We start from the raw sequence: 57,671 nt of genomic DNA, 5'->3' as shown, positions 1-57,671 counted from the left end.
GTAAAAGAAGATAAAGACTATATCGCCATTTTGGATTATGGCATGTCCAGTCCTCGCCAGCAAAAGCCTTGGCTAAGTTTACTGTGGATAGAGTATCATATCTCATGAAAATCACCTCTCTATTTCTAAAAAAAGTTGTTTTTTTGAAAATTATATGATTAATATAACCTAAATACAATTTATATATTCAATTTTTAAAAATAGGGCAGGATTAAATAGTTAATTTAACATAAGAAAGTACAAGTTTTTAAAGCCATATAGCCAAATGACTAGGCACTCATTTATCAGTGAGTACCTGGACATTTTTTGTTTATTCACTTTGTAGTTCATTTTCTTTTGCCTTAATGAGCTGCTTTAACTCAGCTAAGTCCTCTAAATCAGCATATTTATTGATATACGTTTTTGCTGCACTCTTTGCCGATTGTTTTCGTGTCTTTTCTCGATTCTTTTCCCGATAGGCTTGCGTAGCACGTTTTTGAGCCTCAGACGTTTTCTTTTCAGTCAACTTTACCCCCTCCTTTTTATGGTTGGTTAGATGAGCATGAGCGCCATGCAGAAATATGTAGTAGACCAAATTTAGAAAATTGGTTGGAATGGTAATATAAAAGACCACCCATGATCGAGTGGTCTGTGCTATTATTTATCATTATTTATCGTGAATTTTAACACCAAGTGAGGTTTCGGTAATTTTTTTCAATGACCTTTGAACTTTCTTAAGTAGCTCTAAACCCTTGATATATATAGGATAAGTAAAAAGCCGCGTATGCCGTAGTTATTATAGAAAGTTTTAAACCACCACTCCTCAAAGTGGGTGTTCGCAGAAGCCTTCCTGCTTATCCTCATGCACCTTGGTGTGAGGCCCGTCATTCCAACTCCAATAATAAAACTCCCTTTTACAGCTTAAAGGTTAAAACTTAATATTATACGAACAATGCAGCCTTTATGGATATAATAAAACATGATTAACCAACTTGCAAGTAAGAGGGTTTTAACAAATATGTCAATGGTTAGATGTGCCAATCCATATATAAAGTTTTTTTACAAATAGGTATGAAAAAGACGAACAACCTTTGCTTATTATGGCGGACTATGTAAAGATATAGGCATATAGAGGTTTACCTTGTAAAAAAGTAAAGGAGGAAGCAAAATGGCAGCTTATCCAAATTGTCCACAATGTCATTCTGAATATACATATGAGGACGGTGTTAATTATGTGTGCCCAGAATGTGCACATGAGTGGAGTATGGAGGCAACTGAACAGGAATCAGAGGCTCTAATTGTTAAGGATGCGAATGGCAATCTGCTTGCTGATGGTGATTCAGTTACTATTATTAAGGATTTAAAGGTAAAGGGTAGCTCTTCCACATTAAAAATTGGCACAAAGGTGAAAAGTATTCGCCTTGTGGAAGGTGACCATAATATTGACTGTAAAATTGATGGCTTTGGTGCCATGAAATTAAAGTCAGAGTTTGTGAAAAAAGCTTAAAGCGCAATAATGCACCTAAACTTAGTTAAAAGTTTAAGGTGCTTTTTTTCTTGAAGCTTTACGCATCGTAATAGCAAAAGCTGCACCGATTAAGGCGAAAATCGTATGTAATAGCGCGATATAGCCTGCACCAATTAGTAATGCACCTATTTCTGCAAAGGAGTAGGCGAATGTATAGAGTCCGTTATGTAGATTATGAATAATAGCCCAAACAAATACAGGCACAGAGCTAATAATAAAAACAATCCAAATATTTTTATAGAACAAATAAGAAAGACACCCAAAAATTGCATAGGAGATCATAAAGCCTTGTTGATTACCTAGCAGGGATGAGTTAAGCGCAAACATAAATGACAGTACAATAAAGATAATATGAAAAAAAGCTAAGGTTTTTTTCATAGGGGAATCGTGCTGAATAGCTTGCTTGGCACTAGCAAGCTGTTGACATTGTGGGCATGCTGCTAAATGCTGCTCGACAAATGCCTTTGTTGGTGCTTGGAGCAGCTCCTTTTGATAAAGTGGTAATAAATCTTTTATAATGGCGCATTTTTGTGACAAAATGTTTTCCCCCAATCTCCTCCTATTATACGACTTTTTCTCGAAAATAAAAAAAGCCTTCCGTGAATTTTTCTTTCATGCGGAAAACTTGTACATGCACATTATTAAGTTGCTGTAAGCACTTCATTTGTTAATGCTTGAATATCAATATGTGTTTTTTCTTTAACAGCGTCCTTTAAAATTTCAGTACGGAAATAACGGACTGTTGCTTCAAGTGGGATGGCTAAAAGCTTAGATAGCGCTGTTTGATACATATAGACGAATTCCTTATCTGTATTACCACGTTTTAATTCTGCAAAAGCCTCATAAAATTGATCAAGCTTATCCGCGAATTCAAGAAGACGACCCTCTAAAGTATCATCTTTGCCTTCTTTCATACGCTCAAAGAAGATAGCTTGAAACTCCTGTGGGATTTCATTGACAATAAATTTTTCCATCATCTTTTCTTCCACATGTGCTAGCATTTGCTTTAGCTCTGGGCTTGCGTGTTTGACAGGTGTTTTAATATCACCAATAAACACTTCCGCAAAGTCATGATTGATTGTTTTTTCATATAAAGATTTCCAATCAACCTCAGCGCCATTCATTTCCTCTAATGTAGCAAAGAACATAGCATACTGTGATACTTTCCAAGAATGGGCTGCTACATTATGCTCCTCAAATTTGAAGCGGCCAGGACAACGAATAATACGTTCTAAATCATTGAGGCTTGTAAAAAATTGATGAATTCCTATAAAAATCACTCCTTTTATTCTATAAGTGCATGGTACTATAATTTTTACCCTCTTTGTGTTCTTTTCAAACAATTTAACAATGATTCAGCCTATGTTTACAAAGGGTTCACAAATGCTAACCAAGCAGGCTATGGTTGAATGTTATAATGTAGGGGATTGCTAAAGAGAGGAGTTCAACTAATGTTTTCAATATATACACTTCTTCTTTATATACATATTTTAAGTGCTGTACTTTCGATTGGACCTTTGTTTGTTGTCTTAACAATCATTAAGAAAATGCGTACAGCTTCAAATGATGATATGCCTCCCTATATAGAAGCCTTTAAGGGCGCTATTGCGATTGTAAAGCATTCAGGTCATGTTCTTGTTATATCAGGTATTTTATTAATGTGGTATGCGGGTTATGCCTGGAATACTTCATGGATTGCGCTCACTTTTCTTGTAATGCTTGCATCCATTGTGTTTTTGGCAAGAGCCTTTAAGCCGACATTGCGTACATTTAATACACCTGCCTATCATCAGCAGCAATTTGTTGCACTGTTACAGCGAAAAGCATGGATGTATATTGTATTATTGCTTATTATGCTATGGTTAATGGTAGCAAAGCCAATTATTTGGTAAAAATCGCACCCTTTTAGAGCGTGCGATTTTTGCTTTTTATGCTATAAAAGAAAACTTTAAGTTTAAAGAAAAGCGCTCAATTTAGTATTTACTTCTCGGTTATTATTTGAGCAATAAAGTCGCTAGATGATGTTAAGTTTTCTTTAAGTGACATGACGTATGATGATTGAATAATTAGAATAAGTTAAAACATGGATAAGATACAATGAAAAATCATCTCAGGTGGGAGAAATAATCTATTGTGGGTAAATTCAAGTTAAAGTTATCGTTTCTTATTGTAAGTATGGCGATAATAGTGGTGCTTGTGACATCTAGCGTCAGTATTTGGAGCAGCTATCGAAGCTTTTATGAAATTTCATCTATAACTGAAGATGATCTACAAAAATTAACAATGAATAGTTCTACTATGGAGCAAATCGCTGATAATCGTGCTGTTTCCTTTAGCTTATTGTTTAAGAAAAGTATTGTTCCAATTATTATATTAACGGCTATCATAATAGTGCTTGCAATAGGATTTGCACGAAAGATTACAAAGCCTTTAAATGTCCTCTCAGTAATGATAGAGCGAGGGGAGGGGGTACAAAAGACTATGACTTGGTATTATGAAGCAGACCTATTGAAAAAAAGCGTGCAAAATATGATAGTTTGCTCAGACAGTAAAATTAAGGATTTAACAAATCAATTGAATTTAGATGCGTTAACAGGTATCCCTAATCGAAGACAAATGGATCAAGCCTTAAATGACTTAATTCTCAATAAAGTGCCGCATACTATTATTTTAATTGATTTAGATGATTTTAAAAGTATCAATGATACATATGGTCATATGGTAGGGGATGAGGTGCTAAAAGATTTTGCTCACCGTATGCAGGAGTGCATAAAGAATCAGGGCATGTGCTTTAGATATGGTGGAGAGGAATTTATGATTATATTGCCTACCAAGACAATAGATGATGCTGTAGCATTAGCTGAAAATTTACGTATTAAACAGGCTTTACAAGAAACGGTCTGTGGTAAACCAGTGACAATGTCTGCGGGCATTACTGCATTTGCGCCGAATATCCAAAGTCCAAATCAATTGATAGAAATTGCAGATCATGCTTTGTATCAAGCAAAGCATTCGGGAAGAAATTGTGTATGTGTAGTAAAAAATATGCGACAAATGATTATTAAATAATAGGTGGTTTATATTAAAGGGCATGCTAGTCAATAAATACTAGCATGCTCTTTAGCTTGCATTTAAACTGAAATATCAACCATTGACCCCTTATACGGATGGGGTGCTTGCTGTTGAGGCATGTCTTCTAGTAATTCCATAGCTGCAGAAGTATTTACATTGAGCGCATTCTGCATCACACTCATCTGGACAGTTTGTTGAAGCTCCAACAATTGCGCGGACATAAGTGAATTAATTTCCATTATTACATTCCTCCTTTTCCTTTTTATCGGCTAAAAATTTGGATATCCAAGATAAAATTTAATTCCTCTTAAAATCACACCTACATAAATACCAATCGCTTAAATTGTTAAAAAAATCATCGAAATTGTATATTTTTCCGTTTTTATAGCAATAATCCCTAATATCAGGTAAATAATCCTGATTTATAAAGTTGTGAATTTATTGTTGCTTGTATACTAGAGTGCTTAACTCTAGTGCGCTAGTAATAAATTTGCAAAAAGTAATTAAAATAATGGAGGTATTACTTACTATGAAGAAAAAAGCATTAGCGATAGCAGTCGCATTGTCCGTTAGTTTTAGTCTGTATGCTAGTCCATCTTCCGCCAACACTCAATTAGCAGCAAATTTTCCAGATAATACTCTATGGACAATCCCTCAAATTTATACGTTAGCGGTTGGCGAATTTCAACAGCTAAATCAGATTGATTCATTGTCGCTTTCATTGGAACAAAAGGAAAATGAAGAACAGAAAAAAATGCCAGATGGTCAGTATATGATCAAAAAGGGTGATACATTATTTTCTATAGCACGTAAAAATAATATTTCAGTAGATGAGTTAAAGACATGGAATCATCTTGCATCAGATTTAATATATGCAGGCGAAGCATTGGCTATTAAAGCTTCAGCAGCAAAGGCAAAACCGAAAGCTTCTGAAAGTGCCTCGACAAAGCCAGCAACAGCACAAACAAAACCTGCAAGTGCTCCAGCAAATAATGATAATAAAACATTAACAATGCGTGCGACTGCATATACAGCATATTGTGAAGGGTGCTCAGGTATTACAGCAAATGGCACGGATATTCGCTCGAATCCAAATTTAAAGGTTATTGCGGTAGACCCACGCGTAATTCCTTTGGGGACAAAGGTTTGGGTGGAAGGCTATGGTGAAGCAATAGCTGCTGATACAGGGGGAGCGATTAAGGGAAATAAAATTGATGTGTTTATTCCATCGAAGGGACAAGCACTCGAATGGGGTGTTAAAACGGTAACGGTGAAGATTTTGAATTAAGTGAGATAAGGGATTTCTCGAAACTTTGAGAAATCCCTTTTGTACTGCATAAGTAGAGGCTAAGTTGGCAACCATCAGAAATAAAGGAGGTATTGTCAATGAAAAAAATAAGCTTAATGGGCCTTTCTTTATTAGTTTTTGTTAGTGGCTGTAGTTTCTTTGATAAAAAGGAGGAGCAGGTGCCTGTCAATGCATCACAATTAACAGCTACCGCTAAAGTAATTGGCGCTAATAATGAAAGTTATGGAAATGCCTATTTTCAGGAAGAGGATAATGGTGTGAGGCTAACATTAGCATTAACAGGTTTACCGCCAGGGACACATGGCATTCATATTCATGAGGTAGGAAAGTGTGAGCCACCTAAATTTGAATCCGCTGGTGCGCACTTTAATCCAACGAATAAGGAGCATGGCAAGCTAAATCCAAAAGGCTATCATTTAGGGGATTTACCGAATTTAGAGATTGGCGAGGATGGCAATGTGGATGTAGACTTTTTAGCAGAAGGGCTGACTTTGCAAAAAGATCAAGTAAATTCATTGTTCGATAGTGATGGTAGCACTATTGTTATTCATGAATCAGCGGATGATTATAAAACAGACCCAGCAGGCAACTCAGGAGCAAGAATTGCTTGTGGTGTTATTCAATAAAATAACATAGAAACTGTATCTGCTTGATAAGGGATACAGTTTTATTTTGGTATCCAAACGTCCTCAGCAGCAGATACAATTACGCTGGTGCGTACTTGATTTAGATAAAAAATAATGTTTATTGTAAAGAAGATGGGGAATTAGACAAATGATACATACCTATAGATAGATTACTTTAAATAGTAATAATATACTGAATTTACTATAAATAGATTGACATTATTATACTATATTTGATAATTTTAAATAGATTCTTAATTTTAACTAAAGGGGGAAGGTTATGATGAAGAAAAAGCAATTTAGATTATTGATGCTGCTAAGTATTCTTGCACTAATGGTTTTAGCAGCATGTGGGTCAAATAGTGGGGATGGTGCAAAGGATACAGATGATGGAGATGATTCTGCAACATCAGCTGATAAGCCAAAGTTCTTAAGCCTATTAACAGGTGGTACACAAGGTACTTACTATGCACTTGGTGGTACATTTGCTGATTTAATTACAACAGAAACAGATATTAAAACAACTGCTGAGGTGTCGCAAGCATCTGCTGCCAATATGACGGCTTTACAGGAAGGTAAAGGAGAAATTGCCTTTGTTCAAACGGATATTGCATACTATGCTACTGAAGGTACATTAATGTTTGAGGGCAATAAAATTGATACAATTGCAGCCTTAGGTGCACTTTATCCTGAAACAATACAATTAGTAACAACTGAAGCTTCAGGTATTAAAACGTATGCTGATTTAAAAGGGAAAAAGATATCTGTAGGGGCACCAGGTTCGGGAACATATGCGAATGCAGAGCAATTGCTTGAAATTCATGGTTTAACGATGGATGATATTAAGCCGCAAAATCTTGACTTCGGTGAATCAACGGACGGTCTTCAATCAGGTCAAATTGATGCAGCCTTTATTACAGCGGGTACACCAACAGCTGCTGTTGAAGCATTAAATGCTACAACGAAAGTGAATATTATTGGTGTTGATGCGGGTAAAGCAGATGAGTTAATTGCTAAGTACCCTTACTATGCAAAGGATACAATAAAAGCAGGTACGTATGGTCTTGCAAATGATGTAGAAACAGTTTCAGTGCTTGCAATGTTAGCAGTGAACAAGGACTTACCAGAGGAAATTGTTTACTCAATGACAAAAGCTATTTATGACAATCCAGATAAAATTTCTCACCCTAAGGGAGAGTTTATTAAAGCTGAAACAGGTCTAGATGGTATTAGTATTGATGTGCATCCAGGGGCTCAAAAATACTTTGATGAGAAAAAATAATGGCGAAACGCTCTGACTATACATGACGATTGCCTAAAACACAAAGAGGTTCGGGTTGCATAAAACTTCGAGCCTCTTTCTTACTGTTAGAATAGACGAATAACTTTTAAAGTGGGGTATAGATAAAATGCGACAGCGAAAATTGATGATAGTAGTAGTTTTATGCTGTTTTTGCCTATGCATGGTTATATTTTTTCCACTTCAAAAGGCCTTCGTTTTTACAGAAACACGAGCAGAGCAACCAAAACAGCACTATATACTACTTACAAAAGATAATAAATTTCAAATTAGATATACACACTCAATACATCACTCAGATGTAGTGGAATTTTACCAATATGTAGAAGATGATCGTATACAAATGTTAAGGATGGAATATGAGGATTTAGCGATTGGTATGCCTGGCTATGCAGAAGAAAACCAAACATTGACACAACGAGATGGCAAGTATTTTCTGTCTTTTGACAATCATAAAATAATTGATAACTTTACCATTTATATAGGGGATCTGGACTTAGAGCTTGTATGGATTTATAAAGGTGTTGAATATGATTTAAAAAAAGATTTACAAAGGGGAAAATCCTACTTATTTGAAATAAAGCGATTATCGTTATATGAACAGTGGAAAGGAGTTAGACTGAAATGACAACAAAAGAAAAATCGAAAAAACAAGAAAAGAATATAGAAGAGTTCGAGCAAATTTCTGCTGAAGAGCAACAGGCCATACTCGAAAAATATGATATTGAATCAAATGTAAGAACTGTAACAGGTATAATGAAGCATGTTATTTTCTTTGGTCTTTTAGCATTTTCATTGTACCAGCTTTATACGGCTATTTTTGGGCAATTTCCAGCTCAAATTCAACGCAGCATTCATTTAGGCTTCGGTTTAACACTTATTTTTCTATTATTCCCTGCACGTAAAAAGGCACCGAAGCATAAAATTGCCTGGTTTGATTATATTTTAGCATTGTTATCTATCGGGGTTGGCTCTTATTGGACGATGAATTATAAAGAGCTTGTAAATAGCAATGGTACAATCACACAAATAGACTTTTTCGTTGGTTTAATAGCGGTTGTATTAGTGTTGGAGGCTGCTCGACGTGCTGTAGGATTACCGATTACTATTATTGCTGCTGTTTTCTTAGTTTATGCATACTATGGTCCATATTTCCCAGCATTTATGGCACATAGAGGGCAAGATTTAGAAAGTATCGTAAACCTTATGTATTTTACAACAGATGGTATATTTGGTACCCCAATTAGTGTATCAGCCACATTTATTTTTGTCTTTTTACTATTTGGTGCATTTCTTGTGAAAACGGGAGTAGGTCAATATTTTAATGACTTAGCAGTTGCGCTAGCTGGTAAATTAATTGGTGGACCTGCAAAAGTAGCTGTGTTTTCAAGTGCACTGCAAGGTACAATTTCAGGGAGTTCTGTAGCAAATGTAGTAACATCAGGGTCCTATACAATTCCAATGATGAAAAAGCTAGGCTATCGTAAAGAGTTTGCAGGTGGAGTTGAAGCGGCAGCATCAACAGGTGGTCAACTGATGCCACCAATTATGGGTGCAGCAGCATTTTTAATGGTTGAGTTTATTGGTCGCGGTATTACGTATTGGGATATTGCAAAGGCTGCGGCTATTCCAGCACTGCTATATTTTACAGGTATTTGGATTATGACGCATTTTGAAGCAAAGCGAGTTGGCTTAAGTGGTTTAAGTGATGACCAGATGCCTAACCGCCGAGAGGTATTTAAGAAAATTTATTTGCTGCTCCCTATTATTGCTATTATCATATTAATGTTAACAGGTACACCAGTTATGCATGCAGCATTATATGGAATTATTATTTCAATTGGTGTGGCTATGTTTAATAAGGAAACACGTCTAAAGCCTAAAGATGTGGTTGAAGCACTAGTTGAAGGTGCCCGTACGGCTTTAGGGGTAGTGGCAGCTACAGCCTGTGCTGGAATTATTGTAGGTGTTGTAGTAAAAACAGGTCTTGGTTTAAGTTTAGCCAATAGCTTAGTAGCTTTAGCTGGTGGTAGTATTATTTTAACATTAATTTTTGTTATGATTGCTTCTTTAATTCTAGGTATGGGAGCACCTACTACTGCTAACTATGTTATTACATCAACAATTGCTGCACCAGCAATTGTAGCGTTATTATCACCAAATACGCCACAAGAATTAGTGCCAGTAGTAGTTTTATTATCTGCTCATTTCTTTGTGTTCTATTTTGGTATTATTGCGGATATTACACCACCAGTAGCGCTTGCAGCCTTTGCAGCTTCGGGCATTTCGGGCGGCGATCCTATTAAAACAGGCGTTAACTCAGCAAAGCTAGCCATTGCGGCATTTATTATTCCATATATGATTGTCTTTTCACCAGCCCTATTAATGATTGATACAACTGTACCTCAAATATTATGGGTAGTATTTACAGCCATAACAGGGATGGTAGCAATTGGTGCAGGAGTTATTGGCTATTGGTATCGTAAATTATTTTGGTTTGAAAGAATCATTATTATTGCGGCAGGGCTATTACTTATTTATCCAGAGAAATTTTCAGATTGGACTGGATTAGCCATCTTTATCGTGATGTTTGTCATTCAATTTTTATCTAATAAAAAGGGCAATCATCCTAATACTAACAATAAAACAGGTATGACGGCATCTTAAAGCTTGACTACTGAAGCTTTCAAAATTTTATTTTCATATAATAAATTAAAATAAGAACTTGTAGCGGAGGAAACTATAGTCTAGGCTTCAGACTGTTGACAAAGGGCATTGAGATATTGAAACTCAATGCCCTTTTTGTAATTTAAGGAAAGTCTATATGCAGATGATATTCCATCTAATTATGAGATATGTTTGATATATATAATGCATAATGCGTATAAATCATTGCTTTTTATTAATTTTTCATTGTATAATCTTTTTATCAGAAAATTCAATAAATTAAGGAGTGGTACAATGGGTAAATTATTCAACTCAAAATTTGAAACATATTTAATGGATCAGGAGTTTGACTTTCAACAAGAGGAAGAGAAGCATGAGGAGCAAACACCACAAGTACATTATGAAGAATATCCAGAGGGATTTTTTACAAGTTTATAGGGATGATTGAAAGGGCTATGCTAAAAGTGAAAAACTTTTAATATAGCCCTTTTGTACATAATAATGACTAAATGGATTATTGAAGGCATATTCATTGAATATAGTAAGTTTTTTGATTAGCTATGTCTAAATATGTATATATGTTTATAAAATAGATTCATGTATAATGGGAAACAAAAAATATGTATAGAAGGTGTCATCATGTCAAAAGCATTAACAGTAGAGGAAACCATTTATCAATGGTTTGAGTATTTTCATACACATCCAGAAGTGAGCTGGAAAGAGTTTGAAACAACGAAAAAGATTGCCTCGATATTGGATGAATTGAATGTAAGCTATCGTGTATTTGGTGATATCCCTGGACTGATTGCTGAAATTGGAACGGGCGATGAAATTGTTGCGGTACGTGCAGATATGGATGCATTGTGGCAAGAGGTAGATGGCACATGGCAGGCAAACCATTCTTGTGGTCATGATGCAAATATAACAATGGTTCTGGGTACATTATTATTGCTGAAAAATCAACCATTACAGCATCGTGTTCGTTTTATTTTCCAGCCTGCTGAGGAGCTTGGCAATGGGGCATGTGCAGCCTTTGACCATGGAGCGGTTGAAGGGGTATCACATTTATTTGGCGTACATTTACGACCAATTGAAGAGTTACCACTTGGTAAAGTTTCTCCAGCTATCCATCACGGTGCAGCCTATTTTTTAGAAGGGATGATTCAGGGGATTGATGCACATGGTGCAAGACCACATCAGGGAAAAAATGCTATTGATGTAATTATGGCTATACAGCAGATGTTACATAGCATCCATCTGTCACCATTTGAGCCATATTCCGCAAAGCTCACAAAAATTATTGCAGATGGCGGTAGCACGAATATTATTCCAGGTAATGCTAGTTTTTCAATGGATATTCGTGCACAGCATAATGAGCAGCTTGAATTGCTTCGTAGTAAAATTGAAGCGGGATTAAAGGCTATACAACAACAATTTGATATTACAATGAACTGGAAGTGGCTTGATTTTACACCAGGTGCTGAGGTATCACCGATTGCAGCAAAAATGGCAAAGGATGCCATTATTGAAGTGTTAGGTGAGGAGCATTTAGCGAATGAAATAATAACACCCGGCAGTGATGATTTTCATTTTTATACAGTGAAAAAGCCAACATTAAAAGCTGCAATGATTGGTATTGGCGCAAATTTAGCACCAGGCTTACATCATCCAAAAATGACATTCGATCATCGTGCATTAATCGATGCTGCTAAAGTTCTTGCGGCTGTATTAGCAAAAACACCTGAATATGAATAATAAAATTATCAAAGAAAACTCGAACAGCTACAAAATTTTGTAGCATAAGTTCGAGTTTTTTTGGTCTTAAAGTATTTTTTATGCATGGATATTCAAGTATTTACATGGTTTTCAATCGCTACTTGGAAGCGTTTTATTACGCTAAAACAGTTGAATTCTCTTGAGAAGCATAATTTTTTTGCGTTGACTTTTAATTTTTTGAATATTAAGCTAAAAATCGTAAAAAATTATTTGCGTCTTTGTGAATTCGAAGGAGAGCTTGGTGCAAAAAAGGGGATGGGAGAATTGAAGAAAGATATAAATGCAGGTTGGGCACTACTAACTTTTGCTATTATGATTACGGCAATGCTTATTACTGTAGTAGTTTTAGAGCAAGGTCCTCACGTACCTTTACTTGTTGGTACAACGGTAGCAGCAATTGTTGCCAAATTACATGGCTATAAATGGGCAGAAATTGAAGAAATGATGTATAAAGGAATACGTCTAGCTTTACCTGCTATTGTTATTATTATTTTAGTAGGTTTAACAATTGGTGCATGGATCGGTGGCGGCGTTGTAGCAACGATGATTTTCTATGGTTTAAAGCTAATTTCTCCAGCGTGGTTCTTAGTAACAATTATGGTGCTATGTTCAATTGTATCTTTAGCTATTGGGAGTTCTTGGTCAACAATGGCTACAATTGGTGTGGCAGGTATGGGTATTGGCTTAAGCATGGGAATTCCTGCAGCAATGATTGCGGGTGCAGTTATTTCAGGCTCATACTTTGGTGATAAAATGTCACCATTATCAGATACAACAAATCTTGCAGCAGGATTAACAGGCACAGATTTATTTGACCATATTAAGCATATGCTTTATACAACAATTCCAGCCTTGATTATTTCACTTGTTGTCTTTGGCATTATGGGTAGAAAATTTGCAGATGTTTCAATGCAATCAGAGGAAATTTTAACAACATTAAAAGTGATGGAGGACAGTTTTGTTATTTCTCCATGGCTATTGCTTGTACCAGTAGGGGTTATTGTATTAGTCGCTAAAAAAGTACCAGCAATTCCAGCTTTAATTATTGGGATTGTAGCAGGCTTCCTCCTACAAATCCTTGTACAGGGTGGTACAGCTACAAGCGCTGTACAAGCATTACAGGAAGGTTTTACAATTTCGACAGGCAACGCTATGGTAGATGATTTATTTAATCGTGGTGGCTTAGATTCCATGATGTATACGGTTTCAATGACAATTGTTGCCATGACATTTGGTGGGATTTTAGAATATTCAGGCATGTTAAAGGCATTGATGGATGTTATTGTGAAGCTTGCTAAATCTACAGGTAGTTTGATTGCTTCAACAATTGCTGCTTGTATTACAACGAATGCGACATGTTCAGAGCAGTATATTTCAATTGTTGTTCCTTCACGTATGTTTGCAGGGGTTTATCAAAAACGTGGGCTTCATTCTAAAAACCTATCTCGTGCACTAGAGGATGGGGGAACATTAACTTCCGTATTCTTCCCTTGGAATACTTGTGGTGTGTTTATTTTAGCAACATTAGGTGTAGGCGCTATGGAATATGCACCATATGCGATTCTGAATTTTGCAGTACCAATTATTTCAATTATTTATGGCTATATCGGATTTGCAATTGTAAAATTAACGCCTGAAGAAATCGCAGCTGCTGAGCAACGTAGAAAAGAGCAAGAAGCTGAAAGTCTAGTATAATGGCTTAGAATTCTCGTAGGCATATAAACACCTACGAGAATTTTATTTTAGTATGTAGCAAAATTTAATTCATAGATGGTGCGAGGGCGACCTTGCTGATGGGTCATTTCCTCACCCACAGCCTTTGCATAGCCATTATCAACTAACTTTTTAATAATACGCTCGGTTGTTCGGCGTGTAACTTGTAAATATTCAGCAAGGTTTTGCGCTGTAAATTGAGTTGATTGACGCTCATGACTAAAGTTAATGATTTTAGAAATATTTAATGGGCTTAAATTTGTGAGCTTTGCCATTTCCAATACATATGGATCATTGGTTTTTAAAGCTAGCCTGCCTTCTGTATTTGGAAAAGGACCTAATAAATTTTTATGCTCGTCAAGAAGATAAATTTCACGAGGCTTTGTAAATGCCAGTGCATGTTGAGCATGTTGTGTAGCTTCAAAAATAGAATGTCCATAGCCAAATGCTAGTTTAAATGGCTGATTAATTTTCTGAATAAGCTTCTCTAAGTTGTCCTTTTCAAGAGCTATTTGTAAATGCCCAGCAGTTGTATAAAGCTCAAAGGAGTGCGAGGTAATTTGCTTATAGGTTGAAAAAGTAGCCTTTGTAATTTCGCTAACGACTGTTGATGGAGAAGAGGCATCTTCAGGAATTTCTAAAAAACCAACAACAGCTTTTACCGATTCAGATTTAGTTAATAGTGATTTTGATTTTGTTTCTTCAAGACATTGAATAATGGCATTTGTTGTATCTAACATACGCATTGCAGGTATTTGTCTTGCTTGTAATTCGTCGAACACACTATGAATACTTGTAATAACAAAATCAATGCTTTTCGCATTCCATAAGGCAATATGCTGATGTAGAATCGTTTCAGTCGGCTCTGTAATGGATATATGTTGAACATATGGCTTTTCACCAGTATATTCTATTTCAGCTAAAACATTATCAACAAATATTGGATTCATTACATCAATCGAAATTCTATTGATTGGTATGGCATGTGTAGCTACTAGTGATAATAAAGTTGTTGAAATCGCTATTTCATCCTGTTTAAGATAATTCCACGGTATTGGAATTTCCGACAGTAATGATTGGGCATGTAAATAAGGTAATGTTCCCCCTAATAAAAGAGCATCACATGGTTTCATTTGTTTTAGTAGAGTAGGTGCTTCCGCTGGATGATTGTACAAATAAAATTCTAATTGAACATTGGGGATATTTTGTGCGATACTAATAATACGTTTCATAAAGGCTTTAGAACAAATAATCGCTATTTTCGTAGACATAGGCATCACTCCTTTGCTATTTTTTTCAGTAATTAGCGACATATTAACGACTATTAAAACATGAAGGAGATTAATGATTATGAAAATCCAACAAGTAGATATTTTTGCTATCCATTTACCATTGATTGACCCATTTATTATTAGCTATGCTACATATGATACAATGCCCTCCATTATTTTAAAAGTAACAACTGATACAGGGGTTGTCGGATATGGAGAAGCTGTTCCTGATGAGCATGTAACAGGTGAAACATGGGAAAGTACCTATGCGGTATTAAAAAATCACCTTGCACCTGCTGTTATTGGAGAAAGCCCAATGGCATTTGAAAAGCTGCATGATAAAATGAACAAAATTGTGAAGGACGTACCAGCCGCAAAGGCAGCGATTGATATTGCCTGCTTCGATATTGCTGGAAAGGCATTGGGCGTACCAGTATATCAGCTATTAGGTGGACGCTATCATGAAAAATTCCCAATTACACATGTTTTAAGTATTGGAACACCTGAAGCAATGGCAGAGGAGGCAGCTAATCGTGTAGAAATGGGCTACCGTTCATTTAAAATGAAGGTGGGAACAGAAGTTATGCGTGATGTTGCTCGTATTAAAGCAGTACGTGAGCGTGTTGGAGAGGATATTGCGATTCGGGTTGATGTCAATCAAGGCTGGGGCAATGCAGCTACTACACTACAAGGCTTACGTGTTATGAAAGACTTAAATATTGATTGGCTAGAGCAACCAGTCAATAGTGAAGATATTGATGGAATGGTTGAGATTAAATCAAAATCTGATGTAACGTTAATGATTGATGAAGGGCTGCGTGGTGTACGTGAAATGCGTGAAATTATTGCTAAGCGTGCAGCCGATAAAGTAAATATTAAATTAATGAAATGCGGGGGCATTTATCCTGCTATGAAGCTTGCTGTGATGGCTGAAATGGCAGGTATTGAATGTCAGGTTGGCTCAATGGTAGAGTCCTCTGTAGGTTCTGCTGCAGGCTTCCATGTAGCATTTTCGAAAAAGATTATGACAAGTGTTGAATTAACAGGACCACTTAAGTTCTCAAAAGATGTGGGCAATCTACATTATGATGTGCCGTTTATTTGCTTAAATGAGCAGCCTGGCTTAGGTGTAGATGTAGATGAAGCTGTGATTCAGGAATTATGTAAGTTCTCAGCTGTTGTTACAGCCTAAGGGGGTAGGGTATGAAAAAGCTTTATACAGGTATGCTTGGTGAAACGCCATTTGATGTTATACAACTAGCACCTCAGCATTTACAGCAAATTGAGAAGCTACAGATGGAGGTTTATCAGGCATTAGAAGATCAAACGATTTTACAGCCTTTAACGACAGAGGAATTTGACTATATTTTAAATGGCAATGGTATGATGCTCGGTGCGTATGTAGGGGAGGAATTAATCGCCTTTCGTGCTTTATTAAATCCTCCTGCTGAGGATGAGCATCTTGGGTATGACTGTGGCATTGCAGAGCATGAGTTCCATCGGGTTTTATATCAGGAGATATCTAATGTTTCGCCGAAATATCGCGGCTATGGCTTACAGCAAACATTAGCGGCGGTGGCTATGAACCAGATTGATTTAGAAAAATATGATTACATATGTTCAACAGTGAAGCCCTATAATATTCCAAGCTTAAAGGATAAATTTTCTCAGCAGCTTGTGATTAAAGGCTTAAAGGTGAAATATGTAGATAAGCTACGTTATATTTTCTATAAAGATTTACGACAAAAGCCGCCTATTTTTACAGATCAGCAAACGGTGTCAATGGGGGATATAGCCGCTCAGCAACAGCTATTAAAGCAGGGCTATTTAGGCACAGCTATGTTTGAAGAAAATAATGATTGGTTTGTTGTATATGAAAAGTAAAAACCTTATCCTTCACTAAAGCAAAATGTGAAGGATAAGGCTTTTTTTATTTTTTCATTGGACAAAAGCCACAAGCCATTAAACCAGGGATATCTTTGGAAAAACAGCATGATTTGCGAACAGGAACATTCACTAAATTTGTTGGGCTTTGATTGCCTGTATATTGTGCCCACCAAGATTTATTGGAGAAGCGTGCCCATGTTTTTGGGTTTTCTAAGGCTTCTATATCCTCCATTGCTTGGTCAGCTAGGCCGGGGTTGGCTAGCAATACATGATAATGCCATAGTAAATAGCCAAAGAAATTTTCCCAAATAGTAAGGGGGGAGATAGATGTCACCTTTCGAAGCTGTTGAACAATTACGTGCCCATCATAGAGAATTTTTTCAATAACGGCCTGACGTTCATCTTCATCAACATAGCGCCAGTCATTAGGGTTTGCAAACATAGCAACGGTAAAGCTATTAAATTCTTTAGCGGCATCAAAGCGCAATTCAATTGGCTTACCATCCCAAACCTCATCATAGGCAGCGAGCATATAAAATTGCATAGCAAAAAACATACCGTAACGGCGCGCAAAATGGGAAATAGCCGCAGTTTCCGTTGCTGCATCTGTAATGCCCATCATCAAGTTTAAAAAATCAGGATGGTAAAAATCTTTATGTATATCAGCCAATGTAAATAAAGTCCGCTTAGGCTCAGTTGTATAAATACTATAAGAGTTTAGTTGTTGCACTTGATCCATCGTTAAAGCTGGCATGGTCATCCTCCTTTATTTAGTTAATTATAAAGTAATCATTTTTGCTTCACAAATGGAATGCAATGTAGTAAAATGCATTAAACATATAAGATATATATGAATTAAAGTCATGGATAAAAAAATTAAGATTTTTTTAGATTATTGTTGACATTTTAATTGATAATGATTATCATTATCGTATAAAGATTATTCCTCCTCTACAATACAGTGTAGAGAGGATGAACTTTAGCTACTTTTCTCCAGAAGTTTGCTAGTTCATGATTACGCTCCTAAAACCCCCCTCATTTTTTGGGAACGTGAAAATCTCTAGGCGACTCATCCTACGATAGGATGGAGTCGTCTTTTTTTATCTTGTTCAGCAAATTCTTTTTGTATCGAAAGCGAAGCGTCAGCGGAAGATGCTTTATGTACCGAAAGCATTAGCGACAGGTATAATTATGCTGGAGTGTAATTGATGCCATATAAAAAAACAGCCCAATAAAGGACTGTTTATGGGGAAGTGGACTGTTGTACAGCACTTTTTCTCCCTAATATCATTGTATAGTAGCTATGCAATAGCATACCAATAATAATTACGCCAAGACCCGCTAGCGCAATTGGATTTGGGAAGGCTATTCCGAGTAGTAGTACCTCACCGATAATTACAAATAAAATTTCGGTTGATTGTGTTGCTTCTACAGCAGCAAGCTTTCCCTGATGATCTCTGACACGATCTGTTGCAATGAAAAATAAGATTGTTGCAATAACGCCTGAACTAATGCCGACTAGTAAAGATTGGAATAGTTGACTTGCTGACGGCAGTCCCACTGTTATCATGGCGTAAATAGCGATAATAATCCATGCTGGCATCGACGCAATTGTCATGCCAAGGACACGCTGAAAGGTATCAATACGTCCACCACAGATTTCCATCATTTTGCGATTCCCTAGAGGATAGGCAAAGGCAGCAATGATAACAGGCAAAATACCAAGCATTAAACTTCTAAATGGAACAGATTGTGCCTGAGGTATTTGAATAAGTAGAATACCTACTAATATGACACAAGAGATTAGAAGAGAGATTAACGGAATCTTTTGCCGTACCTTTTTCCCCGCGATAATAGAAACAAAGAGGGGGGCTAATAATACCCCAGCAACAATGGTAAATTGCCATGTTCCAGATACAAGCCAGCCTGGACCAAATGCCGCTGCAAATGTTAAAGGTGCATAGAACAATACAAAGCCAACAAAGCTCCAAAGCAACCATCCAATAGGCTGTGCCTTCATTTCTCCAGCTAGCTGTGAAAAGCCCTTACGATAAAAAACAATCACCAGCAAAAAGGGGAGCATAAAGAAATATCGTAGTGATGCACTCCAAAGCCAGCTACCTCCCTGCATTTCCATTGCATGATTTAAAATAAATGTGACAGCAAAGAACAGTGAAGCTAAAATGCCTAATGCAATTTCTTTCATCAAGACCACCTCAATTGGAGTTGTATCATAAAACTCCATATGTAATATTGTAATGTGAAAATTCAGTCATTAATGCTGAAAAAATGACGAAGAAAGGAAAGCCTTTCTTCGCAATAGCATTCAAAACCTTTTATTGTGCCTGTTGTTCAAAGAGCTGAACAATTTCAATAATGACTTGTGCTGCTTTCTCCATTGTTTCAGCAGATACATATTCAAACTTACCATGCATATTTTCACCACCAGCAAAAATATTTGGTGTTGGTAAGCCCATATAGGATAACTGTGAGCCATCTGTACCACCACGGATTGGTAAAGTGTTTGGTGTAATATCTAATTTTTCCATTGCAGCACGGGCAATGTCAACAATTTCTTTTACAGGTTCAATTTTTTCACCCATATTATAGTATTGATCTTCCATTGTAATGCTTAGAGCATCTTTTCCAAACTGCGCTTGGATTTTAGCTGCTGCATCAAGCATTAACTGTTTTTTCTCTTCAAATTTTTGACGATCATGGTCGCGTACAATATAAGATAGCTCTGTATGCTCAATCAATCCATTAAAGTTCGTTAAATGAATAAAGCCCTCATAGCCCTCTGTTTTTTCAGGAACTGCATCAGCAGGCATTTCATTTTGAAAGGCAATCGCTATTGTTATTGCATTTATCATTTTATTTTTAGCAGAGCCAGGATGGACACTAGTGCCCTTTGTAATAACTTTTACGCCAGCGGCATTAAAGCTTTCGTATTGTAGCTCTCCAAGTGGCCCACCATCCATTGTATAGGCATAGTCTGCTCCAAATGCAGCTACATCAAATTTATGTGGACCACGGCCAATTTCTTCATCAGGTGTAAAGGCTACACGAATTTTTCCGTGTTTGATAGAAGGGTTTTGAATAAGGTATTCCATAGCCGTCATAATTTCAGCAATACCAGCCTTATCATCTGCGCCTAATAGGGTAGTACCATCTGTTGTAATAAGTGTTTGACCAATATAATTTTTCAGTTCAGGGAAATCTGTTGGTGACATTACTAAATGTTCATTTAACTGAATATCGCCACCATCGTAGTTATCTACACGCTGTGGCTTCACATTTGTCCCCGTATAATCTGTTGCTGTATCCACATGTGCTAAAAAACCAATTGTTGGTACTTCTTTATTTGTATTTGCCTCTAATGTAGCAAATAAATAGCCATTTTCATCTAAGGTAATATCTGTTAAGCCAATTTCAGCAAGTTCATCTTTTAAAACATATAATAGATCAAATTGCTTTTGTGTGGAAGGCGTAGTTTCGCTTGTAGAGTCTGATTGTGTATCGATTTTTGCATAGCGAATTAATCGCTCAATTACTTGTTCTTTCATAAAATATGGCCTCCTATATGTGTATATGTTAGTATTGTATCACTTTACTTCGGGTTTCGGAATATTGAAGGATGCTTAAGGAAATAAGGAATTGGGCGCTATAATACGTCAGCATAATGACTTCATGAGAAAAAGCTAATGGTGCAACAAATTTATTGATTGCTAAATAGGAATCAGAGGCGATAAATAATAAAGCACCAATTGTAGCAAATTTAGAGCCAGTTTGAATGGCTGTCCAGCCCATTGTAAAAATAATAGCTATATAGGCAAGCACTGCAATGCCGAGTAGGGTGCTTCCTGTTTGAAATACAGACCCCGCAAGCCATATCCCCATCATCGCCCCATAAAGCAATAAAATCAGCTTTGCCCAAGCAGGTACTTGCTGTTTATGAGCAGTAACAAATGCAGCAATATAAAAAATATGCCCAATTAAAAAGCTAGTTAGTCCAACTAAAAACCACTGTAATGTATAATCGCCAATCATACAAAATATAAGACCTGTGATAATCAATAGTTGGTATTTTCGAACATGTAATGGTTTTTGAATAGTAGCTAATATAATCATCAATAACATTGGGATGACTTTAAAGATGAGTGTTAATCCTTCTGCAATATGGGAAAAAAGAAAAATATAATAAAGGCTGAATAACATGGTAAATGCTATTAATAGTTTTTTTAGCAATTGCTTCAGCTCCTCTCCATTTGAAATTCTTTCTTAATTAATAGAATTCCTTTATCTAAAAAAGAATTTTTTATAGAGAGTGTTCACTTGGCATAGAAGTTACCCTTTTATAATATGAAACCTTTTTCATCTGTAACCGTAAATTAAGAAGACATACAATTGAAGAGAGGATGAAATAAATGACTAAGCTACTTATAGCTTCGGCAGTCATTGCAGTGATCGCAAGTGTGTTAGTAACACCGCTTATTACAAAAAAGCGTGAGGATGGAAAATCCAAAAAGGTTATTGGCTACTTTTTTATCGGTGTTTTTATATTAAGCTTGTTAGCAACAGGTATCACTTTATATATAACAAAAATCGATGTAAATTGGCTTGTTTTTTGGCCTGCTATTATTGTGCTGACATTAGTAGGTGCGCTGCTGGCAAGTGGTATTGAACGAAAAATAAAGGGCATTTTATTTTTAGCAAGTTTAGGCGTTGCCATTTATGTATTATCAGCACCTTTATGGAATGCTAATGAAAAATTTAAGTCTTCTGAAATGAAGGAAGAGGTGGAGATCACACCGTTCGATGAAACACAGACGCCCGCAAGCGTTCCGCCAAAATTTGCACGCAATAAAATGAAAAAGGCGTTTGGACAAGTGCCAAATACAAGTTATTATGAGCTGGGACGTCTTCAAATTCAAAAGGTGAAGGGCGAATATGTGTATATAGCACCAGTTGAATTTTCAGGGTTTTTTAAATGGATGAATGGCGACACAACGCCAGGCTATTTTATTATGAGTGCGACAGACTCAGCAGATAATCCACGATTTGTGAAGGAGGAAATGAAGTATGTTCCTTCTGCATACTTAAATGCGAATTTAGAGCGCCATATTCGTCTACAGCATCCATTCCTAATTTTTTATGGGGATGTTCAGCTTGAGGTTAATGATGAAGGAAAGCCGTATTATATTCGCTCATATGGTGAATTTATCTCAGCGCGTAATGGCTTTGATGTGAAAGGGATTGTGTTAGTGGATGCCTTAACAGGGAAATCAGAGGTGCTAGAGCTAAAAAATATTCCGGAATTTATTGATGGTGGAGTGTCACCCGAAACGGTCAGCTTACAAAATAGTTATTTTGGTAACTATGTTCATGGATTCTGGAATAGTATGTTTGGGAAAAAGGATGTAAAAATTCCATCTGATGAGGGAACAGAATCAAATGTTAGCCCAATTTTTGATGAGAATGGTGATATGTATTACTTTACAGACTTTACAAGTCCAAAAGAGGGCGTAGATTCTATGCTGGGCTATTCTTTAACAAATGCGCGAACAGGTGCAGCAACATATTATACAGGAAATCAAGATTCAAGCTATATGGATTCACAAGGTAATTTACAAATTATTGAAAAGAAATTTATAGAGAAAAAATGGACTGGTGAAATGCCAGTGTTATATAACTTTTATGGTGAAGCAAGCTGGTTAACGGCTGTACTGGATTCTAATGGCTTTTTACAAAACTATTTTATTGTATCAGCAGCAAATCCCGAGATTTCTGTTTATGCAACAACACCTAAAGAAGCGCTGAAATTATATAAAACAGCCTTAAGCCGTGGAGGAAATACAGTGGACGGGAGCTCCAAAGCGGAGGAAAAGCAGGCTAGTGGAAAAGTATTACGTGTATACAAAGAACGTTTAGGTGATTTTACAACAGTATCGTTCTTGCTAGAAAATGGTGAAAATTATTTAGTAAGTGCTGAAACAGAGCCTTTAGCTATTTATTTACAAGAGGGTGATGAGGTCATTCTCACATATGGCGATACAGGCGAGCAATTCTTGCCAGTTCGTTCACTAATGATAAAAGGGCTACAATAGAAAAAATAACAAAGGGCGATCTTCATGCAGTGAAGGTCGTCCTTTGTTATTTAGTGTGCTGTTGAATATAGCGCAACATTTTTTCTCGATGGTTGGTAAAAAGTGTTTGTGCATGATTATTTAACATGAAAATATCTTGCAGGTAACTTTGCAATAGTTTATTTTCATATTCGAAAGTTAGTTGGTCATTATTTTCTAAAATATAATCTAGCAAAAGGGCGTGTAAGACAACTACTTCTAAATTTTGTGTATTGGTAATAAATTTTAGTTGAAGAATCGTTGTATGTGACACAAATTGATCAATATAGTCAATAGCAGGTTGATATTGTGTAAAGTCAATATGTGCTTCAAGTCGCTTTCTTAATTCTGTACAATTATTATTTAATTCTTCCATTTTTAAAAATAAACTTCTAACACTTCTCCTATGCTGTTGCTCCAAAGTACGAGCAAGATGCTTATTCACAAAGGCCATTTTGTCTATAACTCCTTTCAGTGATAGGATTATCTTGGTTCAGTGGGTGTCCAAACGCCCACTGAACCAAGATAAAAGCCCGACAGATGTACCTGACGCTAGCGCGTAATCGATTATTATAAATATGAATGGAGTTGCTGGAAAAAGAAAGAGTCCTATTTATTAATTTGCAGTTATATATCTGATGGAGCTTATGTAAAAAATACTAGTTAAAATGAAAATGGGGTTGTTATCATACGATAGTAACCCCATTTCTAATAGTTTATTTCCAATTAAATCCTTTTTTAGCTAAAAACTCTTTAATATGAGGACGACGTTGCTCAATTAGGAAGTCAGCCATTTGTTTTGTCCAATTATCAATTTTTCTATTTGATGATCGGCTATTATAATAGGCTTCCATTGTTTCGTTATATGCTGGTAAAAGCTCCTCATATTTTTGAGCATTGTATTCATTTTCATGTAATACAGCAGATACAGGTAAACGAGGTTTTACCTCATTGCGACGTGCAGGAACGCCGATTGTTAGCCCAAATAATGGGAAAACATAATCAGGTAGATTGAACAACTCACTGATTTCAGCAGGGTTATTGCGTACACCGCCAATATAGCAAATACCGTAGCCCATTGATTCAGCAGCAATCACAAAGTTCTGTGCAAATAATGACACATCTGCTACACCTACAAGGACATTTTCAGCGGAGTCAGCTACGATATCCACACTCTCTAATTTACCAGCCATTTGCAGGCGCTTAAAATCAACACAAAAGACAAAAGCACCTCCAGAGGTTTCATATTGGCGTGGGTTGCCAGAAAGTAAACCTAATTTTTCCTTTTTCTCTTCATCTGTTACCCATATAACACTATAGGCTTGTACAAAATGTGATGTTGCAGCCATTTGTGCTGTAGCAATTAAATCTTCAATAATGTCTTTTGAAATAGGTTTACCATCATAAATACGCACTGAAGAATGGTTACGTAATAATTCTTTTACCATGTATAGACTCTCCTTTGTTTCTTTGTATATGAAAAGCATAGCACGCTTTATAGTCAAAATCGAACAAAGAAGAATATTTAATCACTTATAGGAAGTTCTATAAATTATCTCATAACGTAAAATATTTATAATGAAAATCTATAGAAGTCCAATCCATTTCCAATAAGTTGCAGAGAAGAGCAAAATCAAAATAAAGCCTACAACGGTTAATGGAATACCTGATTTCAGGAAGTCTTTTGTTGTAAATGCGCCCGTACCATAGGCAAGCATATTTTGTGGTGCGCTGATTGGTAGCAGGAAGCCAAAGCTAATGACAAATTGCTGTACAATGACGAAACCAACTTGGTCAACATTCGCCGTTAATGTTGATGCTAAAACGATAAATACTGGTATAAGCGCGGATGCTAAGCTTGTTGCACTTGCAAAGCCTAAATGAATCAAAATATTAAAGAGTGTGACGAGTGCAATCGTAGCTAAAATCGGCATAGAATCTAAACCAAGTGAGCCAAACACTTTATCGGATAACCATGATGCACCTTCCGTACTTAATAAAATCGTTCCTAGCATAATACCTACCGCAAAGACAATAATTGTTCCCCAAGGAATATGAGATTCAACTTCCTTCCATGTATATACACCGATTTTTGGTAATAATAAAATAGCAATAGCAATAATTGTGACGGTTGTTGTATCAAATGGATGAAGTCTTCCTTCAGTTGCCCAAAAGAACAGTAAGATAACAGAGGTAATAATTAAACGTATTTCAGGGCCTTTTAACGGACCAAGCTCTTCAAGTTGTTTCTTGATAACCTCTTTACCACCCTCAATATTGCTTGTTTCAGGTTTAATAAGCATAATCATGACGAAAAATAGCACAACTGACATAATAACGGAGAATGGACCAGCGTAGAGCAGCCATGCCCCCCAAGAAATATTCACATTAAATTGTTCTTGAATAAAATTTAATGCAACCATATTTTGGGCTGCTGCTGTTTTGATACCAATATTCCAAATAGAAACAGCTTGTACAGAAGTAATAACAAGTAGGGCAGCGAGTCGGCTATCACGTGGTAAACCAAATGCTGCGACCATTCCGAGTAAAATAGGAACAACGGCACCAGCACGCGCTGTAGCAGAAGGGACAAAGAATGCAAGGGCTATTGATACTAGAATAGCGCCAAATACAATAGCTTTCGTTTTTGTTCCTACAAGTGAAAGAATCCAGAGAGCGAGTCGCTTATGCAAGTTGGTAAGCTGCATTGCTGCTGCTAAAAAAAGAGCTGCTGCTACTAGAGCGACTGCGGAATTACTAAAGCCACTTAATGCAAGCTTTAGAGCACCTGCTGTACCTAATTCTGTTGTAGGGTCATTAACTGTTGGCGCAAGCCCAAGTAACACAGTAACAAGTGCAATAATCATCGCTGAGCTAACAGGATATGATACAGCTTCTGTTACCCAAAGAATAACTGCGAAGGCTAGGATGGCTAGAGAGCGCTGTCCTGCTACAGGTAGCTCACCATTATTCGGCAAAAATGTAATAATAATTAGTAGGGCAAAGGCTAGCGCAATCCAGAGAGGCTTTAAATTACGTTTTGTAGCTTCTTGTTTCAGTGCTGACATATTTTCTCATCCTTTCTACACTATTATTCATAACATCGGTTAGGACAATATTTTATTAAGATAGAAAACTGTCCATTTTATTATAGAATAATCAGTATGTAAAATAATTACTTTTTAGAGCATTAAGCAGATAATAAAGAGAAAATATACGGTCATACAAAAGACAAAATAACTATGTAAGTAATTCAATGCCAGTGTATAGGGTATATTATAATTCCGATAAATATTTTTGTGGAAAAATGCTGAGCATGCTTTTATGATTACGCAGCACATTGTTAGTGAAGACAGGAGGCTGAAATTGCCAATGCCTCCATTGTTAATATTGTACCCGTTTCAAATAAATGCAATCGTAATAGTTTGTTAAATTTCTATAATAATACTATTTCTTTTTCTTAAATGCTGAGGTGACTTTAGGCTCTGTGCCTTTCACTAATCGTTTAATATTTTCAATATGTAAAATCATAGCGATGACAAAAAGCAATAGTGCGATAACAGTTGGGCCGATTCCGGGAATCCATAAATATGTGGCTGTACAAAAGACAAGATAAAACTCAAGTACACCAACAATTAAATAGTTTGTAGCAAACGATAAAATAACAAAAAGTATAAGTGCAAATAAACCAATTTTCCAATTCACAGCAAGCAAAATACCAATAATAGAGGCAGTCCCTTTACCGCCATTAAAGCCCATATAAAACGGGAAGTTATGACCTAAAATAACACCTGCAGCTATCAGGTATGTCAGCAGCCATATTTGCTCTTCTGTCAAAAATGTAGCATCCCCAAAATATAGGTGTGCACCAATAATGGCAATAACTCCTTTGCCAATATCAATGAGAGCGACTAAAACACCGTATTTCCAGCCAAGAGAAAGTGTGGCATTGGAGGCTCCAGCATTGCCATGACCAGCTTTTTTTAGGTCAACCCCCGATAAAATTTGCGCCACCTTCGAACCATGAATGCAGCCAATAAGATAGCCGACAATAAGAACAGTAATCACGGCTTTTACCATAAAAATACTCCTTTCGAATTGATTTCTAAAAATAATGTATGTGTTCATATTACGAAAAAAAGCAAACAGAAGTTTCGGAAAAAATAAAATTTATAGGTTGACAGAAAAAAACTCTATGTTTATACTGTGTAACAACGATGGAAATTGAATCACATACTCTTATCAAGAGCGGCGGAGGGACAGGCCCTATGATGCCCAGCAACCAGTGAGTGACGAACTTACTACGGTGCTAATTCCTGCAGATTCATGCTTGAATCTGGCAGATAAGGGGAGGAAAACTTGCAACTGCAACCCTCTTCTTAGCTGAAGAGGGTTTTTTGTTTTCTACAGAAAATCCTCCTCATCTCCGGTACCATCGTAAAAAAATAACCATTTGGAGGTATACAATGACAGATTTTAAACCAGAAACATTATTGTTACATGGTGGTCAAGAGCCAGACCCTGTGACAGGCACCCGTACAGTTCCTATCTATCGTTCAACAGCTTTTGTTTTTAAAGACACTGCTCATGCGCAACGTCTTTTTGCCTTAGAGGAAGCGGGGAATATTTACACACGTATTACAAACCCTACTGTAGATGTTTTTGAAAAGCGTGTAGCTTTATTGGAGGGTGGGACAGCGGCAGTAGCACTTTCATCTGGTGCAGCAGCGATTGCCTTCTCCATTTTAAACCTAGCAGGAGCTGGTGATGAAATAGTAGCAGCTAGTTCTTTATATGGTGGTACTTATAATTTATTCGCAAATACATTACCAAACTACGGTATTAAAACAATTTTTGTAGATGAAACAAACCCAGAAAATTTCCATGCAGCGATTACTGATAAAACGAAGGCTGTTTTTGCTGAAGTCTATGGTAATCCAAGCTTAAAGGTTTTAGATATTGAAGCGGTTGCTAAAATTGCTCATGACAACAGCTTGCCATTAATTATAGATAGCACATTTGCTTCTCCTTATGGCTCTACACCAATTGACTTTGGGGCAGATATTGTTGTTCATTCAGCAACAAAATGGATTGGTGGTCATGGTACAACTTTAGGTGGTGTTGTAGTAGATGCTGGTAAGTTTGACTGGACGAGTGGACGGTTCCCTGGCTTTACGGAGCCTGATGCTTCCTATCATGGACTACGTTATGGCATTGATACAGCATCCACTGCTTTTGCTACAAAGCTACGTGTACAATTGTTACGCGACTTTGGTCCAACATTGAGCCCTGACGCTGCTTTTAATTTCCTACAAGGTTTAGAAACGCTTCATTTGCGTATACCTAAACATAATGAAAATGCATTGGCAGTGGCTGAATATTTACAAAACCACCCATCTGTGGAATATGTAAATTACAATGGTCTTGAGGATTTCCCTACACATCATTTGGCGAAGAAATATTTAAGAAATGGCTTCGGTTCAGTGCTTACCTTTGGCATTAAAGGTGGACGTGAAGCAGGAAGAAAGCTTATTGATAGTGTAAAGCTATTCTCACATGTAGCGAATGTAGGAGATGCTAAATCGTTAATTATACACCCAGCATCCACGACACATCAGCAATTATCAGCAGAGGAATTGGTCCAAGCTGGCGTAGCCGAATCGCTCATTCGCTTATCTATCGGCTTAGAGGCAGTGGAAGATATTATTGCTGATTTAGAACAGGCAATTGCACAAGCAACATCAGCTGAGCAAACAATAGAAGCTTAAGCTAGAGAAGATAAAGAGCAATGTTGTAGCGTTTACGTATTTTCTCATTTGAAGTGCCTCATTTGGTAATGCGTAAAACGTTGCTGCATCAGCTATTTACCTCATTTGGTAAATTGTCAGAACTTTCTCGAAAATAAAACCTAGTATTTTTATTTGTATTATTGACTTAAATAAAACCATGCTATATACTAGGAAATAATATAAATGAGCGACACTAACTTTTTAAAGGGTAAACAGTTAAAAGTGCTGTCTAACCAGCAGCTATTTCTCTCTAAAAACTGATGATAAAGGAGTGGTTTAAATGGGTAATATTTATAGTGCACAAAATATTGCATCTTATTTTATTTATGAACTAAACGAAGGTTATATATTTGTAAACAATAAGGCCATGCAACACTTACTTGCATCAGTTGAAGAAAAATGGCAACAAGCTTTTGGTCATACAGCATTTTATGAACAAATTTGTGCACAAGAAGAAGGCTATAGCGTAAAGGAAGTTTATGAAGCTTATCAAAGTTATGGTATAAGTCATATCCCACTTCCTGCAACAGAGTATTATTTAAAATATGGTACATTCCAATTAGTTGAACGTACATATGCTGTGCCGAATTTTACAGAGAAGGAAGTCAGCCTTGTTCAACAGGTTTTAACACAATATCGCTATCAATTGCTTTCAAAAGCAGGCTAAAACTCCCCTTATATCTTTAAGCTCATTCTCTGCTGCTACAGGGAATGAGCTTTTTTAATAGGGGTCTTGTTAACACTATATTTGCGTATACTATACAATAGAAGAAAACATTTATTTGTTGTAAGTAAATAGTCAAGATTTGTTCAAATGTTATTCATATACTGTAAACACGTATAGTAAAGGGATTGAAAACGATTTCTTATGCACGTCTAGAAGAAACAAATGTCCATCCTAGAAAGATTTTTCTTGTGTGAACTATATATATGCGTTACAATTTTCTTTAAGTTAAATTTTGAATTATTTGAATTTGTAGAGTTTCTAAAATAATGGAGCTTGTACCAATATAAACAATAATTATAAGCTTTCGGTGTATATAACCTAAAAGCTAACAATAATTTTAGGAAACTGCGGAATGTAAGTTGGAGGGAATAACAGGAATGGCAACTATAAAGGCAGCGATTTTAGGATTTGGAACGGTAGGTCAAGGGATTTACCATATATTAAAAGAAAAGCGAGAAGAGCTTAAAAATAAATTAGGCATTGAATTAGAAGTAGCAAAAATTTTAGTAACAGATGCAAGTCGTGAACGTGTACCAGGGACAGCACATCTAATGACAACAAATATGGATGATGTCTTAGCTGAACCAGGTATGCAGGTTGTATTTGAAGCAATTGTTAATGAAGAGCCTGCGTATAGCTACTTAAAGCGTGCGGTTGAGCATAAATGCCATGTTATTACAGCCAACAAAGTGATGTTTGCCAAGCGAGGCTTAGAATTGCAGGCACTTGCAAAGGAAAATGGTGTTTTTGTAGGCTTTGAAGCAACTACTGCAGGTGGCGTGCCTGTTATTAAAACAATGAAAAATATTTTACTTGTCAATGATGTAAGCCGTATACAAGGAATTTTAAATGGTACATGTAACTATATTTTAACAAAGATGCGTGCACAAGGCTGTACATTTGAGGAAGCATTAAAAGAGGCACAAAGCTTAGGCTACGCGGAGGCAGACCCATATAACGATGTTTCAGGGCAGGATGCTTTTAAAAAGCTAATGATTTTAAGTGCACTGGCATTTGGGGAGCAACCTGATTGGGCAGATGTAGAGGTCATTGGTATTGATAATATTTCATCGACACAAGTCCGTGAAGCATATGAGAAGGGGATGCGCTATCGCCATGTAGCAGAGGTTGAAAAGCTGGACAATGGTAAAATTGTAGCGAAGGTAGGTCCGCAATTAGTTGATAAGGAACATCCATTATATCCAGTCGATGATGTCAATAATGCGGTTGCCTTAGACACGAATTATATCGGTACACTTACATTAATTGGCCCTGGTGCTGGCATGTATCCGACTGCTAGTGTTATGGTAGAGGATTATGCTGAAATAATTGGGAAAAGAGCTGGATTTGTTGTAACAATTTAAACTCTTTACGATAAATGGTTAGAAGCCTGCCATTCAAGCAATTGAATAGCAGGCTTTTTATTAATCTTCATCTTTTACATCAATATCCTCTGGAATAGGGGTAGAGCGCCAAATTTCAATTTCCTCTTTAATACGCTCCAATTGCTCAAAATAAGTGCTGAACTGGTCACTATTGATAAGTATTTGCTCCCCATCATAAACAGAGCGGATACGTCCCTCATATACTAAACGTATAATTTGCTCCTCAGGCATACCAAGATCAAGAGCCGTTTCTGCAACTGTTTTATACATATACTTCGCTCCTTTTACTATTTTCATTATACTGCTCATTAAAGAGAAAGCATACTAAAGTAAAAATGGTAATTGTTTGATTTTGGATAAATCTGTATTATTAATAATAACATGGTTCAACACTAAAAGATGTAATTCACACTTTTATTACTAATAGTAGTTGGCTAGTAGAAAGGAAATCAACTCAGTGCTATGATAAGGAGCCAACAATATAGAGGTCAAGACAGATAAAATTTAATTTTTATTAGCACTATTTTATAGTAGAAAAAGCCTCAGTAAAACCTTAAGAAATTCTTCATTTTTATCGTAACTGGTTTTTAAGATTTGAACAGTACACTAATATTTGAGAGTGAGGTGTATATCATGACGAAATTAACAGTTCTTGTTACAGATGACGATCAAGATATTCGTGATGGTATTGAAATCTATTTAAAAAATGAAGGTTATAATGTTATCAAGGCAGCAGATGGCGTAGAGGCGTTGGAAAAACTAAAAAATAATGAAATACATTTAATCATTTTAGATATTATGATGCCGAATATGGATGGCATTACAGCAACTTTTAAAATTAGAGAAGAACGTAATATTCCAATTATTATGCTTAGCGCAAAGGCGGAGGATGGCGATAAAATACACGGTTTATCTGTAGGAGCAGATGATTATGTGACAAAGCCATTCCATCCGTTAGAACTATTGGCACGCGTAAAATCGCAGCTACGACGCTATGTTCAACTAGGAACCTATAATGAAGGTGCAGCAAAGGTAGAAATTGATGGACTTATGCTTGATGAGGATGCAAAAGAGGTCATCTTAGAGGGAGAGCCTGTTCGACTTACGCCAATCGAATATAAAATTACAGAACTATTAATGAAAAATGCAGGGCGTGTTTTTTCGATTCGCGAAATTTATGAACGTGTTTGGAATGAGGAAGCCTACAATGCAGAAAATATTGTAGCTGTGCATATTCGAAAAATACGTGAAAAAATTGAAGCAGACCCGAAAAATCCGCGCTATTTAAAGGTGGTATGGGGTGTTGGATATAAAATGGAAAAATAAGCTGGAGAAGTATATATCAATTACAGGATTTATAGCAGGTGTTATTGGACTTATTTACTTTGGTGTGTATGCTTATCAAATCGTTAATGCTCGCTCCTCAGAGGTTTTACAATTGTTTGAAAGAATTTTTTAGGGGAGTGTTAGAGCTATGATAAAAAAATGGAAATCCCTTCTTGTGCTTATATGTTTAATTTGGACAACCTTTGGAATAGGAACTTTTATGCTTGCAGGTCATCAATATATTGGCAACTCCTATTTTGATTCGGAAAACTTCTATGGTGAGAGCGATGATTTTTTTACGAATTTAGGACCAATCATTTTAAATGCACCAAAAGCGAGTGACTTAAAAAATAAATTAGATGTTACACAAACGGAAATAGATGAGCATCGTAATTATTATGGTACGCTAGGAGAGCAAATTAATAGTATTAGGGCACAATATGAGCAGCCCATTCAGGAAGCTATCAATGCAAATGCACCCGAACTGCAAAAAAAATTAGAGGCTGAACGAGATGCTAAAGTGAAAGATATTACAACAAACTTTGAAGATGATGAACATGTTCGGAAGAAAGTGCTTGCTGCAAAGGAAGTGCTTGTTGATAAATATATAAAAGCTATACAAGAAGAGGCAAAAAATTTTAATAAGACCTATCACTTTTGGTCTTATGAATTAACAAATATAGAAACGGGTAAAACGTATCGCTTTGGGGATGTTTCAGAAAACAGTGTGTATAAAGTCGAATATACACATCAAAACCCATTACAAGCAAATAATATTAGCCCGAAACTAGAAGATATTTTTGACCGTACAGAAACATATGTGGATACAGAAACTCTTTATGAGGCAACTGAATATACAGGTACGGTGACAATTCCGAAAAAAGCAATCGCACAGTCAACAAATATGATGTGGGATGGCTATAAACAATTTCAGCAAAACCAATATATTTTTTACTTTATTTGGCTGACAAGTATTGCAACAGCTATTTTTGCTTGGATGGGCCGTAAGGATGTACTATATGTAGCGAAAAACTTGCAGAAAAAAGAAACATTAACAAAGTTTAAAATAGATATACAGCTTATTGCCCTAGTAATCACAGGTTTTGTCTATTTTTTTGCCTTCCAAATTGTTTATGAATCGATTGAATATCATTATTTATATAATTATGTGCACTATATAATTGAACTGGCTTTTCAAATAATGGTTTTCATTGCAATTGGTATAGCCTTCTTTATGCAAATCATTTGGCTGTATGCACGAATGAATACGTTAGAAAGCTTTGAAGAAAGCTTGAAATCAAGCTATTTATGGTCTTTAGGTGATTCAATTGCCGATTTATTTTTAAATCGCTCAATAGCATTGCACTCAATAGTTATGCTAGCGGCAGCCTTTTTTGGCGGAGGTAGTCTTGTTGCTACGATGATAGCGGGCGGCTACGGCTTACCATTTTTACTAATTTGTATGGTGGTAGGAGTTCCAGCATTAGTTATTTTCTTAAACAGAATGGGCTATTTAAATCGTATTATGAAGGATACGAAAGATATGGCAGAGGGTCGCTTAAATCGAGATGTAAAGGTTAGAGGTAAATCTCCACTTGCAAGACATGCAGAAAATCTGAACCATTTGCGCGAGGGTGTACGTATATCTATGCATGAGCAGGCAAAAAGTGAGCGTTTAAAAACAGAGCTTATTACAAATGTTAGCCATGATTTACGAACGCCATTAACATCTATTATTACGTATACAGACTTACTTAAAAAACCAAATATTACAGAGGAAGAGCGTCAACAATATATCCATATTCTCGATAAAAAATCAGAGCGTCTAAAAGTGTTAATTGAAGATCTTTTTGAAGTTTCTAAAATGGCAAGCGGCAATATTGAGCTTCATCGAAGTCGAGTGGATTTAACACAGCTTATCCAGCAAGCAGTAGGGGAGCATAAAGAGGATTTAAACCAGTCACGTTTAGATTTACGCATGACGATGGCACACGATCCAATTTATGCATATGTGGATGGTCAAAAATGGTGGCGACTAATTGATAATTTAATTGTCAATGTCTTGAAATATGCATTAGAGGGTACACGTGTCTATGTAACATTAAAGCGTACAGTAGATGGCGATGCTGAATTTACAGTAAAAAATGTTGCTAAATATGAAATTGACGAGGATGCTGAGGAGCTATTTGAGCGTTTTAAACGTGCAGATGCTTCACGTCATACAGAGGGCTCAGGTCTTGGGTTAGCTATTGCACAATCCATTGTTGACCTACATGGAGCCCGCATGAACATCGAGGTAGATGGTGATTTGTTTAAAGTAATTGTACGAATTCCAGCTGTATAGCAAAAAGATGGTGGCACAGAAACATGCCACCATCTTTTTTCTTATAGGCCTAAATTTTTGGCAATAATCATTTTCATTACTTCGTTTGTGCCAGCATAGATCGACATAACAGGTATATCTCGATACCTTCTAGCAATTTTATATTCCTCCATATAACCATAGCCGCCGTGTAATTGCATACATTGAGTGGCGAGCTCACGTGCGTTTTCTGTGATCCAATATTTAGCCATGGATACCTTGGTTACAACATCCTTACCTGCGATATGCTCTTCAATTAAGGTTTCTAAAAACGATTTGCCAAGCTCAATTTTCGTTGCCATTTCAGCTATTTTAAACTGTGTATTTTGGAAGTCACCAATGGCTTTACCAAATGCTTGTCGTGATTTTACATAGTCTAGCGTTAAAGTGAGCATATCCTCTGCGGCTGTTTGTGCGGCAATAGCTACAGCTAATCGCTCCTGCTGTAACTTTTCCATCATATAGACAAAGCCTTTACCTTCCTCTCCAAGAAGGTTTTGAACGGGAACCCTACAATCCTCAAAATAAAGCTCTGCTGTATCCTGTGCATGCATCCCCACTTTTTCAAGCTGCCGACCTTTTGTAAAGCCAGGTGTATCTCCTTCAATAACAAGTAGGCTAATGCCACGATGCTTTTTCTCAGCATATGGGTCTGTTTTGACAGCAACAACGACTAAATTAGTATGAATACCATTTGTAATAAAGGTTTTTTGACCATTCACAATATAATGGTCGCCATCACGAATCGCTGTTGTTTGAATATTTGCCAAGTCCGAGCCAGTGCCAGGCTCAGTCATGGCAATTGCCGTTATATACTCACCTGTTACACATTTAGGCAACCAGCGAGTTTTTTGTTCATGTATACCATATGCCTCAATATAGGGAACAACAATATCATTATGCAAACCGACCCCAATAAGACTTGAGCCTATACGTTCAAGCTCCTCCTGAATAATAACCCCAAAGCTAAAATCAAGTCCTAGTCCACCATATTGCTCTTCTACTTGTGGACAAAGATAGCCCATATCGCCAAGCTTGCGCCAAAATGACAGTGGAATAAGGTGTTCCTTTTCCCATTGTGTATAATGAGGCTCGGCTTCCTCTGTTAAAAACTTACGAAAGGTTTTACGAAATAGCTCATGCTCTGTTGTTTCAAATTTATAGCGTGTCATATGAAATAGCACCCCTTTTTGCTCGTAAATGCGTAAATTTTCTCTTACATTTATTATGTTACTGAAGGACATGTGAAAATTAAAGTGCTTTTAGTGCTGAAATAATAAATTTGTTATTGCTATACATTAATATAGTGAAAATCTAGCAATAAGCTCTCATATTCATAGCTTGATGAAGTATCGTGATATAATCGACTAAATAATAAAGGAAAGTAGAGGACGAAGATATGCCAAAAGTAATTGGTGGTATACTTTTAATTAGTATTTATAGTGCGCTGACCTTCTATATTGGCTGGGGTTTAAAGCAATGGCTAGTAGCAATGGGGTGGTTTCGCCTTCCAGTATTATTTTGGTTAGTGCTGTATATAATTGCCTTTAGTATTATTATAGGGAGGCTACATGAATCTTTACAGTTCTTTTCAGTTATTAGTAATTACTGGATGTTTGTTTTTGAATATGGTTTATTGTTATGTGTAGCTGCACAATTAATTATTTGGCTAACACCCTTTAAAAATGTACAAATAATTGGTAGTATAGCAATTGCTGTACTCTTTGTGTTAGGAGTTATTGGCTCTTATTTAGCCTATTCTCCAGTGGTGCGCCATTTAGAGGTTGCTGTAGATAAAAAGGATAGTGAACTAACATCATTAAGGGTTGTTGTGGCATCGGATTTTCACTTAGGTGTTTTATCACATAAACGACATTTGCAACGCTTTGTCGATCTTACGAATGAAGCCAATCCAGATATTATTTTATTAGCGGGCGATATTGTGGATGATGACCCAAAATGGTTTGTACAAGAGGGCATGGCGGATGTCATCAAGCAATTAAAATCTACATATGGCACGTATGGTATACTTGGCAACCATGAATATTATGGTAAAAAAATTCCCGAGTTTATAAAAGAAATGGAAAATGCTAATGTAAAAATATTATTAGATGAAACAATTCGTATAGCAGATGCGTTTATATTAACAGGTCAAGAGGATAAAACAAATACAGATCGGAAGCCACTAGATGATTTACAGCCTTCAGCTAACCTACCATGGCTTGTAATGAATCATACACCTGATGATTTGGTAACACCTGCAAAGCTGGGTGTTGATTTTCATGTGTCAGGACATACACATAAAGGGCAGCTTTGGCCAAATCAATATATAACAGCACGCGTATTTGAGCTGGATTATGGTTATAAGTTGAAGGAGCAGATGCATACACTTGTGTCATCAGGCTACGGCTTCTGGGGTCCACCTATGCGTATTGGTAGTAGGTCTGAGCTTTGGGTAGTGGATATAAAGTTTCAGTAGTAGCTAAAATGTATTATTTTATCCTGGTTCAGCAAACATTGTTATAGATTTTGGAGAGGAGCTTTTCGAGTGCACTCGAAAAAATCCGAACGCGAAGCATCAGATATTTTACGTACCGAAAGCATTAGCGACAGGTACAATTACGCTGGGATGTAATTGATAATAGGTGAGTAATTTTATGAATAAAGGTAAGGTGACATGGTGGATATTATAGAGTTATTAAAAGCATTGATTTTAGGCTTTGTTGAAGGAATGACAGAATTTGCGCCTGTATCTTCAACGGGTCATATGATTATCGTCGACGATATGTGGTTAAAGACAGAGGAGTTTTTAGGGAAGTATCCTGCCAATACATTTAAAATTGTTGTACAGCTTGGCTCCATTTTAGCAGTTATCGTTGTGATGTGGAAACGTATACTAAGCCTCGTTGGATTATATAATATCGATGGTCAATCTAAATCAATGACCAATCGTTTTAACTTAGCGCATGTAATTGTTGGGATGCTACCAGCCGTTGTATTAGGATTTGCCTTCAAGGATTTTATTGATGATCATCTTTTTAAAGTAGAGCATGTTGTATATGCATTAGTTGCAGGAGCTATTTTAATGATTGCCGCAGATAAATTAGCGCCACGTAAGCCAAAAATAGATTCTTTAGATAAAATCTCTTATGGCTTAGCCTTTAAAGTAGGCTTAGTGCAATGTTTATCTTTATGGCCAGGTTTCTCACGCTCAGGTGCTACAATTTCAGGCGGGGTACTATTTGGTATGAGCCACCGTGTTGCAGCTGATTTTACATTTATTATGGCTGTACCGATTATGGCAGGGGCAAGCTTAGTATCTGTTTTGAAAAACTGGGATACTTTGTCAATGGACTATTTTGGCTTCTATGCTGTCGGATTTATTAGTTCATTTGTCTTTGCATTATTATCGATCAAATTTTTCTTAGCACTTATTTCAAAAGTAAAGTTAATGCCTTTTGCTATCTATCGTTTAGTGTTAGCAGCAGTGCTTTGCGTTATTATTTTTATGTAAAGGAAAGCCACTCTTCTTGTAAAGGAAGCAGTGGCTTTTTGTTTTGACTTAAAAAATATGTATCAGACTACTATAGCTACCATATTATAAATAAGTATTAGAAAGCTCCGTTCTCTGTAATGGCACGGAAATAATTAATCATTGTGAATAAATAATATAAAGCTACAAACATGTTGATTAGATGTACCGCTTCAATTTGAAGTCGCCACCATTCATTTCAATCAATAGGGAATGCCTTTTAAACAGTGCTTTTCCTATAAAATCCGCTTATTATTTACATAATGAACATACCTAATAAAGCTCAGTAGGTATAAAGAATTGTTTTTGGGTAATATGATGAAAAATCTATTAATATCATACATTATTTACCTATATATTGTTCGTTTAGCGAATTTAAGATTATAATTGGTATATAAAGTACCATTTTATTTTTGTCTTTTAATGGAATTTAGGAGGATGGGATTAGTACGTATAGATTATAATATGAGGTGGAGAAAATGTTCCAAATTGTAAATAGGTCGAAGAAAAATACAATTGAAATTAGTAACGATACAAATATAGGTATTTTTATTGAAGATCAAGAACGCTTATTACAATTAAGACTTATAGGTTTGAATGTCCATGATCTACAGTTGATTAAAAGTTTAAAGCTATATGTGGAACGCAATGTTGCAGATATAGTGGCGGCATTTTATCGCGTTATTGAAGGTGTGCCAACACTGCAACAGGTTATTCAAACAAATAGCTCCAGTGAGCGATTGCGTCAAACATTACGCCATCATATTATTGAAATGTTTGAAGGGCGAATTGATGAAGCATTTTTAGAAAAGCGACGACAGGTGGCAAAAATGCATGTCAGGATTAATTTATATCCAAAATGGTATTTAGCCGCCTTTCAAATTCTTGAAAAATCATTAAGAAAAATTGTGTATGGGCTTCAATTATCAAAGGGTGAGGAAGAGAAGTTTTGTGATGCTATCAGTAAAATTTGTAATTTTGAGCAGCAAATTGTGCTAGAGGAATATGATCACTATGCTAGTACATTAATTGAAGAGCAGCGCAATCATGTTATTGAGCATGTAAAAGAGGTGATAGGCGGTATTTCTACACAATTAGAGAGTCAATCCCAAAATACATCTGAAACAGTATCAGAGCTTGTTTTTAGTGCAAAAAAAGTTAATGATTTTTTGACAAATAGTATCCATGAAGCAGAATCGATGCAAAAAGTTTCAAGTGATGGGTATGCTAAAATTGTGCTAATCAATGAGCAAACAGGTGAAATTCACCATAAGACGGTTGAAATGGCTAATATGGTGGAGCAGTTAAACAATTCTTCCTCAAAAATTAATGCGGTTGTGGAAATTGTGAAAAATATTTCAGGACAAACCAATTTACTCGCATTAAACTCTGCCATTGAAGCGGCACGTGCAGGTGAGCATGGTAAGGGCTTTGCAGTTGTGGCAAATGAAGTGCGCAAGCTTGCAGATCAAACAAAAAGGTCTGTTGAGCAAATTGCTGAGCTTATTATGATGTCTAACGGTATTACGATGCAAGTTGTGCAAGCTATTCAAGATATACAGCAGCTCGTGCATAATAGTATTGAGCGTAATGCTGAGTCTTTAAAAGCTTTTGATGCAATTTCCGGCTCTGTTGAAGATTCCATTGCTAATTTCCAAAATGTAGGGAAACAAATTTCGGAATTAGCAAAAATTATTGAATCTATAGGTGTATCCTCAGAAGAATTAGAAAGGGTAGCCAATCGTTTAAATACAACCATTAAAGAATTTTAGGCTATGCATAAAATCTATGCATAGTTTTTTGATGCCTAAGTTTAGGATAAAACTATCTATTTCATGGATAAATAAAGAAATAGACGGATAAAATCGATAATTGTTCAAAGGAGCAAGCATGTATCAATCGATATAGACTAGAAAATGCTTGTTGTAAGTGTTACGCTATAGGCGAATTAGGGAATTGACTAGAGGAGTGTTTCAATCATGAAGAAGAAACTATTTATAACACGCAAATTTCCTGCACATATTGTAGAGCCTCTACAGGAATATTATGAAATTTCGCAGTGGGACGAGGAGGAAATTGTGATTCCGCGTGACCAATTGCTAGCGGCTGTGGCAGATTGCGAAGTGCTATGGGTAACGCTTGCAGATCAAGTAGATGAGGAGCTGCTTGCACATGCACCAAATTTAAAATTAGTGACGAACTTAGCAGTTGGCTATAACAATATAGATGTGCAGGCATTGCGCAAGCGAGGCGTGATGGCGACAAATACACCAGGTGTATTAACAAATACGACTGCGGATTTAGTGATGGGCTTATTGCTAGCAACAGCACGTCGAATTCCAGAAAGTGAACGCTATTTACGTGATGGCAAGTGGAAAAGTTGGTATCCAATGCAGCTAGTTGGCAAGGATGTATCTGGTGCTACGATAGGAATTATTGGTATGGGGCGTATCGGACAGGCTGTTGCTAGGCGGGCGAAGGGCTTCGATATGAGAGTTTTGTATAATAATCGAAGACGTCGCCACGAAGCAGAAGAAATGTACGGTTTTCGCTATGCATCGCTAGAAGAGCTTTTAAAGCAATCAGATTTTGTTGTAATTATGACGCCATATAATAATGATACAGAGGGGCTTATTGGTGCTGAAGAACTGGCGATAATGAAGGATGATGCGGTGATTATTAATGCTTCACGTGGCGGTATTATTGATGAAATGGCATTGTATGAAACATTAAAAAGCGGCAAACTATGGGCTGCGGGATTAGATGTATTTGAGCATGAACCAATAGCTATGGATCATCCTTTATTAACATTGCCAAATGTTGTAGCACTGCCACATATCGGTAGCGCATCTTTAGAAACAAGAACAGCAATGCTTATGTTAAATGTCAAGGAGCTTACGGCTTATGGACAGGGCAAAGCTGTAACAAATCGAATAGATTAAAAAAGAGGAGCATATCATCACTACTTGGATATGCTCCATGTACTTTATTTGTTAAATAAATCAAATAAACCGCCAATACCGCCTTCACCTTTCGATTGACCACCACCGCCCTGTGAAATAGGCGCTGCTGCAAAGACACGGCTTGCTAGACGGCTAAATGGTAATGATTGCACCCAAACTGTACCTGGACCACGTAATGTAGCGAAGAAGATACCTTCTCCACCAAATAGTGCTGTTTTTACGCCTCCAACGAGCTCGATATTGTAGTCTACGCTGGCAGTCATCGCTACTAAGCAACCAGTGTCCACACGTAAAACTTCCCCAGGCTGCAATGTTTTTTCATGCATAGTACCACCTGCATGGACAAATGCCATACCATCCCCCTCAAGCTTTTGCATAATAAAGCCTTCTCCACCAAAGAAACCAGTGCCGATTTTTTTCTGGAACTCAACACCAATAGAAACTCCTTTAGCAGCTGCTAGAAAGGCATCCTTTTGACAAATAATTTTGCCATTTAATCGACTTAAATCCATTGGAATAATTTTCCCTGGGTAAGGTGAAGCAAAATAAACATGCTTTTTACCTGAGCCAACGTTTGTAAATGTCGTCATAAATAAGCTCTCACCTGTAATCAGTCGTTTACCAGCGCCTAATAATTTCCCCATTATTCCACTTTGTGAGCCGCCTCTTGAGCCATCACCAAAAATCGTTTCCATATGGATGGCATCATCCATCATCATTAAAGCACCTGCTTCTGCAACAACTGTTTCTTGAGGGTCAAGCTCCACTTGCACATATTGCATGTCGTCACCAAACAACTTATAGTCAATCTCATGATTATTCATAAAGGGCTTCCTCCAATAATAAATTTATTGATATTATATACGGCAATTGGTGAAATTAGTTTCAATAGAAAATTAAATATTTTAGAAAAAAAGGGAATTAGGTAGAAAATGTCGAATATAAAAACTAGAATGTGTATGATTTATTTTCATTTAACAAAGGGTATGGTGAATATACATAACCTTAAACAGCTATTTCTTTGCATAAAAGAGTAAGGCTAGTTAGGTGAAAATAAAGCCTCTGGCAGTTATCGCTGATATTGGCTTTGAAGTATTACAAAGGTATAATGTATCCTTAAAATTCGGAATTTTGCCATATTTGGTTCTAACGAAAGTTATACATTCTGTATCTATGGAATACGATTGGTCGATAGCCGAGGCATCATAGAGTATTTCAGGGGGTGTGTGTAGTGGAGATAAAAAACTATATCGGTGGTAAGTGGAAAACACATTCGCAATTACAAAGTATAGCAGTGATGAACCCTGCAAATGGAGAGCAGCTAGCCACCATACCTCGTTCAACAGCAAGCGAAGTAGATGAGGCTGTAGCTGTTGCCAAACAAGCACAAAAAAGCTGGGCACTCGTACCAGCGCCAAAGCGTGCAGATTATTTATATGCCATCGGTCAAAAAATGAAAGAGCGAAAGGAATATTTGGCGACCGTTTTAACAAAAGAGATGGGCAAGGTTATTGAAGAGGCTAGAGGAGAGGTGCAAGAGGGCATCGATATGGCCTATTATATGGCTGGTGAGGGTCGAAGGCTGTTTGGCGAAACGACACCATCTGAGCTTGCTAACAAGTTTGCGATGAGCGTAAGGGCTCCTATTGGTGTTGTCGCACTTATCACTCCTTGGAATTTTCCTGTTGCGATTGCAACATGGAAGTCATTTCCCGCAATTGTTGCAGGAAATACATTTGTTTGGAAGCCATCAAATGAAACCCCAATGATGGCTTATGAAATGGGTAAGATTTTTGGGGAAGTAGGCTTACCAGATGGTGTAGCGAATATTGTATTTGGTACAGGGCCTACAGTAGGTACAGCATTAATTGAACATCCCGATGTAAAGGTTATTTCTTTTACAGGTTCTACAACAACAGGTAGTAAAGTAGCGGAGCTCGGCGGTAAGCATTTGAAAAAGGTTTCGTTAGAAATGGGTGGGAAAAATGCTGTTATCGTCATGGATGATGCCGATTTACAGCTCGCTACAGAAGGGATTTTATGGAGTGCATTTGGTACAGCTGGACAAAGATGTACGGCATGTAGTCGGGTAATTGTGCATAAAGATGTAAAAGAGCAATTGGAACAACGCCTCTTGGAGGAAATGCAAAAGCTAACCATTGGGGATGGCTTAGATGAAAGCGTTAAAATTGGACCGGTGATTAATAAAGCAGCATTAGAAAAAATTAATCACTATGTACAAATAGGTAAACAAGAGGGAGCTACATTATTAGCAGGCGGCAACATATTAAATGAGCCACCGTATCATAAAGGGTTTTATTATGAACCAACATTGTTTACAAATGTGAAGCCCGACATGATTATTGCTCAAGAGGAAATCTTTGGTCCAGTCGTTTCACTAATTGAAGTAGCTAGTTTAGAAGAAGCAATTGCAGTAAATAATGGCGTGAAATTTGGCTTATCTAGCTCAATTTTCTCACAGGATGTAAATACAATTTTCCGCGCGCAACGTGATTTAGATACGGGTATTGTTTATGTAAATGCCGGTACAACTGGTGCTGAAATTCATTTACCATTCGGTGGTACAAAAGGAACAGGAAATGGACACCGTGACTCAGGTGTTGCCGCTCTGGATGTATATACGGAATGGAAGAGCATTTATGTAGACTACAGCGGTAAATTACAAAGAGCACAAATCGATACAGAATAACAGATCAGCGAAAGGGGATGTTCTTGATGAAAGTTGTTGTATTAGGTGCAGGTTTAATGGGGAAAGAGGTAGCTCGTGATTTAGTAAAAAATGATGAAGTGAAGCGTGTATTTTTAGGTGATATTGATGTCAAAGTGACACAGGAATTTGTGGATACATTAGGCACAGATAAGATTGAAGTTGTGGAGCTTCATGCAGAAAATGATGATTCATTAATGGAAGTTATCTCAAAAGGAAATGTTGTTGTTAATGCGCTGTTCTACTCCTTCAATGAGCGAGTAGCAAGAGCAGCAATTGAAGCAGGCGTACATTCCGTAGATTTAGGTGGACATATCGGTGGTGTGACGGAAAAAATATTAGAGCTTCATGAGGAAGCAAAGGCAAAAGGTGTCACAATTATTCCTGATCTAGGTGTTGCACCAGGTATGGTTAATATTCTAACAGGCTACGGCGCATCTAAATTAGATAATGTTGAATCTATTAAACTATTTGTAGGTGGTATTCCAACTGAACCTAAACCACCTCTTCACTATACACGCGTATTTTCTTTAGATGGTGTTTTCGATCATTATACAGAGCCATCTAAAATCATTCAGAAAGGCAAACTTGAAGAAGTTCCATCCCTATCAGGCATTGAGCCAATTTATTTTGACGAGTTTGGTGTGCTGGAGGCATTTTATACATCTGGAGGTATCTCCACATTGTATAAGACATTCCCAAATGTCCGCACATTAGAATATAAAACCATTCGCTATAAGGGGCATGCAGAGAAATTCAAGCTATTAGCTGATTTGGGCTTCCTTGATACTACAAATACAGTAGAAGTGGAGCAGCAAGAAGTGCCTGTTCGTGCAGTAGTTCGTGAAGCACTGAAAAAGAAACTTGAGTTAGGGACAAAGCCAGATGCTGTACTACTACGTGTTATTGTAGCTGGTGAAAAAGCTGAGCAACAAGTGACATATGAATATGAAATGGTTGTGCGCAAGGATATGACAATTAATGAAACAGCGATGGCACGTGCTACTGCCAACACGGTTTCTGTTGTTGCACAAATGATTGGTGCGGGTGTCATTACAGAGCGTGGTGTATTTGCACCTGAGTCAATCGTACCAGGTGATATGTATATTGAAGAAATGGCAAAACGTGGTGTGGTGATTAAGGAAACATCTCATAAGTCTGCAATGATTGTGAAATGGTAGGTGCTGACCATGAATTTTGAAATGTCCACTGAGCAGGAAATGCTGCGAAAAACAGTTAGACAGTTTGTGGATGATGAAATTATTCCATACATCGCAAAATGGGATGCTGAAGGTGGCTTTGATGCTAAAATTTGGTCAAGACTTGCAGAGCTAGGCTTAATGGGCGTTTGTGTACCAGAACGATATGGTGGCAGTGGAATGGATTATAATGCACTTGCTATTGTATGTGAGGAGCTTGAAAGAGGGGATACAGCGTTTCGTACAGCTGTATCCGTCCATACAGGCTTGAATAGTATGACCTTAATGCAATGGGGTACTGAGGAACAGAAGCAGCAGTATCTTGTCCCTCAAGCTAAGGGTGTTCGGATTGGTGCATTTGGCTTAACGGAGCCAGGAGCAGGCTCTGATGTAGCGGCTATGTCTTCAACTGCTGTTCGTGATGGTGACCATTATATTATCAATGGACAAAAAACATGGATTTCCCTATGTGATATTGCTGATCATTTTCTAATTTTTGCGTATACAGATAAATCTAAAAAGCATTATGGTATTAGTGCATTTATTGTAGAACGTTCCATGGCTGGCTTTTCCTCAAAGGCTATTAAAGGAAAGTACGGTATTCGCGCAGGTAATACGGGTGAGCTCTTTTTTGAGGACCTACGTGTACCTGTGAAAAATCGCCTTGGTGAGGAAGGGGAAGGCTTTAAAATTGCTATGTCTGCGCTTGATAATGGACGTTTTACAGTAGCAGCAGGTGCTGTAGGCTTGATTCAAGCATGCATAGAGGCTAGCGTAAAATATTGTCATGAGCGCGAAACATTTGGCAAGCCTATTGGAGAACATCAGCTTGTTGGACAAATGATTGCAAATATGGAAGCTGGTTATCAAATGAGCCGACTTCTTGTATATCGTGTTGGTGAATTAAAAAACAAGGGTGTTCGTAACACGAGAGAAACCTCTTTAGCAAAATGGCAGGCTTGTAATTTTGCCAATAAAGCTGCGGATGACGCAGTACAAATTCATGGTGCATATGGATATTCAGATGAATATCCAGTAGCTCGATATTTACGCAACTCTAAAGCGCCTGTAATTTATGAAGGCACTCGTGAGATTCATACAATTATGCAGGCTGATTATGTGCTAGGAAGACGTCATGATAAGCCACTAACAAAAATGCTGCCAAAGTGGCCATTTGAAGAATAAACGAGGGGGATTTTTATTCCCTCTCGTTTTTTGTATACAGTAAAAAAATTTCAGAAAAATGTAACTTTCGCACTCATTGGTAGTCTAATTGATAAACAAGTATATGAAGGTGAGGGAAAATCATGAAAAATAAATGGTTAGCTATTCTGTTGATCATTGTGTTAGCAATAGTGCCAGGCATTTTTACATGGGCTGTCACAACAGATGTTACAGCAAAAGCTGCTAACACAAGTATGGCTGCAAAGGATTGGCGAGTATCCTTTTCAGTAGCTTTAAAGAAAAATAAAATTATAGAAGATTATGTTTATGTCACAACAGATAAGGGCAAAAAAGTATCTGCGACAATTGAGCTGCTGGAAGATCAGAAAACATTAGTTGTCAAAAATACGAAGCCGGGTAAATATCAATTACACGTAAAAAAAGAGGCATTTGCTCAAGGTGGCCTTAAGATCACCTCACAAGTTATTCCGTTTACAATTATCGAAACATTAACAGCGGTAAAATCTGAACAAGAGCTAGAGCAATATTTTAAACAGCTACTAACAAATAGAAAACATGAAGTGCAGTTGGAACGGGAAGAAAGTTCCCCCATGGAAAGTAGAGAAGATAAAGCAACTGCAAATAGCGAATCTTCTACAAACAATCAGGTAGAGGGTGTTGAAGAAGGCGATATTGTTGTTGTCAAAGATGGCTATATTTATGCCATTAAAGATCAAGGCATTACTGTTGTTAATGCAAAAGACCCGAACAATTTAAAATTAGTGAAAACAATTAAATTTAAAGAAAATCAGTATATAACGAAGCTTGCATTGTACAACAACTTATTAATCGCTATTGGGGATGAGTATATCCAAAAAGAAGGCACAAGCATGGTGAAGGCCTCTCTTTATGATATTACAAATCCAGAAAAGCCAAAGCATATACGTGATATCGGGCAAGAGGGGTACTTACAAGATATTCGTATTACAAATGATACATTGTATTTAATTGGAAGTATGCAGCCGAATTATTGGCTATTGCAAGAAGAAAAAGCAGTAGATTTAAAACCAAGAACTTTTGATAGTGCAGAAGGCAAAGCGTTTAAAAGTCTTCCTTTAGAGAAAATCTCCATTTTACCAAATACAATGGAGGACACATACAGCTTAATTACAGCAATTGATTTAAAAAATGGTGGGAAGGCGACTGTTAATACAAAGGGTTATTTAGGTGGTAGTAGTGGGCTGTATATGTCAGAGAATGCACTATATTTAACAGCTCCAATTTATGAAGAAAATACTGTTTCTCCTGCAAATGGACGTATGACAGATATGATATGGATTCCACGAGCAGCAGATACGCAAATTTTTAAATGGTTTGTAGACGGTACAGCATTGGACTTTGCTGGAAGCGCTGAGGTAAAGGGTACAGTGTTAAATCAATATTCTATGGATGAGTATAAAGGAAACTTCCGTATTTTCACGACAGAGGGTAATACATGGGATGAGAAAAGTACATCACGTAACCATCTCTTTATTTTAGATGAGCATTTACAGCAGATTGGTGCGGTGAAGGACTTAGCACCCGGGGAAAGAATCTATTCCGCTCGCTTTATGGAGGAAAAAGCGTATGTGGTAACATTTAAGCAGGTGGACCCACTGTTTGTTATTGACGTAGCAAATCCAAATAAGCCAACAGTATTAGGGGAGTTGAAAATTCCTGGCTTTAGTAATTACCTACATCCATTAGATGATACGCATTTAATTGGTATTGGCTATGATACAGAGCAACGCTATGATGCATATTCGAAGCGTAATTTTACGGTGACAACAAATATGAAAATGTCACTGTTTGATGTTTCAGATTTCAAAAATCCAAAGGAGCAGTCAACCGTAAAAATTGGAGGAAAGGGCTCGTATTCTGAGGTACAGCACAATCCCAAGGCTCTCTTCCGAAACGCGGAATATAGCTATTTCGGCTTCCCAGTCGTGCTGTATGAGGCAGGTCAGAATGATAATATTATTTACAAAGGTCAGGGTGCTCAAATTTATGAAATTACAGCTAATAAGGGTATCACATTAAAAGGAAATCTTATTAATGCCTCTACTGGTGAACAGTATGAAAATTGGGAGCAGACAGTACAACGAGTTGTTTATAGCAACGATACCCTTTATACAATAGCGCGTAACGAGATTAAGAGCTACCAGCTAAAAGACTTTAAACCTCTTGACACATTAACAATTAAATAAAAAGAAAAGTCCGATGAATTTTTTGAACTGTTCTTGTCAAGTAGACAACGGACATAATAAAAATTGTATTAAACGGCTTGAGCCCTGAATTTTAAAGGACTCAAGCCGTTTAATCGTATAGATGGATCAACATGCGATATATTTTAGGTTAATAATATGTATTGAAAGCTGTATGGCTGTTAGCTTTGCTCCATCAAAAATGCTCCCCTTGGATAAACAGATTTTATGCTGTATCTGTCTACCGAATAGGGAGCAATGGGACTTTTCAATTATTGACGATATGGTAAAATCTCTGAAACTGTCACAAATTCATAGCCTTGCTCTTGTAAATAAGCAAGTGCAGCATCAAGACCATCCGCAGTTGATTGGTGAATGTCATGCATTAAGACAATTGCATTATTGTGTAAATTATTTTTTATATTTGGTAATAGCTGTTGTGCATTGCGATGTTTCCAGTCTAAAGTATCAATTGTCCATAGCACGACAGGTATAGGAATTTCCGCATTAATGGCATCATTCGTTGCCCCATATGGCGGTCTAAAAACAGTCGCTCCTTGATGAATCGCCTTTTCTATTTCAGCCGCTGTAGCATTATATTCCTTCATGACTTGCTCTTGTGTTAACTTTGTTAAGACAGGATGGTTCCATGTATGATTGCCTACCTCATGACCACGTGCAAGGACATCATTGGCAATATCAGGGTAGTATTGTACACGACTACCGAGCATAAAGAAGGTTGCTTTTGCGTGATATTTATCAAGAATATTTAAAATTTGCTCAGTCACCTTAGGATGTGGGCCATCATCAAAAGTGAGGGCAATACGTTTTTTATTGGGATCAGCAGTAGGTGCTGGGGTTGTTGGCTGAACGTTTTCCATAGCAATTTGAAAATCAGAGGCTAACAACGGATTAATCAATGAAAGAGGTAGCTTAACAATTGGTGCACCAGCTGCTCCGCTTGCAATCTCATATTCGTCAAAATAAAATTGCAGCGCATCATCTACAATAGCAAAGCGCTCAAAATTAGACCATTTTGGCTCAGTCGCTTTCAGTAGCTCTTCATCCAATAGTTCATCCTTTATTTGGAGATTTTTTTGCAAATCTTTTCGCACATTTGCCGCTAATGTGGATAAATTATTTTCATCATTTTGCAGTAATGTTTGAATAGAAATTTGCTCTCCTGTTTCATTGTTAATAAAGAACGTTTTCATTGAAACTTCGTGATTTGCTCCACCTAAGTACAGCATTTTTGTTAGCACAAAGGAATAGTAATGCTCTCGATATGGGAACGTTTCAAAGCTAATATTTAACTCACCCATAGCTTCTTTATCTTTATTTTTTTTCATAGACGCTAGATAGTTTTCTTTTGAATCCGATATGTATTGTAATACGACATCATTAAACGCATCATTATCTGTTTGCGGGTAGTGAATAGCAAAAGGTGTACGTTTATCATTCGAAACATCTGTCACAATTCGTATTCCTGGAAATGCAGAGCCTTCTGTTGATAAATTACTATTAACCGATTCAGTATCGGCTTCCTCTGAGGCATTAATTTTTTGAAACTTGAATTCATCCTTTGATAGGATAATAACAAGGATAACCGTTGTTAATGAAACAATAAGGCCAAGTAATAAGAAGTCTATTATTGGGCCGCGTCTTCTTCTGCGCTCCTGCATGGTGTTGGATACGCTCCCCTCTTTTTATTTTCTATACAATCAGACGTGTTAAACATTGAAAAAGTTATACAAAGTGAAAAACTTTTTATGTGAATTTATAAAAATTATTCCAAATAGGATAATATACCTCTATTGCGGTAGTTGCAATTGATAATGTAAATAGTAATCTTTATTTCTACCTCTACTACTAAATAACGAGAGCAAAGCCAACTTATCTTTTTTGCAGGGAGTGCTTCAACTCAACTATAATTGATAGAAAGAAAGCTAAATTTGCAGTTGAGTTTTTATCGGCAGTTCGATACTATTGGCAAGAAACCTTTTGAAGGAGGCAGATAGCTGTAATGGTCTTACAAGAAGCGGATAATGAACTTACGATTGACTGTTTGTTGCTTGCAGGGCGTATTATGATTGAAGGTGGTGCAGAAACATATCGTGTAGAAGATACGATGTTGCGGATGGCTAAATCTCAAAATATGACAGATGCACAATGTTATGCCACACCAACCGGAATCATTTTTTCATTAGGCAAGACACAGCCAACGAGAATTACATCGATTTCTAAAAGGGTTACAGATTTACAAAAAATAGCCTTGGTAAATTCAGTATCTCGAAGACTTACATCTCACATGATAACATTAGAAGAGGCTTATGACGAGTTAAAGTCGATACAAAAAACAAATTATTTTTTACCAACTTATTTACAAGTTATAGCAGCGGCTTTAGCAAGTGGCTGTTTCCTTATTATGTTTCAGGGAGAGTGGTCAGATTTTCCTATAGCTTGTTTAGCAGGTGGGTTAGGCTTCCTTATGCTTATTATTACGAACCATTTAACAAAGGTAAAATTTTTCTCAGAATTTACAGCCTCTCTTGTGATTGGCTTGATTGCTTTCTTTGCGGAAAAATACGGCTATAGCACAGAGATTGATAAAATTATTATTAGTTCTGTGATGCCTCTTGTACCAGGTATTTTAATTACAAATGCAGTGCGTGATTTAATGGCAGGTCATTTTATGTCAGGGATGGCAAAGGGAGCAGAGGCATTTTTAACAGCCTTTGCAATCGGTGCAGCCATTGCTGTTACGCTAGGATTTTAGGAGGCGGACAATATAGATATGATGGATATTATGACACAAATCATTGTTAGCTTCTTTGCAACTGCCGGCATTGCGATTATTTTTAATGTACCTCGAAAAACATTACTTCATTGTGGGCTTGTTGGCGTGATTGGCTGGATTATTTATTATGTTTTAACAGAGCGAGGAATGGATATTGTAAATGCTTCTTTCTTCGGTTCATTTGTCATTGCTATTGTGGCGCATTTATATGCTCGCCGTTTTAAAATACCAATGATTATTTTTATAGTAGGTGGCATTATTCCATTAGTGCCAGGGGGTATGGCTTATAATGCTATGCGTAATGTTGTAGAGGATGATTATCTACAAGGCTTACAATATGGCTTAAAGGCATTTTTGATTACAGGTGCCATTGTGATGGGGCTTGTTTTTGCGGAGGTATTTACACAGCTTATTGTTCGTTCTATCCGCCTCAGCAAAGCAAAACTACAGGGTGTTTATAAAAAATAACATAAAGAGGGCTACGTTCGGCATAATGAACGTAGCCTTATGTTTATTTTTATACAAGTAATGTATCGATTTCCTCTGGTGTAACAGGCTTACTAATGTAAAAGCCTTGCATAGCATCACAGCCATAGGTAACTAAGAGGTCGGCTTGTTCAGCTGTTTCAACACCTTCAGCGACAACTTTTAAGCCCATTGATTTTCCTAGCTGTACCATACCATGTATCAGCTTTTGGGTCTTTTCAGACTTTAAGAGTGAATTTGTAAAGGTTTGGTCGATTTTTAATGTGTTTATTGGCAAAAATTGCATATATTTAAAAGAACCATAGCCTGTGCCAAAATCATCTAACACAAAGGTAATACCTTCATTTTCAAGCTTCCGCATTTGTTGAATAATTGAAGTTGCTGCCTCAGCCTCAAGGGCAAATTTCTCTGTAATTTCAATTTGTAGCAGATTTGCTGGACAGCCCGTTTTTGCTAGCATATCAAGAATGGACTTTGCCATATTTTTATCTCTAAATTCGCGTACAGATGAGTTAATAGATACTTTAAAATCATGACCAGCTTTTTTCCAAATCAATGCTTGCTCACAAGTCTTTTCTAGCATAAAGGACCCTATATTATTAATAAGCCCTGTTTCTTCAGCGATAGGAATTAGCTCATCAGGTGACACAACACCAATTATTTCATCTTCCCAACGAACAAGTGCTTCAACAGCTATAATACGACCTGAGGCAATATCAATTTGTGGCTGATAAAACACCTTTAAATTCCTTTGGTCAAGTGCTTGCAGCAAACGTTTTTCAATTAGAGCTTTACGATTTAAAGCTTTATGTGTTGCAGTTGACAGTGACACAATTTTATTGCCACCAGCCTCACGTACTGTTGAAATTGTCGCAATGGACGCTTTCATAAGCTGAGAAAATGTTGTTTGATCTTCAGGATATCTTGTGATCCCCCCGCTAATTGAAATTGGAACAGCGATATTGCCATTATAAATAGGATGCTGCTGTAGGTAAGATAAAAAGCCTTGAATAAACCATTCACTTAAAGGCGTAATGACAACAAAATCGTTTTCATTAATGCGAGCCATTGTACTATCTTGGAAATACATTTGAATACGGTTTGTAAATTCAGTAATAAGACTTTGATTAATTTGTTGGTCGTGTAATTCTTTCAATGTATAAAATTTATCAATACTTAAATATACAAAAGAAAAATGGCGTTCTTCTTCTACCATAGTAGCAATGACCTTTTCAAGTCGATGTGCATTCATCAAGCCTGTTTCTGTATCAATATAAGCGATTTTCTCCAGTTGCTGCTGGATTTTTTTTGATTTTGTAATATCCTTTTCAATTAACATAAATTGTTGCTCATTTGTTGCGAAATTAAAGGTTGGGATAGCTGTTAGCAATACCCAATAGGATTGTCCTGTTTTTGTAATTTTTTCAACTTCGCCTTGCCATGGTTGATCGTTGTTTAAATGACGCCAAATCGTATTTGTTACCTTTTCATTATCAGGGAAAAGCTGCCAAAACGTTTTGCCGATAACGCGCTTTGGTGTCCATTGGCTTGTTTTTAAAAATTCACTATTACACTCTAAGATAAATCCATCATGATCAAGCGTCACTGTCATAAATGTAGTATCGATTCCTTGCTTTAGGTCAACAAAGGTACTGCTATTAGAGATGGCTGTTACCATTAGCTCTGGCAGCATAAAAATAAGAAGAATAAAACGTTCATCTTGTTCTACAAAAGGCTTAGCTAGCAGTGCTGTTGTAATTTCTTTGTTTGTATATGTGCTTACTTGAATATTGTCTATATACGTACTGTCCTCATTGTGTAAAATTGCATGAAATGTTTCCAATGGAAGCTGACGTAGTAGATTTTCACGTATGAATGGAGTAGTATTTCCTGTAATATCATTAGCTGAAAAACCAATCAGATGTTCAGCATGCTTTCCCCAAATAATTGCTTGTCCATCTTGATTTATGATAATTGCAGGAAAAGGAAGTGAATTTAGATAATGTTCATCAATCGTAAATGATTTATGCATATGACTCATGATTATTCGATCTCCTTGGGTAATCAATATATACTATTATTATAGATAATTATCGGGAATTAGTCATTATGAATATATTTGTAAATATTTGATAGTAAAAAATATTTAGGACTTTTCTAACGAGTTGTAGGAAAGGACCTAAAGAAAAATAATAGTTTTTAGTATGTATATAGGAAGCAGGCTTGATATGAAACGTTTAAAAGGAATCATCTTTATTGTCGTAGGTGCTATGCTATGGGGAGCAACAGGGCCTCTTATGGAATGGTTGCTCAACCATACACCATTGACAGTTTCCTTTTTGTTAACAATCCGTTTATCGGTTGCAGGTATTGTATTACTTACATATTTATTGTTAACAGGAAAAAATATTTTTGGTATTTGGCAGCACAAGTTATGGGGAAGACAGCTAATTATTTTTAGTGTTGCAGGCATGCTAGGCGTACAATTTTCTTTTGTAGCAGCCATTAATGCGAGTAATGCTATATTAGCAACCTTACTCCAGTTTCTAGCGCCAATATTTGTTGTGATTTATGTTTCTCTTAGTTTAAAGAAATGGCCACCAAAATATCAAGTGTTAGGTATTATTGGCACACTTGTTGGACTATTTCTATTACTAACGAACGCTTCAATTGATGGGTTCCTTATTAGTCCAAAAGCCTTGTTGTGGGGACTAGCTGTTGGCTTAACATTTGCATTTTACACATTATATCCTGCACGCTTAATGAAGGAATGGGATGTACTGTTAGTCGTTGGATGGGGGATGCTAGTAGGTGGCGTGGTATTAGGTATAGCAAGCCGTATATGGCAGGCTAATCAATGGGTAGTTTTGCTGGATATTCAGATTGTTATGCTAATTATTGTATTAATCTTTTTTGGTACGGTTGCCTTTATTTTATTTTTAAGTAGTATGAAGTATATTTAGGCAGTCGAAACGAGTGTTCTATCCAGTATTGAACCATTAACAGCGATGATTATTTCAGTAATGGTTTTCGGTACTTCTTTAGGTCTTTGGCAGTTTATTGGTGTATTTGTAATGCTTATTTGTGTAACATGGCTGTCAATCGCTGGAGAAAAGGCATAAGTTCATGATCTTTAAATTTTTTAAATAGGGAGGAAAGAATGTGAAAGAAATTTTTTCCTATGTAAAGCCATATAAATGGACAGCTATTTTTGCGCTATGTTTAATGCTTGTGGAATTATTTGTAGAGCTTGTACAGCCACTTATTATGGCAAAAATCATTGATGAAGGCGTACGGGCTCAAAATCAGGGCATGATTGTACAATGGGGGGCTGCTTTACTTGCCTTATCATTACTTGCTTTTATGGCAGGGATTATTAATTCATATTTTTCATCCCATACAGCTCAAAGCTTTTCCTATGATTTACGAAATGCCATGTTTGATAAGATTCAATCCTTTACATTAGCAACCTATCAAAAGTTTTCAACGGCATCTTTAATTACAAGGCTAACAAATGATGTAACCCAAGTGCAAACTGTGCTATTTATGAGCTTACGTATTATGCTGCGTGCGCCACTTGCAGTTATCGGCAGCATTATAATGGCCTTTGTTGTAAATGCAAAATTAGCCTTATTTTTAGTGATAGGCGCACCAATTATATTTATTTTTCTTGTTTTTATGGTAGCAAAGGGTGTGTCTTACTTTGGGCGTGTGCAGAAGAGGGTGGATCGATTAAATAGAGTGCTTCAGGAGAATTTACAGGCGATACGCTTAGTAAAAGCCTATTTACGAGGAACCTATGAAGCTGCCCGCTTTGATAAAGTTGCTGCCCGCTTAAAAATTGATACTGTTAAAGCTTTACGAACAATGGAATATATTATGCCTGTGCTTTTATTTATTATGAATATTAGCCTATTAGCCGTATTGTGGTTTGGCACAAAGCAAATTGCTGCAGGTACTACACCACTTGGCGATATTGTCGCTATCGTTAACTATGCAATGCGCATGACAGGTTCGTTTTCTATGTTTGCGTTTATTATTATCTTTTACGCTCGTGCAAAAGCTTCTGCAGAACGTATGGCAGAGGTGCTTTCAATGGAAAATGCAGTGGAGGATACAGCATTGTCGCAGGAGGCAGCTCATCCTACAAATTATGGAGAGCTAGCATTTGAACATGTTAGTTTTACATATCCAGAAGGAGATAAGCCTGTTCTGTCTAACATAAATTTTCGGGTGAAGTCAGGTGAAAAGCTGGCGATTATGGGTGCAACAGGTGCTGGTAAATCAACACTACTACAGCTTATTCCTCGTTTTTATGAGGTGACAGAGGGAAGAATATTGGTGGAGGGGCAAGATGTGAGGCAATGGGATTTACAAGAATTGCGAGAAATTATTGGCTATGTGCCTCAGCAATCATTATTGTTTACAGGTAGCATTGCAGATAATGTACGTTGGGGAGATACGCAGGCAAATATGGATGCGGTCCTTCAGGCAACAATGCAGGCACAAATACATGCTGCTGTTGAAGATTTTCCGCATGGCTATGACACTAAGGTTGGACAAAAGGGTGTTAATTTATCAGGTGGGCAAAAGCAAAGATTATCCATTGCTAGAGCACTGCTAAGAAAAGGGCATATTTTAATGCTTGATGATAGTACAAGTGCGTTAGATGTGAAAACGGAGCAGGCATTATGGGAGGCATTGAGTGAGGAAAGGGCAACGATGCTTGTTGTTACGCAAAAAATTCGCACAGCGAAAGGTGCAGACCGCATTTTATTAATTGACGCTGGTAAAGTAGTCGCGTATGGCACACATGAAGAGCTTTTACAAACGTCAACACTCTATAAAAAAATTGCAATCTCTCAACAGGAGGTGGAGGAATAATGGGATTTTTCCAGAAGCCTTTTGGCTATGAGCCAATTTTAACGAAAGAGGATTTGCGGCAGAGTGTGAAGAAAAAGAAAGGCCCTCGTGCAGCAAATTCGAAAAACACATTGCTACGATTATGGAAAATTGTTGATGAGCAACGAATGCTGTTAATGATCGTTCTTTTGCTTGTTTTACTTAGCTCCATATTAGCTTTACTAGGTCCCTACTTAATCGGTCAAATGATTGATCAATATGTGATGCATGGAGAGCTTACAGGCCTAGGCAAGGGCATTATCCTATTAGTTGGTATTTATGCGCTATTAGCCATTGCATTGTTTCTACAAAATTATTGGATGATTGGGATAGCACAGCAAACAATCTATCGGCTACGTACAAGTGTATTTGCTCATTTTCAGCGACTGCCAATTGCGTTTTTTGATCGCCGACAGCATGGAGAATTAATGAGCCGTATGACAAATGATATTGAAGCAGTTAGCTCTACATTAAATAGCTCGTTTATTCAGGTATTTTCAAGTGTATTAACACTTGGCGGAACCGTGATTATTATGCTAAGCCTAAGTCCATTATTAACAGTGCTTACAATGACCATTATTCCTGTGATGTTTTGGGCAATGCGTTGGATTACAAGGCGTACATCCCCATTGTTTAAAGAGCAACAAGCGGCAATGGGCGCTTTGAATGGCATGATAGAGGAAACAATTTCAGGACAGCGAATCGTTAAGGCTTTTTCACAAGAGGAACGTATGAAGGCAGAGTTTCGTGACAAAAGCTTGCGTTTAAAAAGAACGGGCTTTTGGGCGCAAACATACTCAGGCTATATTCCAAAG

At 36.9% G+C, this 57,671-nt stretch carries 51 protein-coding genes, 1 other RNA gene, 1 pseudogene and 1 riboswitch (2 of these 54 cut by a window edge); of the genes and pseudogenes, 34 read left to right on the top strand and 19 right to left on the bottom strand.

Annotated features, from left to right (window positions below):
• On the top strand, window positions 1-108 hold the end of the coding sequence (locus tag ACIQVU_RS09910; RefSeq protein ID WP_402895257.1) for a hypothetical protein. Its footprint begins 168 nt before the window's first position; only the last 108 of its 276 coding nucleotides appear in the window; the start codon falls outside the window, past its left edge; its stop codon occupies window positions 106-108.
• A gap of 202 nt (window positions 109-310) precedes the next feature.
• Here the strand turns inward: ACIQVU_RS09910 and ACIQVU_RS09905 are convergent, their stop codons facing one another.
• On the bottom strand, window positions 311-505 hold the full coding sequence (locus ACIQVU_RS09905; protein ID WP_402895254.1) for a hypothetical protein: 195 nt from the start codon (window positions 503-505) through the stop codon (window positions 311-313).
• Between the two features lie 245 nt (window positions 506-750).
• A non-coding RNA gene (gene ssrS / locus ACIQVU_RS09900) (6S RNA) lies at window positions 751-943 on the bottom strand.
• A 204-nt stretch (window positions 944-1,147) separates the two neighbouring features.
• On the opposite strand from ssrS, the gene ACIQVU_RS09895 reads away from it, so the two are divergent.
• Window positions 1,148-1,486 carry a zinc ribbon domain-containing protein YjdM gene (locus ACIQVU_RS09895; RefSeq protein ID WP_340804062.1) on the top strand — a complete coding sequence of 113 codons (339 nt, stop codon included), beginning with the start codon at window positions 1,148-1,150 and terminating at the stop codon, window positions 1,484-1,486.
• Window positions 1,487-1,519: 33 nt separating this feature from the next.
• On the opposite strand, the gene ACIQVU_RS09890 is transcribed toward ACIQVU_RS09895, so the two are convergent.
• Together ACIQVU_RS09890 and ACIQVU_RS09885 are read right to left on the bottom strand one after the other, a co-directional pair.
• Window positions 1,520-2,044 carry a zf-HC2 domain-containing protein gene (locus tag ACIQVU_RS09890; protein WP_340804064.1) on the bottom strand — a complete coding sequence of 175 codons (525 nt, stop codon included), beginning with the start codon at window positions 2,042-2,044 and terminating at the stop codon, window positions 1,520-1,522.
• A gap of 104 nt (window positions 2,045-2,148) precedes the next feature.
• Complete coding sequence (locus ACIQVU_RS09885; RefSeq protein ID WP_340804065.1) at window positions 2,149-2,787, bottom strand: YfbR-like 5'-deoxynucleotidase; 639 nt, start codon at window positions 2,785-2,787, stop codon at window positions 2,149-2,151.
• A gap of 171 nt (window positions 2,788-2,958) precedes the next feature.
• Between ACIQVU_RS09885 and ACIQVU_RS09880 the strand changes: the two genes are divergently transcribed.
• Together ACIQVU_RS09880 and ACIQVU_RS09875 are read left to right on the top strand one after the other, a co-directional pair.
• A complete protein-coding gene (locus ACIQVU_RS09880) occupies window positions 2,959-3,399 on the top strand; it encodes a DUF2269 family protein (protein WP_340804066.1) in 441 nt (146 codons plus the stop codon).
• A gap of 241 nt (window positions 3,400-3,640) precedes the next feature.
• Window positions 3,641-4,576 carry a GGDEF domain-containing protein gene (locus tag ACIQVU_RS09875; protein ID WP_402895249.1) on the top strand — a complete coding sequence of 312 codons (936 nt, stop codon included), beginning with the start codon at window positions 3,641-3,643 and terminating at the stop codon, window positions 4,574-4,576.
• A 62-nt stretch (window positions 4,577-4,638) separates the two neighbouring features.
• Here the strand turns inward: ACIQVU_RS09875 and ACIQVU_RS09870 are convergent, their stop codons facing one another.
• Window positions 4,639-4,818 (bottom strand): putative motility protein, encoded by a 180-nt coding sequence (locus tag ACIQVU_RS09870; RefSeq protein WP_340804068.1) that lies wholly within the window; start codon window positions 4,816-4,818, stop codon window positions 4,639-4,641.
• Between the two features lie 290 nt (window positions 4,819-5,108).
• On the opposite strand from ACIQVU_RS09870, the gene ACIQVU_RS09865 reads away from it, so the two are divergent.
• The 8 genes from ACIQVU_RS09865 to nhaC all read left to right on the top strand — a co-directional run bounded on the left by ACIQVU_RS09865 (window position 5,109) and on the right by nhaC (window position 13,952).
• A complete protein-coding gene (locus ACIQVU_RS09865) occupies window positions 5,109-5,867 on the top strand; it encodes a 3D domain-containing protein (RefSeq protein WP_340804069.1) in 759 nt (252 codons plus the stop codon).
• 98 nt (window positions 5,868-5,965) lie between these two features.
• Window positions 5,966-6,514, top strand: a complete 549-nt coding sequence (locus ACIQVU_RS09860; protein WP_340804071.1) for a superoxide dismutase family protein — start codon at window positions 5,966-5,968, stop codon at window positions 6,512-6,514.
• A gap of 283 nt (window positions 6,515-6,797) precedes the next feature.
• A complete protein-coding gene (locus ACIQVU_RS09855; RefSeq protein ID WP_340808506.1) occupies window positions 6,798-7,796 on the top strand; it encodes a TAXI family TRAP transporter solute-binding subunit in 999 nt (332 codons plus the stop codon).
• A gap of 127 nt (window positions 7,797-7,923) precedes the next feature.
• Window positions 7,924-8,442, top strand: a complete 519-nt coding sequence (locus tag ACIQVU_RS09850) for a DUF1850 domain-containing protein (RefSeq protein WP_402895244.1) — start codon at window positions 7,924-7,926, stop codon at window positions 8,440-8,442.
• Entirely contained in the window at window positions 8,439-10,481 is a 2,043-nt protein-coding gene (locus ACIQVU_RS09845; protein WP_402895241.1) for a TRAP transporter permease, read from the top strand. The genes ACIQVU_RS09850 and ACIQVU_RS09845 overlap by 4 nt, the downstream gene beginning before the upstream one ends.
• Window positions 10,482-10,775: 294 nt before the next feature.
• The gene (locus ACIQVU_RS09840) at window positions 10,776-10,919 is read left to right on the top strand and encodes a hypothetical protein (protein WP_340804074.1); all 144 of its coding nucleotides are present in this window, start codon (window positions 10,776-10,778) and stop codon (window positions 10,917-10,919) included.
• A 201-nt stretch (window positions 10,920-11,120) separates the two neighbouring features.
• Window positions 11,121-12,236 carry an amidohydrolase gene (locus ACIQVU_RS09835; RefSeq protein WP_340804076.1) on the top strand — a complete coding sequence of 372 codons (1,116 nt, stop codon included), beginning with the start codon at window positions 11,121-11,123 and terminating at the stop codon, window positions 12,234-12,236.
• Between the two features lie 285 nt (window positions 12,237-12,521).
• Window positions 12,522-13,952 carry a Na+/H+ antiporter NhaC gene (nhaC, locus tag ACIQVU_RS09830; protein WP_340808507.1) on the top strand — a complete coding sequence of 477 codons (1,431 nt, stop codon included), beginning with the start codon at window positions 12,522-12,524 and terminating at the stop codon, window positions 13,950-13,952.
• Between the two features lie 47 nt (window positions 13,953-13,999).
• Here the strand turns inward: nhaC and ACIQVU_RS09825 are convergent, their stop codons facing one another.
• Window positions 14,000-15,241, bottom strand: a complete 1,242-nt coding sequence (locus ACIQVU_RS09825) for a hypothetical protein (RefSeq protein WP_340804078.1) — start codon at window positions 15,239-15,241, stop codon at window positions 14,000-14,002.
• 79 nt (window positions 15,242-15,320) lie between these two features.
• Between ACIQVU_RS09825 and ACIQVU_RS09820 the strand changes: the two genes are divergently transcribed.
• Together ACIQVU_RS09820 and ACIQVU_RS09815 are read left to right on the top strand one after the other, a co-directional pair.
• The gene (locus ACIQVU_RS09820) at window positions 15,321-16,433 is read left to right on the top strand and encodes a mandelate racemase/muconate lactonizing enzyme family protein (RefSeq protein WP_340804079.1); all 1,113 of its coding nucleotides are present in this window, start codon (window positions 15,321-15,323) and stop codon (window positions 16,431-16,433) included.
• Between the two features lie 11 nt (window positions 16,434-16,444).
• The gene (locus tag ACIQVU_RS09815) at window positions 16,445-17,125 is read left to right on the top strand and encodes a GNAT family N-acetyltransferase (RefSeq protein ID WP_340804080.1); all 681 of its coding nucleotides are present in this window, start codon (window positions 16,445-16,447) and stop codon (window positions 17,123-17,125) included.
• Between the two features lie 46 nt (window positions 17,126-17,171).
• On the opposite strand, the gene ACIQVU_RS09810 is transcribed toward ACIQVU_RS09815, so the two are convergent.
• From ACIQVU_RS09810 to ACIQVU_RS09795, 4 genes are all read right to left on the bottom strand, one after another.
• Window positions 17,172-17,882, bottom strand: coding sequence for a Fe-S oxidoreductase (locus tag ACIQVU_RS09810; protein WP_340804081.1), 711 nt, complete (start codon window positions 17,880-17,882; stop codon window positions 17,172-17,174).
• 489 nt (window positions 17,883-18,371) lie between these two features.
• A complete protein-coding gene (locus ACIQVU_RS09805) occupies window positions 18,372-19,334 on the bottom strand; it encodes a DMT family transporter (RefSeq protein ID WP_340804083.1) in 963 nt (320 codons plus the stop codon).
• A 130-nt stretch (window positions 19,335-19,464) separates the two neighbouring features.
• Complete coding sequence (gene pepT, locus ACIQVU_RS09800) at window positions 19,465-20,694, bottom strand: peptidase T (RefSeq protein WP_340804084.1); 1,230 nt, start codon at window positions 20,692-20,694, stop codon at window positions 19,465-19,467.
• A 28-nt stretch (window positions 20,695-20,722) separates the two neighbouring features.
• Entirely contained in the window at window positions 20,723-21,376 is a 654-nt protein-coding gene (locus ACIQVU_RS09795) for a lysoplasmalogenase (RefSeq protein WP_402895233.1), read from the bottom strand.
• 179 nt (window positions 21,377-21,555) lie between these two features.
• Between ACIQVU_RS09795 and ACIQVU_RS09790 the strand changes: the two genes are divergently transcribed.
• On the top strand, window positions 21,556-23,235 hold the full coding sequence (locus ACIQVU_RS09790) for a hypothetical protein (RefSeq protein WP_402895230.1): 1,680 nt from the start codon (window positions 21,556-21,558) through the stop codon (window positions 23,233-23,235).
• Between the two features lie 46 nt (window positions 23,236-23,281).
• Here the strand turns inward: ACIQVU_RS09790 and ACIQVU_RS09785 are convergent, their stop codons facing one another.
• The 4 genes from ACIQVU_RS09785 to ACIQVU_RS09770 all read right to left on the bottom strand — a co-directional run bounded on the left by ACIQVU_RS09785 (window position 23,282) and on the right by ACIQVU_RS09770 (window position 27,333).
• Entirely contained in the window at window positions 23,282-23,707 is a 426-nt protein-coding gene (locus tag ACIQVU_RS09785; protein ID WP_340804086.1) for a hypothetical protein, read from the bottom strand.
• Window positions 23,708-23,969: 262 nt separating this feature from the next.
• Window positions 23,970-24,701 carry a class II chromate reductase ChrR gene (chrR, locus tag ACIQVU_RS09780; protein ID WP_402895226.1) on the bottom strand — a complete coding sequence of 244 codons (732 nt, stop codon included), beginning with the start codon at window positions 24,699-24,701 and terminating at the stop codon, window positions 23,970-23,972.
• A gap of 138 nt (window positions 24,702-24,839) precedes the next feature.
• Entirely contained in the window at window positions 24,840-26,321 is a 1,482-nt protein-coding gene (locus ACIQVU_RS09775; RefSeq protein ID WP_340804088.1) for a DASS family sodium-coupled anion symporter, read from the bottom strand.
• Between the two features lie 379 nt (window positions 26,322-26,700).
• On the bottom strand, window positions 26,701-27,333 hold the full coding sequence (locus ACIQVU_RS09770; RefSeq protein ID WP_340804089.1) for a glycerol-3-phosphate acyltransferase: 633 nt from the start codon (window positions 27,331-27,333) through the stop codon (window positions 26,701-26,703).
• 156 nt (window positions 27,334-27,489) lie between these two features.
• A riboswitch (SAM riboswitch) is annotated at window positions 27,490-27,603 on the top strand.
• Window positions 27,604-27,719: 116 nt separating this feature from the next.
• On the opposite strand from ACIQVU_RS09770, the gene ACIQVU_RS09765 reads away from it, so the two are divergent.
• The 3 genes from ACIQVU_RS09765 to ACIQVU_RS09755 all read left to right on the top strand — a co-directional run bounded on the left by ACIQVU_RS09765 (window position 27,720) and on the right by ACIQVU_RS09755 (window position 31,133).
• Complete coding sequence (locus tag ACIQVU_RS09765; RefSeq protein WP_340804090.1) at window positions 27,720-29,021, top strand: O-acetylhomoserine aminocarboxypropyltransferase/cysteine synthase family protein; 1,302 nt, start codon at window positions 27,720-27,722, stop codon at window positions 29,019-29,021.
• 301 nt (window positions 29,022-29,322) lie between these two features.
• The gene (locus tag ACIQVU_RS09760; protein ID WP_340804091.1) at window positions 29,323-29,709 is read left to right on the top strand and encodes a hypothetical protein; all 387 of its coding nucleotides are present in this window, start codon (window positions 29,323-29,325) and stop codon (window positions 29,707-29,709) included.
• A 437-nt stretch (window positions 29,710-30,146) separates the two neighbouring features.
• Window positions 30,147-31,133 carry a homoserine dehydrogenase gene (locus ACIQVU_RS09755; protein ID WP_340804092.1) on the top strand — a complete coding sequence of 329 codons (987 nt, stop codon included), beginning with the start codon at window positions 30,147-30,149 and terminating at the stop codon, window positions 31,131-31,133.
• Between the two features lie 60 nt (window positions 31,134-31,193).
• Here the strand turns inward: ACIQVU_RS09755 and ACIQVU_RS09750 are convergent, their stop codons facing one another.
• Window positions 31,194-31,424, bottom strand: coding sequence for a MerR family transcriptional regulator (locus tag ACIQVU_RS09750; protein WP_340804093.1), 231 nt, complete (start codon window positions 31,422-31,424; stop codon window positions 31,194-31,196).
• Window positions 31,425-31,787: 363 nt separating this feature from the next.
• Between ACIQVU_RS09750 and ACIQVU_RS09745 the strand changes: the two genes are divergently transcribed.
• Genes ACIQVU_RS09745 through ACIQVU_RS09735 form a run of 3 tightly spaced genes read left to right on the top strand, consistent with a single transcriptional unit; the run spans window position 31,788 to window position 34,824 of the window.
• Entirely contained in the window at window positions 31,788-32,480 is a 693-nt protein-coding gene (locus tag ACIQVU_RS09745; protein WP_340804094.1) for a response regulator transcription factor, read from the top strand.
• Complete coding sequence (locus ACIQVU_RS09740; protein ID WP_402895221.1) at window positions 32,458-32,613, top strand: hypothetical protein; 156 nt, start codon at window positions 32,458-32,460, stop codon at window positions 32,611-32,613. Before ACIQVU_RS09745 ends, ACIQVU_RS09740 begins: the two co-directional genes overlap by 23 nt.
• Before the next feature lie 15 nt (window positions 32,614-32,628).
• Window positions 32,629-34,824: a sensor histidine kinase gene (locus ACIQVU_RS09735; protein ID WP_340804095.1), complete on the top strand. Its 2,196-nt coding sequence runs from the start codon at window positions 32,629-32,631 to the stop codon at window positions 34,822-34,824.
• A gap of 41 nt (window positions 34,825-34,865) precedes the next feature.
• Here the strand turns inward: ACIQVU_RS09735 and ACIQVU_RS09730 are convergent, their stop codons facing one another.
• Window positions 34,866-36,014, bottom strand: coding sequence for an acyl-CoA dehydrogenase family protein (locus ACIQVU_RS09730; protein ID WP_340804096.1), 1,149 nt, complete (start codon window positions 36,012-36,014; stop codon window positions 34,866-34,868).
• 227 nt (window positions 36,015-36,241) lie between these two features.
• Here ACIQVU_RS09730 and ACIQVU_RS09725 point away from each other — a divergent pair, with 227 nt between their 5' ends.
• From ACIQVU_RS09725 to ACIQVU_RS09710, 4 genes are all read left to right on the top strand, one after another.
• Window positions 36,242-37,321, top strand: coding sequence for a metallophosphoesterase (locus ACIQVU_RS09725; protein WP_340804097.1), 1,080 nt, complete (start codon window positions 36,242-36,244; stop codon window positions 37,319-37,321).
• A 198-nt stretch (window positions 37,322-37,519) separates the two neighbouring features.
• A complete protein-coding gene (locus tag ACIQVU_RS09720) occupies window positions 37,520-38,356 on the top strand; it encodes an undecaprenyl-diphosphate phosphatase (protein WP_200908500.1) in 837 nt (278 codons plus the stop codon).
• Between the two features lie 497 nt (window positions 38,357-38,853).
• Window positions 38,854-40,146 carry a protoglobin domain-containing protein gene (locus ACIQVU_RS09715; RefSeq protein WP_402895217.1) on the top strand — a complete coding sequence of 431 codons (1,293 nt, stop codon included), beginning with the start codon at window positions 38,854-38,856 and terminating at the stop codon, window positions 40,144-40,146.
• A gap of 207 nt (window positions 40,147-40,353) precedes the next feature.
• Window positions 40,354-41,316, top strand: coding sequence for a 2-hydroxyacid dehydrogenase (locus ACIQVU_RS09710; protein ID WP_340804099.1), 963 nt, complete (start codon window positions 40,354-40,356; stop codon window positions 41,314-41,316).
• Between the two features lie 44 nt (window positions 41,317-41,360).
• Here the strand turns inward: ACIQVU_RS09710 and ACIQVU_RS09705 are convergent, their stop codons facing one another.
• Entirely contained in the window at window positions 41,361-42,161 is an 801-nt protein-coding gene (locus ACIQVU_RS09705; RefSeq protein WP_340804100.1) for a TIGR00266 family protein, read from the bottom strand.
• Window positions 42,162-42,568: 407 nt separating this feature from the next.
• Between ACIQVU_RS09705 and ACIQVU_RS09700 the strand changes: the two genes are divergently transcribed.
• The 4 genes from ACIQVU_RS09700 to ACIQVU_RS09685 all read left to right on the top strand — a co-directional run bounded on the left by ACIQVU_RS09700 (window position 42,569) and on the right by ACIQVU_RS09685 (window position 48,674).
• Window positions 42,569-44,047, top strand: coding sequence for an aldehyde dehydrogenase family protein (locus tag ACIQVU_RS09700; RefSeq protein WP_402895213.1), 1,479 nt, complete (start codon window positions 42,569-42,571; stop codon window positions 44,045-44,047).
• A gap of 26 nt (window positions 44,048-44,073) precedes the next feature.
• Window positions 44,074-45,246 carry a saccharopine dehydrogenase family protein gene (locus tag ACIQVU_RS09695; protein ID WP_340804102.1) on the top strand — a complete coding sequence of 391 codons (1,173 nt, stop codon included), beginning with the start codon at window positions 44,074-44,076 and terminating at the stop codon, window positions 45,244-45,246.
• A gap of 9 nt (window positions 45,247-45,255) precedes the next feature.
• Complete coding sequence (locus ACIQVU_RS09690; RefSeq protein WP_340804103.1) at window positions 45,256-46,449, top strand: acyl-CoA dehydrogenase family protein; 1,194 nt, start codon at window positions 45,256-45,258, stop codon at window positions 46,447-46,449.
• Between the two features lie 122 nt (window positions 46,450-46,571).
• Entirely contained in the window at window positions 46,572-48,674 is a 2,103-nt protein-coding gene (locus ACIQVU_RS09685; protein WP_340804105.1) for a beta-propeller domain-containing protein, read from the top strand.
• Between the two features lie 269 nt (window positions 48,675-48,943).
• Here the strand turns inward: ACIQVU_RS09685 and ACIQVU_RS09680 are convergent, their stop codons facing one another.
• A complete protein-coding gene (locus tag ACIQVU_RS09680) occupies window positions 48,944-50,353 on the bottom strand; it encodes a polysaccharide deacetylase family protein (protein WP_402895208.1) in 1,410 nt (469 codons plus the stop codon).
• Between the two features lie 341 nt (window positions 50,354-50,694).
• Here ACIQVU_RS09680 and ACIQVU_RS09675 point away from each other — a divergent pair, with 341 nt between their 5' ends.
• Both ACIQVU_RS09675 and ACIQVU_RS09670 read left to right on the top strand, forming a co-directional pair.
• Window positions 50,695-51,447 carry a threonine/serine exporter family protein gene (locus ACIQVU_RS09675; RefSeq protein ID WP_340804108.1) on the top strand — a complete coding sequence of 251 codons (753 nt, stop codon included), beginning with the start codon at window positions 50,695-50,697 and terminating at the stop codon, window positions 51,445-51,447.
• Between the two features lie 21 nt (window positions 51,448-51,468).
• Complete coding sequence (locus tag ACIQVU_RS09670; RefSeq protein ID WP_340808509.1) at window positions 51,469-51,936, top strand: threonine/serine exporter family protein; 468 nt, start codon at window positions 51,469-51,471, stop codon at window positions 51,934-51,936.
• 49 nt (window positions 51,937-51,985) lie between these two features.
• Here ACIQVU_RS09670 and ACIQVU_RS09665 read toward each other — a convergent pair whose 3' ends face one another.
• Window positions 51,986-53,995, bottom strand: a complete 2,010-nt coding sequence (locus ACIQVU_RS09665; RefSeq protein WP_340804109.1) for an EAL domain-containing protein — start codon at window positions 53,993-53,995, stop codon at window positions 51,986-51,988.
• 187 nt (window positions 53,996-54,182) lie between these two features.
• On the opposite strand from ACIQVU_RS09665, the pseudogene ACIQVU_RS09660 reads away from it, so the two are divergent.
• From ACIQVU_RS09660 to ACIQVU_RS09650, 3 genes and pseudogenes are all read left to right on the top strand, one after another.
• Window positions 54,183-55,076, top strand: a pseudogene (locus ACIQVU_RS09660) (DMT family transporter).
• 40 nt (window positions 55,077-55,116) lie between these two features.
• A complete protein-coding gene (locus tag ACIQVU_RS09655; RefSeq protein ID WP_340804110.1) occupies window positions 55,117-56,838 on the top strand; it encodes an ABC transporter ATP-binding protein in 1,722 nt (573 codons plus the stop codon).
• A protein-coding gene (locus ACIQVU_RS09650; protein WP_402895205.1) for an ABC transporter ATP-binding protein crosses the window boundary here: on the top strand, window positions 56,838-57,671 show its 5' portion. It continues 999 nt past the right edge of the window; only the first 834 of its 1,833 coding nucleotides appear in the window; it begins with the start codon at window positions 56,838-56,840; its stop codon lies off the right edge, out of view. Before ACIQVU_RS09655 ends, ACIQVU_RS09650 begins: the two co-directional genes overlap by 1 nt.

Source organism: Lysinibacillus sp. NPDC098008, from assembly GCF_044760715.1.
Classification (GTDB): Bacteria; Bacillota; Bacilli; order Bacillales_A; family Planococcaceae; genus Lysinibacillus.
Note: the sequence above shows the minus strand (reverse complement) of the source record. Positions and strands in the feature narration are given on the sequence as shown.

Bases quoted from the DNA above. Each gene is read 5' to 3' on its own strand.
- ACIQVU_RS09810 (WP_340804081.1), bottom strand. From the start codon at position 17,882: ATGCCAGCTTTAACGATGGATCAAGTGCAACAACTAAACTCTTATAGT.
- ACIQVU_RS09730 (WP_340804096.1), bottom strand. From the start codon at position 36,014: ATGACACGCTATAAATTTGAAACAACAGAGCATGAGCTATTTCGTAAA.
- ACIQVU_RS09775 (WP_340804088.1), bottom strand. From the start codon at position 26,321: ATGTCAGCACTGAAACAAGAAGCTACAAAACGTAATTTAAAGCCTCTC.
- ACIQVU_RS09690 (WP_340804103.1), top strand. From the start codon at position 45,256: ATGAATTTTGAAATGTCCACTGAGCAGGAAATGCTGCGAAAAACAGTT.
- ACIQVU_RS09840 (WP_340804074.1), top strand. From the start codon at position 10,776: ATGGGTAAATTATTCAACTCAAAATTTGAAACATATTTAATGGATCAG.
- ACIQVU_RS09825 (WP_340804078.1), bottom strand. From the start codon at position 15,241: ATGTCTACGAAAATAGCGATTATTTGTTCTAAAGCCTTTATGAAACGT.
- ACIQVU_RS09820 (WP_340804079.1), top strand. From the start codon at position 15,321: ATGAAAATCCAACAAGTAGATATTTTTGCTATCCATTTACCATTGATT.
- ACIQVU_RS09680 (WP_402895208.1), bottom strand. From the start codon at position 50,353: ATGCAGGAGCGCAGAAGAAGACGCGGCCCAATAATAGACTTCTTATTA.
- ACIQVU_RS09805 (WP_340804083.1), bottom strand. From the start codon at position 19,334: ATGAAAGAAATTGCATTAGGCATTTTAGCTTCACTGTTCTTTGCTGTC.
- ACIQVU_RS09880 (WP_340804066.1), top strand. From the start codon at position 2,959: ATGTTTTCAATATATACACTTCTTCTTTATATACATATTTTAAGTGCT.
- ACIQVU_RS09670 (WP_340808509.1), top strand. From the start codon at position 51,469: ATGGATATTATGACACAAATCATTGTTAGCTTCTTTGCAACTGCCGGC.
- ACIQVU_RS09895 (WP_340804062.1), top strand. From the start codon at position 1,148: ATGGCAGCTTATCCAAATTGTCCACAATGTCATTCTGAATATACATAT.
- ACIQVU_RS09695 (WP_340804102.1), top strand. From the start codon at position 44,074: ATGAAAGTTGTTGTATTAGGTGCAGGTTTAATGGGGAAAGAGGTAGCT.
- ACIQVU_RS09745 (WP_340804094.1), top strand. From the start codon at position 31,788: ATGACGAAATTAACAGTTCTTGTTACAGATGACGATCAAGATATTCGT.
- ACIQVU_RS09815 (WP_340804080.1), top strand. From the start codon at position 16,445: ATGAAAAAGCTTTATACAGGTATGCTTGGTGAAACGCCATTTGATGTT.
- ACIQVU_RS09665 (WP_340804109.1), bottom strand. From the start codon at position 53,995: ATGAGTCATATGCATAAATCATTTACGATTGATGAACATTATCTAAAT.
- ACIQVU_RS09770 (WP_340804089.1), bottom strand. From the start codon at position 27,333: ATGGTAAAAGCCGTGATTACTGTTCTTATTGTCGGCTATCTTATTGGC.
- ACIQVU_RS09735 (WP_340804095.1), top strand. From the start codon at position 32,629: ATGATAAAAAAATGGAAATCCCTTCTTGTGCTTATATGTTTAATTTGG.
- ACIQVU_RS09705 (WP_340804100.1), bottom strand. From the start codon at position 42,161: ATGAATAATCATGAGATTGACTATAAGTTGTTTGGTGACGACATGCAA.
- ACIQVU_RS09755 (WP_340804092.1), top strand. From the start codon at position 30,147: ATGGCAACTATAAAGGCAGCGATTTTAGGATTTGGAACGGTAGGTCAA.
- ACIQVU_RS09765 (WP_340804090.1), top strand. From the start codon at position 27,720: ATGACAGATTTTAAACCAGAAACATTATTGTTACATGGTGGTCAAGAG.
- ACIQVU_RS09785 (WP_340804086.1), bottom strand. From the start codon at position 23,707: ATGGCCTTTGTGAATAAGCATCTTGCTCGTACTTTGGAGCAACAGCAT.
- ACIQVU_RS09850 (WP_402895244.1), top strand. From the start codon at position 7,924: ATGCGACAGCGAAAATTGATGATAGTAGTAGTTTTATGCTGTTTTTGC.
- ACIQVU_RS09860 (WP_340804071.1), top strand. From the start codon at position 5,966: ATGAAAAAAATAAGCTTAATGGGCCTTTCTTTATTAGTTTTTGTTAGT.
- ACIQVU_RS09835 (WP_340804076.1), top strand. From the start codon at position 11,121: ATGTCAAAAGCATTAACAGTAGAGGAAACCATTTATCAATGGTTTGAG.
- ACIQVU_RS09870 (WP_340804068.1), bottom strand. From the start codon at position 4,818: ATGGAAATTAATTCACTTATGTCCGCGCAATTGTTGGAGCTTCAACAA.
- ACIQVU_RS09715 (WP_402895217.1), top strand. From the start codon at position 38,854: ATGTTCCAAATTGTAAATAGGTCGAAGAAAAATACAATTGAAATTAGT.
- ACIQVU_RS09865 (WP_340804069.1), top strand. From the start codon at position 5,109: ATGAAGAAAAAAGCATTAGCGATAGCAGTCGCATTGTCCGTTAGTTTT.
- chrR (WP_402895226.1), bottom strand. From the start codon at position 24,701: ATGGTAAAAGAATTATTACGTAACCATTCTTCAGTGCGTATTTATGAT.
- pepT (WP_340804084.1), bottom strand. From the start codon at position 20,694: ATGAAAGAACAAGTAATTGAGCGATTAATTCGCTATGCAAAAATCGAT.
- ACIQVU_RS09790 (WP_402895230.1), top strand. From the start codon at position 21,556: ATGACTAAGCTACTTATAGCTTCGGCAGTCATTGCAGTGATCGCAAGT.
- ACIQVU_RS09750 (WP_340804093.1), bottom strand. From the start codon at position 31,424: ATGTATAAAACAGTTGCAGAAACGGCTCTTGATCTTGGTATGCCTGAG.
- ACIQVU_RS09845 (WP_402895241.1), top strand. From the start codon at position 8,439: ATGACAACAAAAGAAAAATCGAAAAAACAAGAAAAGAATATAGAAGAG.
- ACIQVU_RS09725 (WP_340804097.1), top strand. From the start codon at position 36,242: ATGCCAAAAGTAATTGGTGGTATACTTTTAATTAGTATTTATAGTGCG.
- ACIQVU_RS09710 (WP_340804099.1), top strand. From the start codon at position 40,354: ATGAAGAAGAAACTATTTATAACACGCAAATTTCCTGCACATATTGTA.
- ACIQVU_RS09720 (WP_200908500.1), top strand. From the start codon at position 37,520: ATGGTGGATATTATAGAGTTATTAAAAGCATTGATTTTAGGCTTTGTT.
- ACIQVU_RS09685 (WP_340804105.1), top strand. From the start codon at position 46,572: ATGAAAAATAAATGGTTAGCTATTCTGTTGATCATTGTGTTAGCAATA.
- ACIQVU_RS09760 (WP_340804091.1), top strand. From the start codon at position 29,323: ATGGGTAATATTTATAGTGCACAAAATATTGCATCTTATTTTATTTAT.
- ACIQVU_RS09855 (WP_340808506.1), top strand. From the start codon at position 6,798: ATGAAGAAAAAGCAATTTAGATTATTGATGCTGCTAAGTATTCTTGCA.
- ACIQVU_RS09675 (WP_340804108.1), top strand. From the start codon at position 50,695: ATGGTCTTACAAGAAGCGGATAATGAACTTACGATTGACTGTTTGTTG.